We start from the raw sequence: 57,671 nt of genomic DNA, 5'->3' as shown, positions 1-57,671 counted from the left end.
ATAGTTACTTAAGATTATTCTAGAATGCCAATGAAATTAAAAGTATCTCAATATATTATCTTTCTGTTTGTCACAATTTTTAGCTACACCATTTCCATGGTTAAATTGCCTCCCAGTATTGGAGAAGTCGAGGCAGAAAGGGTAGAGCAAAAAGAACAAACAAGTCAATCCAACCCAACCCAATTTATAGCTGACTCTATTAAAATTGCCCAAGGTTCGCCACCAACAAGCCTAAACGCATCAACTATTCCTGAATCGGTTGAAATCGTTTCCGATGGCACACAACTGCAATGGGAATGGCAGGGAGACACGTATAACATTAACGTTAATGAGCTAAACGTGCGGCTGATGGATAGTATCGATCCTGAAACCTACAATCCGACTGAAAAAGTGATGAGAGGTCAACGTTTTGTCAGAGATAACATCAGCGTTGACCCAGAAACAGGTAACATTGCGGTTGGCGTAGTTCTCGATTATTTTGCGGCGACGAATTTTAGTGCCGTTTTCATTATCGATCCTCAACCGGGTGCTTACGCCATCTATCGAGTCCAAGTGCCAGGTTCTCAACCTTTACCTGACGAATTTTCTACCTATTCTTTGGACACAATTGGCTATGTAGGGTTCTTAGAGGGGGACTTATTAATTAAGCATGGAGATGCATCAGGTACAACAGCACTATTAGTATTCAAACCAGCTAATACTCCAGCGATGAACTATGCTGGTTGTGTTGATCTCCAGATTGGCGAAAGCCGTAGCGTGTGTCCCCTAAACAAATAGAAACAAATAGAGAGATTGGCGAGGAGGAAGTCACAGCTACACAAATGTATGCGAAGCCTTCCCAAAGGGTAGTCCGCCTGCGCGACTGGCTTATAAAGGGGACTATGAAAGTTGAAAACCCATAACTTTCAAGACATTCACCCTGTAGGGGCGGGTTTAGCCCTTAAAAAGATGGGCTTACCGATAACATTTCAACAAAACCCGCCCTTACCTAAGCTTAAATTGAATGAATTATAGCAACCGCCATAGCTGTTAGGACACATCATTTATGTAGAGACGTTGCATGCAACGTCTCTACAATGGTGCCGAAAGTCCTAATCGATGTGTCTACTGCTATAACTGATCTTGAGTTACCCAAGTCCCATGAAATCCATAAGGAACACGTTGAGGCATCACAACCCGCGCCACAGGTTCAGCCGTCAAGTCTTGAGCATTCAACACCACCAGTTCAGAGGTGTCTGAATTCTCATCATGGACAAACGTGACTAACCAGCCATCATCTTCAGCCGTTCCATTCGGACGTGGCGCAAATACCGCCTCACCGCCATAACGTCCCGCCCCATAGTGGTGAACTTGGGATGTGCCATTGTCAAAATCATATTTAATCACACCCTCAAACAACGGCATCGGATTATCTGCCATCTTTGCTGTGTAACCATAGCGCATTTTGCGTCCGATTAACTGTTCATTAATGCGGGGGAAATCTGAGATACGTTCATCCAGTGGCTTTTCCTGCACTTTGCCTGTGCGAAGATTAAACCGCCACTGATACAGCCGAGCTTCATTCGCCCCAGCTTCACCCCCAGTCTCTTCAGAAGAGGTTAACACCGTCGTCGAATTCATCCGACAGGCAATCAGCACCACCTCATCCCCTTCCTGATAGGCATTCAGCGTATGGAAAACAAAGCAGGACGGACTCTCAAACCAACGGATACTGCTATTATCACCGTGACGGGGAACAATACCAAACCGACTGGGACGTTCGGATTTAAACTGAATCATGGCTTCTCCCTGGGGATTAAACACCATCGGCAAATCCATAAACAGGGTGTAATCTTGGGTAATGGCAAAATCGTGCATCATTACCGGTTCTGGCAAGTCAATTGGCACAGTACGCACCAACTCACCCGATCGCGAAACAATGCTGTATGTTAAGAACGGTGGCTGCATGGGAGAATAGCCAAAAAACATCATTTCGCCCGTGACGGCATCAATTTTGGGATGCGCCGTGAAAGGAGAGGCTAACTTGCCCTCGAACGTATAAGCACCAATCGTTTCTAACTCCGGAAGCTTAATCGCGTAGGGTTCCCCCCCTTCCCACAGCGCCAGAAAATGACCCGCGTGCCAGATAACAGACGTATTAGCAACATTTTTAAACGAGGGTGGGGAATTCTCGTCCTTGGGAGGTTCCATTAACCCTGTCCAGATAGCATGACCCGCTTCTCGCTCTTTCTCAAACCCTGGAGTCCGGACATAGCGATCGCGGTAAGATGCTGTACCATGATTAATCTGCACCCCATGTAACATCCCATCGCCATCAAACCAGTGATAGTGACCGATAGGGGGAAACTGAGGATTCGGACCATTGCGGACAAACATCCCGGATAAGTCGGCAGGAAGTTCACCAATGACGGTTAGTTCATCTGCGGTGATTTCGTCCTGTACTGGGGCAAAATTCCCCGCTAAAAAAGGATTGACGGCTGTTGTACTCATCCTGTTCACGTTGTTACCTACAATTGAGGGAAAAATTTTCCACTATCCTCCATTGTGTCTTGCCAATCGAAACTTAAGAGGGCTGATGAAGCAAGCATAAGCAAAAATAACAGTCTCTTTCCCCTGTTCCCTGTTCCCGACTTTGGATAAAGATTGCTATGCCTAAGTCTATAGATAGAAGAGTCTTTCTGCGACAGAGTGCTAATTTACTGGGGTTAGTGGGATTGTCGCGAGTTGGTTGTAATTCGGCAAATAACAATTCCACGTCCACAGACTCGCAAACCCCATCCGATAAAAATACGATGAACCTGGAAAGTCAAGCCTTTAATGCCAACGAGATGATTCCGTCCCAGTACACTTGTGATGGAGAGGAGATTTCTCCTGAACTTCACTGGGATGCACCCCCCACAGGAACCCAGAGCCTTGCTTTAATTGTCGATGACCCCGATGCGCCTGGGCAAACCTTTGTTCATTGGGTTGTCTATGATATCCCCCCAGAAACTCGCCAGTTACCTCAAGGAATTCCGGCGCAAGAACCACTACCGAAGGGTGGGACTCAAGGTAAGAATAATTTTGGTAATTTAGGGTATGGGGGTCCATGTCCTCCCAGTGGCATCCATCGCTACTTTTTCAAACTCTACGCCCTTGACCGTACCCTGAAATTAGACGCAGGTGCAACTAAAGAACAGCTACAAGCGGCGATGAGTGGTCATATTCTGGCTTCTTCAGAATTGATTGGACGCTATGCACGCACTTAATCGGGTTAATCGGGTTAAAGTTATGGGTTTTCTCTGTTACAATCCTCTTTGTTCAAAATTTCTGCTGGAAAACTGGCACTGAACCCTAGAATATGCCTCTTGAGGATGTCCTGATGTCTAGCTCTGGTTGGCGTAAACCAAACACATTACACTCAATCGCGACGAGAAGATTAGCTGTGTCCAAGCCGACTCTATTTCTGGTGAGTAGCCTATTCGTCACCGGGTTAACGATAACCCTAACGCCTGTGGTCGGGGTCAGTCAACCCCAGCTCGTTAGCCAGCTACAGCCGGAACAACAACGGCTGCGTGAGTTACTCCGCCAAGCGCGAGACTTAGTGGATGCGGGAAATTATCCTCAGGCGATCGCAACCTATCAACAAGCCGCTAATCTAGATCGAGATAATGCCAAGATTTTCTCCGGAATCGGTTATCTCCAGGCGCGTCAGGGGAACTTCCGAGAAGCGGCTAGGGCGTATCAACAGGCAATTGCCCTGGAACCGAATAATGCAGAATTTCAGTATGCTCTCGGTTACAGTTTAGCCAATGCCGGAGAGAATGCACCAGCAGCAGAGGCTTATCGTCAAGCCCTAAGAATTGAACGCAACCATATTAACTCCTATTGGGGATTGGGCGTTGTCCTCCTGCGTCAAAAGGATTATGACGGCGCTATCCAAGTTTACCGCCAAGTCATCAGTCTTCAACCCAAGAATGCTCAGGCTCATCAGTTACTGGGTACCGTTTTTCTACAGCAGGGGCGTCCCCAAGAGGCGATTAAAGCACTCCAACAAGCTGAATCCTTAGCGCCTCTGGATAGTAATATTCAGCTTACATTGGGCATGGCTTGGTTAACTCAGGGCGATATCGACACCGCACTGAAGGTTTTTGACCGAGCGGCAAAACTAGAACCCAATAATAGTCAAGTTTATCTGCAAATTGGCAAAATTCTCCAAGCTCAAGAAGATTTTGTCGGTGCATTGAAAGCCTTTCAAAGAGCCGTGGCGGTTCAATCAGACTTAGTTGAAGCTCAATCCGCTATTGGTGATATTTTACTCACCGAGGAAAATTACTTAGAAGCCATTGTCGCCTATCGACGCTTAATTGAAATTGCCCCCCAAGATGCCCAAGCCCACTATAATTTAGGATTAGCATTAAAAGGACGAGAGCGCATAGCAGAAGCGATTACGGCTGTGGAAAAAGCGCGTGATCTCTTCCGGCGTCAGGACAATCGCGATGGTGTCAAGAAAGCCGAATCATTGCTGCGAGATTTAAAGAAAGCGCGACGTTGAACTAAGTTGAATGGCACTGACTTAAGGTTGGTACTCCCGGTGGGCAATCAGGGTAAGCTCATCTAATTTGGTATAAATTGTACTTGACAAAAGTCAGAGTCTTTTACTGCCGTGTATTAGCAAAAGAATTTAGCTTTGCGGCGGAACTCAACTCCCAAGCACATCAGTCGTCTTTTTGACAAAAATCACATATTCTGTTTGGTTTCCTGTCGTCAACCCAATCTACAACTTATTGCACCATTTTAGCTGTACTACGCTAGTAATAAGTGATGCAAATGTTGATGGCGCTAAAGCGCAACTACAAACCTAGCTTAAGTTCATTGATATATTGTCTCGAAATTCCTGTACACCTTGCCAAACTTGATCGACTAAATCTGGACGATCTGCATCAAACCATTGAATGTCTGGATACGCCCGAAACCACGTTCGCTGACGCTTGGCAAATTGTCGCGTATGCACAACTGTTAACGCTTTTGCCTCAGATAAAGATATATCACCCGCTAAATAGTGTTTCATTTCCCGATATCCTAAGGTATCTAAAAGCGGCAAATCCCAGCTATATTTATCCACCAATGTTTTCACCTCTTCTATTAATCCGGCTGTCACCATCATTTCGGTGCGCTGGGTAATACGGCGGGTGAGGGCGTCAGCGTCTTGACATTGCAAACCAATTTGAAGAATGGGATAATTCGGCGGATTTTCCCCTTGCTGCTCGGATATGGGGCGTCCGGTGATGTAAAATACTTCTAATGCCCGTAATGTTCTCACTTGATCATGGGGATGAATTTTCTCAGCCGCAATGGGATCGACTTGTTGTAAAAAGCTATAGCATTGAGTTTGACCCAAACCAGAAAGCTGCGATCGCAAGTTTTCATTGGGGGCGACTCTGGGAATCTTTAATCCCCGGACTATGGCTTTAATATACAAGCCCGTACCCCCCACCAGTAATAGGGGCGAATGGAGAGATGTAATCAATTCCTGGGCTTGTTCCTGATAGTCGGCTACGGTTAATGTTTCGGTGGGAGCGCAAATATCAATCAAGTAATGGGGGACTAACTGTCGTTCGGCGACTGAAGGTTTAGCTGTGCCAATATCAAACTCTCGGTAAACTTGACGGGAATCCGCGCTTAAGATTACGGTATTTAATCGCTGCGCTAATTCTAACGCTAGCCCAGACTTCCCTGTCGCCGTCGTCCCACATATCACAATCAGTTGGGGATGTTTGTTATAGTTCATTGTTGATTGTTGATTGTTCATTGAAAAAATTCTTCTCTCCCCCATCTCCCCCATCTCCCCCATCTCCCCCATCTCCCCCATCTCCCCTATCTCCTCCGCCCCTCTGCCTCTCTGCTCCTCCGCTCTCCTGCCCAATCCCAAGTAAGGTCTATCCCCTCTATAAATATCTCTTCAGACTACTCTGTAGCCGCCTATAACCCTTTTGTGTTAAAATTTTCGAGTGTTTTGTCATTTTAAAGCATATAAACCGCTGAAAGCGTTTACTGGAGAAACCCTGATATGACAAGTAGTTACAGTGCCGATCAGATTCAAGTCTTGGAAGGTCTCGAAGCGGTACGCAGACGTCCGGGAATGTACATTGGTACTACCGGTCCACGGGGACTCCATCATCTAGTTTACGAGGTTGTAGACAATTCGATCGATGAGGCGCTGGCTGGCTATTGTACTCATATCGAAGTTGACTTCAACAGCGATGGTTCCGTTAGCGTGACTGACGATGGACGGGGTATTCCCACTGATACTCATTCTAAGACCGGCAAATCAGCCTTGGAAACCGTAATGACCGTGCTGCACGCGGGCGGTAAGTTTGGCGGCGGCGGGTATAAAGTCTCAGGCGGATTGCACGGCGTTGGGGTTTCTGTCGTCAACGCCCTGTCAGAATGGGTGGATGTTACGGTTTGGCGAGAGAAAAAGGTTCATACCCAGCGCTACGAACGCGGGATTGCCATGGGTGAGTTGGTTGTCAAACCCAGTAAAGAAAACCGCACGGGAACCTCGGTGACGTTCAAACCCGATACCCAAATCTTTACCAATGGGATCGAGTTTGACTACAGCACGGTAGCAGGGCGACTGCGAGAACTCGCCTATTTGAATGGCGGCGTGAGGATTACGTTTACCGATCACCGCATCTCTCCTGAACGCCAAGACAGCTACCACTATGAGGGGGGTATCCAGGAATATGTGGCATATATGAACCGGGAAAAGGAACCCCTGCACCAAGAAATTATTTATGTTCAGGGTGAACGGAATAATGTGCAAGTGGAAGTGGCGCTGCAATGGTGCGTGGATGCTTACAGCGATAACCTGCTAGGATTTGCTAATAATATCCGCACAATTGATGGTGGAACTCACTTAGAGGGATTAAAGACAGTTCTAACTCGGACATTAAACGCGATCGCACGCAAGCGGAATAAACTTAAAGACAATGAGGCTAACCTCGGCGGCGAGAATGTTCGCGAAGGATTAACCGGTGTCATTTCCGTCAAAGTCCCTGAGCCAGAATTTGAAGGACAAACCAAAACCAAACTGGGGAATACCGAAGTCCGAGGTATCGTTGATTCCCTGGTGGGCGAAGTGTTGACGGAGTATTTGGAATTTCGTCCTCAAGTGGCTGATTCTGTTTTAGAGAAAGCCATCCAAGCCTTTAAAGCCGCTGAAGCCGCACGTCGGGCGCGGGAGTTGGTACGACGTAAGTCTGTATTAGAGTCGTCTCCTCTACCGGGTAAGTTAGCCGATTGTAGTTCCAGAGATCCGGCTGAATCGGAAATCTTCATCGTTGAGGGGGATAGTGCAGGGGGAAGTGCCAAACAAGGACGCGATCGCCAATTTCAAGCGATTCTACCGCTACGGGGTAAAATCCTCAATATCGAGAAAACAGATGATGCCAAAATTTACAAGAACACAGAAATTCAGTCTCTGATTACGGCACTGGGTTTGGGTATCAAAGGTGAGGAGTTTGACGCCTCTAATCTGCGTTATCACCGTGTCGTAATTATGACTGACGCGGATGTCGATGGCGCTCATATCCGTACTCTGTTACTTACCTTTTTCTACCGCTATCAACGAGCATTAGTGGATCAGGGATATATCCATATTGCTTGTCCGCCATTGTATAAAGTAGAACGCGGACGCAATCATTACTACTGTTATAGCGATCGCGAACTCACGAACCTGGTTCAAAATGAGTTCCCCGCTAACGCCAATTACACGATCCAACGGTTTAAAGGGTTGGGTGAAATGATGCCAGTACAACTGTGGGATACCACCATGAACCCGGAAACGCGGACGATGAAGCGGGTGGAGATCGAAGATGCGGCTGAAGCCGATCGCATCTTTACCGTTCTCATGGGCGATCGGGTTGCTCCCCGGCGGGAATTCATTGAAACCTACGGTTCTCGACTGGATTTGACCGATCTGGATATCTAATTTCCCGGTAAAACAGTGTAGGGGTACGATGTATCGTACCCCTACAAATTCTGAGCATAAGAGTGATCAATCAATTCAGATTATTAGTTGGCATTCTTTTGTTTTTTTGACTGTTGGCGTTTAAAGAACGCCCCAAATCCTAACGCCATACCGGAACCTAGAATCGTTAGCGGTTCGGGAACAGCTTCCGGATCAGGCAAATCATCTCCTTCAAATAGTACCGAACTGTTTCCATTATTCGGAGCAACGATGTGGAATTCTCCACTTGTTCCTGTCACTGACTTGGCAATCAATTGTCCATTAATATGACCATTCGAGAACTCATTGTAATCAGCGAACGGAGCTAACACGCTGCCTTGCCAAGAGAAATTACGAGAGTTGAGCTGCGTAGCATCAGCAAAGTTGAAGAGAACCTGGTTAGCCCCAACGCCATTTGGATTCCCATTAAGATTCATTTGAAAGCTATTCTGGAGATCGAATGGGTTCCCCGTTACGTTCACCAACACCGTCGAGTTGGAATCAAATTCAATGTTGAAACTAGTGGCAGAGGCTAAATCTGATGCATTAAGCTCAAAAATGTTCAGCCCTGAACTGTTACCTTTTAATTCGATTGCCCCCCATTGTTGTATTGTAACTGAGCCGTTGGCAGCCAAATTCCCCAATTGAGCCGAATAATTTTGGTAGAATCGCTCAGCCGCATCAAAATCAATGGGATTTCCTTGTCTTACCGTCAAGTTTTCGGGTCCCACATTCGTGAGATTTGCCTGACCACCGACAACAACCTCACCGACGAATACTTGACCTCCGTTATAGTTTAAGTCGCCGCCAACGACTAGAGTGTCACCCGCACCCTCAGCAGGTAACTGTGTCGCCGTCCCAAAATTATTCAATGTTGCATCGCCACCAACGGCGACCCTACCGTGAGCATCAGAGTTAACGTCGAGATCTTCAAAGACGAATACATTAAAATCTTGGGCTGGACCAATCAAAGCCGCCTGAGCGGGAATCGATAAGCCGAGGGCTGCGGTAGCACCTAAAACTGTACTGGCACCGGTAACTGCAATTTTCGTTAAAGTCTTGTTCATTATTTTCCGAGTGTAGCTGATTGAACTGTGGAAGTGGTTTACCCATTTAGCCTTTGTTCTCATCATATTCTTCTTCCGGAATGTGTGGGTAAAGCTCTTGTAAAGATCAATTCGATTATTTATGAATTTTTTGTAAAGATGACTCCGTAGTTGATTTAAGAATTATTCATAAAGTTTACGTAAAGAGTTCCCACAATTGGATAAAGATTTGATGAAGAAACTGATTTATGTCGAGAAATTACCATTCTGACGTGGGACTGGCGGGACTGGAATTGCCGCATTAAGTGGAGGGATCAGCTATAGCGGTGATTCTTCGATCATCTGCGATCGCTCCCTGTCAGCCCATGACTCAACCTTGTATGTGTCATCCTTATTGAGCGTTTAATACTCACAGTTTTCGGTATTTCAGATTCACTTTTTACTCAAATAAATTGACAAACATACTTTTATTTGCTAAAAGACAATGAAATACGGTTCACATCAAATCAATCGTCTTTGACTCGCTCTCTATATAATCTGTAGCGTTTTCATAGAGTATTCCAGGGAGCAAGATGCTCCCACTACCCATGAAAAATGACAAATGACAAATGACAAATGACAAATGACGAATCACATCACTCCTCGTAAGGGTCAAAAATCACCTCAAATTCAGCCCCACGCATAAAGCGACGGAGTACACGTTTGTGATCTTCAGCGTCTTGACGGTTGTAAAATCGGGCTACCGTATAGCGACGAGCATCATTCAATAAGCGGATAATGACCCAAGGACGGGTTAAGTCTAACGGTTTTTGAATGTCCGACTGACTCGTCAGTGTCTCTAACCGTTCCTGTTTGAGCGCATTACGCACCAATAACATCAGTTGTTTTCGGGCGGGAGTTTCCTGATTGGGTAGAACTGTCCAACTGGCTATCGGCGCGGGTAAATAGGTCAATGTATGAGACTCTTCTGCTTTAGTGACGTTCCAAGCCAGACGGCGAGGTTGTTTTTGACATTGATACCCCTGCTGTCTGAGAACTGAACAAAGACGTTCACCTTCTTTGGTTAGGCGCAACCAGTCACTGTGCTTCATGGCGATTCCGGAATAAAGAATAAATAGCAAACTTCTCCCCAATCCCCCAGGAAAACCAAGGAAGGAGATAGAGGTTTCGCTAGTTACCCTACTGAAGGTTTATTCTCGAAAACCTATTGCCCGTGTTTTGACAAATCTCTGAATTTGTGGTATGGATACGCTTTTCAGAAATGTAGAGACGTTGCATGCAACGTCTCTACAGGTGCAAGGGTGCAGAGGTTGTAAGGACGAATGACGAATGACTACACCACGATAATCGCCCAAAGGCTTATCCCCAAAGCCACTATCCCTAAATGTTGCATCAGGAGCGATCGCACGGGCTGACTAGCAATTTTCTGTGTCAGAACCATACTCAGCAGTACACCAGCAATCAACGTTACTCCCTGTAAAAACGCAATCACCGCCGGATGCGCCACAAACACGGGTAATCCCTCACCACTTAATCCAAACGTGGCAAACGTTACAGGCAAAATCCGTCCCGCTTCCGTCAACCCCAAACGTAAATGGTGCGCCAGATTCCCCGCCAACACCAAGGGTAAATATCCATACGCCAACTCAATCAGCGATCGCGGCTTGGGATTAGGTATCGTTAAATTGAGCGTCTGAATCAGTCGGTAAGTTAATTGAATTCCACCATACGCAATTAAAGGAATCAACGCCGGGAGACTCAAAACCGCCAGCGAAAACCAAGCGTGTGTGCCAAATTGACTCAAATCTAGGTGTAAATTCAGTTGCTGATTTAACTCCGGTAAGTGATGCAAAAACACACCGCCTAACAACAACAACAATAACGCCACCTCATAACTGCGAGGGATATGGGTTGTCCACAACTCAATCCCTGGCGGACGCAAATTGACCTCCACAGAACGGTGGGGACAAGCTTTTAAACACGTCATACACAAGACACAATCCCGATTATCTTGTAACTGGGCGGGATGGGAATACAATGGACAGCCATTGGTTTCCATTCCCTCTCCTTTCTGGGGTCCACCTTTATAACATTGATAGGTACTACATTCCGCTGAACAGGTTCCCTGCTGCGCCCGTAACTCCGTCATCGACAACTTGGCAAATAGACCATTCATGCCGCCAATGGGACACAAATAGCGACACCAAAACCGACGCTCGAAAATCGCAGAGAAAATCATTGCCCCCGCCGTAATTAATAGGAGTAAACAAGCGGAAAGATACGCCGTATTTTCTAAATCCCAGAGTTCTTCCCACAGGAAAATTAAGGCAAATAAGCCAAACAAAAACCAGCCGCCCCAGGTTTCAGCTAACTGTCGCGACCACGGTTTTAACGGACGCGGAAATAGCCACAGGGATAATTTCTGGGTCACTTCCCCATAAATCATAAACGGACACACGGCACACCAGAGGCGTCCGACAAAGGGAAAGCCAATCAGGACGAGGGGCCACCACCATGCCCAAAAGAGATTTAAGGTGAAGTTTTCCTCACGGGTTTGGGGACCGATAAAGCCCATGATTACGACTAGGGCAAACAAGCTTAAGGTAAATCCATAGTTAATGCGATCGGGCCACCAATCACTCCTGAGAAATCGCCGCAGTTGGGGATAGGCATTTAAGAGATTAAAGCGGAATTGTTTTTTCTTACTCTGGGAGGGCCACAACAGTTCTTCCGTGAGTTCTTTGCCAGAGTTAGCTTGAACCAGCGCCCGTTCCACTAAGTTTTGTAATTCCCTAAGGTTTCCAGGAAAATCATAGGCTTGTAATTGACGTAGGGCTTCGGGTGTAATTTTGGGTTTATTAATCCCTTTGGCGCGACATAAGAGACTAATATAATAGTTCATCTGGTCGCTAATATCCGTTTTTCTCACCCGTAGTGGCGGAACTTTAATCACTTGCCCAACCAGAGGGTTAATGGTGGGGAGCGCCGTTTCGGTAATCATAATAATCCGGGCGTTGCACTGTTTCACCTGGGTCAATTGTTCTAGAGAACGGCGGACAGGTTGATACGTTCCAGTTTCTAATAGAGTTGCCAGTTGAGGCATTAAATCCTGGGGCAATTCATCTACATTATTGAGAATCAACGTCCCTGTGTTCAGGGAATCAATGAGTCCCGGTTTTCCCCCTTCCCGCCCAAACAGTTCCGCACCACTGGCTTGAACTTTACTACAATCGATTTTAATCACAGGTTCGCGGCGATAGGCTGAACCAAAGTGAATCAGCGCGGCGGTGTTGTCTTTTTCCAATCCTGGTTCACCGAAAATGAGTACAGACTGGCGAGTATCGGCGGCTTGTTTGATTTGTTGTCGCAGTCGCACCGCATAACGGCTTCTACCAATAATCCCCCGTTTTGCTTTGTTGACTAAATAGGGGCGCAGCGCCACCTGGCGTTCTTGTTCAACCTTGAGTTGAGACGACAGGTGTGCCAAGTCTTGGGCAAGTTGGGGTGAGAAGGCTTGGGATATTTCTGGATACTGGTGGATTAAGTGTCGGAATTGTTCGGCTGGGATGCGCCACAGATGACTGTCGCTGCGGGTAAGGATAGTTCTTTGAGCCGATTGATTGAGAAGTAACTCCTGTAAATGAATCACAGCGCCAGGAAGCCAACTGACGCCCCAAATCGAACCCAGTTGGTTGGTTCGGTAGCCTTCAATACGCCCCTGTTGCAGAATATAGAGATAGTCTACCGGGGTATCTTCGATAACGAGACGCTCCTGGTCATTTACCGCTAGCGCTTCCATTCGTGGCGCGATCGCCTGTAAAATTTCATCGGAGAGAATGCTAAAAGCTGTGCGTTCTCGCAGCCATGTCACTAGGTCGAGATAGGTCATCCTGTCCTCATCATCCAATTTAGTTTATAGTTTGTTTATCGATAATCAATGGATTCATTCCCGTAACCAACGGTAAAACACAACCAAATGATCGAGCTGGCGAATCTCTGGGTTCCTCTAGCGCTTTTGGGGTTGATTATCCTAGCCGCGCTGTTTTTTAGTTGGGCAAGTTAGACAAGGTGTAAGTAGGTGGGGACAATTAAAGTTAACGGTAGGGATAGTCATTCGTCCTTGTCTCCTCCAGCTCCCCCAGCTCCCTCTGCTTCCCCAGCTCCCCCAGCTCCCCCAGCTCCCCCAGCTCCCTCTGCTTCCCCAGCTCCCCCAGCTCCCCCAGCTCCCTCTGCTTCCGTACCCTATTGCCATCCACCATCCCATTATCTCTGGGTATAGGTAAAATATGCATCAGTGATTTTAGCCCCCTTGTTATCTATGAGCGGACATCTGCCGCCGATTAGTGATTTACGCGCTCGCCATACTGGCTGGGATAAACCAACGCCAGAACATCTTAAGGATATTGGCACGATTGAGTTTTTCTGGCGAAACCTGTTTGAGGCAATTTTCCATCCGGAGCAAGGCAACTGGCAATATCATTGGCAGCAGCTCTACAATCTGATTTTGGAGCGATGCCCTGACAATGATGAACGCCGCACGACTATTTTCTACCTAGAGACGGTCAAAAACTGCTTAAAGATAGAGGGAGACTGGAAAAAATATTGGAAACGGATACTGATTTATATGGAAAATGCGAGAGATTGGGCGAGGAAATCGGTTATCCGAGGATGAGCCTGATTCCGGAACGAGTGGGATGATTGATACACCCGTTATAGGAGATGAGGAAGATGTTAGCGAAACGGGACAAAGTTGGGAAGATGAGAGAGTTGTGAGTTAACCAGCAAAGCATCCTGATCCACACCAGTAAATCCTGAACAAAGGAAAACGAAGGAATAGAGGAGCCGATCAGGATGCCTGAATATCAGTGGAAATTAACGATTATAGAGCGTAACTTGCTGTTATCGAATTGGATGAACCTAATTCCAGAAGCCCAAGAGCGTATGCTAGAAGAGGCGGACGAGTTGATGGCAATGTTACCCTTCTCCGATAGGCAACGGTTACGGGCGTCTTTGGAAATGCTTCAACCTCATACCCAAGCAGAGTTATACCAGAAGATTGAGCAGATTTTAGGGAGTCAGATGGAGTTACATGCCGCATAGGTAGGGTTTAGTCCAGCCCTCATCCCCAGCCCCTCTCCATCCCCCCTTGCCCCCCTTGGAGACTGTTTGATGTTTGAAAAACAACCCGAAGGATTACGGCAGAAAGTCAAATTATTGGCAACAGAAGCGCTAAACAAATCCGATCCCTCTGGATGGTTTGATCGCTTATATTCCCAAGCCAATCGTGATCCCGATCAAGTACCGTGGGCGCGTTTAAAACCCCATCCCTATTTCCAAGATTGGCTAAATAAAAATCAGCCCCAAGGCAATCATCGCTCGGCTTTAGTCATTGGCTGTGGATTAGGTGATGATGCGGAAGCCTTGGCGAGAGTGGGTTTCAACGTGACAGCCTTTGATATTTCTCCAACCGCGATCGCCTGGTGTCGGCAACGATTTCCCAATTCCCCAGTTAGCTATGTTGTCGCTGATTTGTTCGCGTTAGATCCAGCTTGGCGTCATCAGTTTGACTTGGTATTAGAATGCCGGAATATCCAAGCGTTACCATTAAATGTACGATCAACTGTGATTGATGCGATCGCGGCTTTGGTGGCTATAGAGGGAATCCTGTTAGTAATCACGCGATTTCGCCAGACAGAGGCTGAACCTGATGGTCCACCTTGGGCGCTTTCTAATCAGGAACTTGCCCAATTTCAGGACTTAGGATTAGAGGAAGTTCAGCGGGATAGCTTTATTGAAGCTGAGAATCCTTCTGTACAACAGCTTCGGATTGAATATAGGAGAGCAAGAAAAGTAAGATAATCGCTATGTGCCTCGATAATCACCCATAGACCGCAAAGTAGTTGAAGAAGCACCGGATGCACTGTAACACTTATAAGGGCATACCATTCTATCCTGAGTGAGCAGACCACAGTGCAGTTTTTAACCCTAGGTATTTTTTCGATCAGTGTCCTTTGGCTGATTAGCGGTGCGATTTTCTTCACCCTGCGGATGAAATTTATTAACATCCGGGGTTTTTGGCACGCGATTGAGGTGTTAAGGGGAAAGTATGATGATCCGACGGAAGCCGGGGAGGTGTCTCATTTTCAAGCCCTGGCAACGGCGCTTTCGGCTACTGTGGGATTGGGTAATATTGCGGGAGTCGCGATCGCAATCAGTTTAGGAGGTCCCGGTGCGACGGTGTGGATGACACTGGGGGGACTGTTTGGGATGACGAGTAAGTTTGTCGAATGTACCCTGGGTCAAAAATATCGCGTGATTAAACCCGATGGTACGGTGGCTGGGGGTCCAATGTACTATTTGTCGGCGGGTTTGGCGGAAATGGGACATCAGAACTTGGGGAAGGTGTTAGCGGTGATCTTCTCCATTCTGGGTATTGGTGGCGCATTTGGCGGCGCAAGTATGTTTCAGGCGAACCAATCTTATGCGGCGATAACCACCGTTGTACCCTGGTTTGTGGGACGCAGTTGGCTTTATGGCTTGATTCTGGTTACTTTCGTGGGAATGGTGATTATTGGTGGGATTAAACGCATTGGTCAAGTGGCTGGTGCGATTGTTCCGGCGATGTGTGTGATTTACTTTGTGGCGGCGCTGTGGATTCTGGTGACGAATTTTATGGATATTCCTGGCGCGATGCTGACGATTCTTAACGGCGCATTATCCCCAGAGGCGGTGGAAGGGGGAGTGTTTGGCGTGATGATTCAGGGATTACGGCGTTCAGCGTTTTCTAATGAAGCGGGGGTGGGTTCAGCCGCGATCGCACATTCCGCCGCCAGAAGCCAAGAACCTGTGCGAGAGGGGATTGTGGCACTCTTGGAACCGTTTATTGATACGGTGGTGATCTGTAATATGACGGCATTGGTAATTGTGATTACAGGCGTCTATCGCAATCCCGAATTTAATCAACTCAGTGGCGCGGAAGTCACCTCAGCCGCCTTTGGTACAGCGATTTCCTGGTTTCCCCTGATGCTTGCGATCGCGATTTTCTTTTTTGCCTTCTCGACGATGATTTCCTGGAGTTATTACGGCGAACGCTGTTGGGATTATTTGTTTGGACAGAATAATGTAATTATCTATAAGGTGTTGTTTATCCTGGCGGTTTTTACGGGGGCGGTTTTAAGTTCGGGTGTGGTGATTAATTTTAGCGATGGTATGTTAATCGCTATGTCGTTTCCCAATTTACTCGGCGCTTATTTTTTATCGGGTCAAGTGGCTGGGGATTTAGATCAGTATATGCGGCAATTAAATAAAGGATTGGCTACAGCGCAATAAGTTTTGATTGTTCATGGTTCATTGTTCATTGTTCATTGGTCTTAAAAACAAGGGCGGGTTTTGTTGTTTCGTTACAGCGGTAACAGCTATATTAATACACCCTGCTACCGTTAAAGTCCCCCTTTTTAAGGGGGATTTAGGGGGATCAGACGTATCCCATAAGAGCGGAAAGTGCTGTATCGGTGAGATAGGGCGGGTTTTGTTTTTATGTTATCGGTGGGGAGGGCGGGTTTTGTTTTTCCGTTATCGGTGAATAGCGGAATTTAGTCCCTAAACCCGCCCCTACACCCCTACAATTGATTTATGAGGTTATGTCCCACTGAATCTCATAACTTCCTCCCGCATTATCGCCCGTAATCACGACCCAGTAGTTTCCGGTTTCTTCTGCCTCAAATTTATACTCGCGATCGCGATTCGTTTCTATCCTTTTTAGCACCTCTTGATCCGGTTCGAGGATTCTGATATCTAAATCGCCTTTCGTCACCTCAGACTGAACGTCAAGGACAACTTCATCTCCGGCATCAACCTCAATTTGCCGTCGTTCTGTACCTGTGAAGGTGTTATAGGAGGCTGTTGTCTGAGTTGGCAGATTCCTACTGAACCAACCCACTCTCAGAGAAGTAGAACAGGCAGATAGCCCAATCACAACGAATCCGAATAGTAAGGATTGAATTCTAAGTTTAATTCCCATCATCGCGGCTTAAGCAAACATCTCGTCAATCAAATCTCTATACTGTTCCCTAACTACATGACGCTTGATTTTCAGCGTCTGAGTTAACATACCATTTTCTTGAGAAAAAGGTTCTGTAATCAAGCGAAATACACCAATGCGGTCATTGGGATTATAACCGGGACGATTTTTCGATTCTCGATTGATTTCTTGGCGGAAAAATTCCTGAACTGGTTTGCTATTTAAGTCAATCATTTCCTCACCGGAAGCAGATTCTTCATCGGGAAGTTGCAAGTGATACTGATTCTGTTCTGCCCACCCTTGTAAGTTATCGAAATTCGGTACAATTAAAGCGCCCAGCGATCGCTGATCTTGACCCACCACCACAATCTGATCAATATAACGACTCCGCATACAGGCATTTTCAATCGGTTTCGGTTCGACATTCTCACCATTACTCAGGACAATTGTATCCTTTGCCCGTCCGGTTAAAACTAAGTCTTCTTGAACCGTTAACCAGCCTAAGTCTTCGGTATTAAACCACCCTTGGGCATCAATGACTTTATCCGTCGCTTCCGGGTTGCGATAATAACCCTGCATGATTTGAGATCCCCGCGCCCAAACTAATCCTTTTTCTCCTTGGGGAAGGGTTTCTCTGGTGTCTGGATCAACAATGCGAATTTCTGTCTCTAGAATCGGTTTACCCGCAGAACCCCGGAGGTTATGCCAAGAACGACGGGCGGTGAGAACGGGCGAGGTTTCGGTTAAACCATAACCTTCAAGAACCTCAATACCAATTATTTCATAAAAATCATCTAATTTTTGGGAAAGTGCGCCGCCTCCACAGATGGTTTGCTTTAAGTTTGCACCGATTTGTTCGCGGATTTTCTTGTAGATGAATCGGTCAGCTAATGCATGAATCAGAACCAATGTCAAGCATTGAAATCTAGCCCAGAGGCGTTGGAATCCAGAGAGTTGCTGCTGTTCTAAACTTAAGCCATTAACAAGGCGACGGGCTTGAATATAGCGATCGCTAATCGAGAAGAGGGTATTTACCAGGCGCTGTTTTCCGGCAGATTCTTTACTTAGCTGCTTTTGCACCGTCTCATAAATCGATTCCAATAAACGGGGAACCGAGACAAAATAATTCGGGTGTTGGGCATTCAGATCTCGCTTAACATGGCGCAGCGTGGTATAAACCAGGGTACAGCCTTGGGAGAGGGCAAAGTATTCAATGGCGCGTTCATAAACATGCCAAGGAGGGAGAATACTCAAGACGCGATCGCCTGCTTCTAGTTGTACAATTGCACCCAAGCTAGTGACTTGATGCAATAGGTTGCCATGAGTGAGCATAACACCCTTGGGTTTCCCGGTGGTGCCAGAGGTATAAACTAAGGCGGCGAGGGTGTCAGGAGTTTGTTCAATCGGTTGAAATGTGTGATTGTTTCCCTGTTCCAACACCTGGGGAAAATTGAGGATATTCAACTCTGACTCAGTATCCGGTTCCTGATCGGATAATAAAATAACCAGTTGAATCGGCAAATCGTGCAAATGCTGATCCAGCTTAGTTAAGGTATCTTGATTTTCCACAACTAAGGCAGTCGCTTCACTATCCTTAAGGATATAGAGAAGTTCCTCTTGTTCCGCTTGAGAACTTCGCACCACATCAACCGCCCCAGTGGTCATAATACCTTGGTCAGCAACAAACCAGCGGGAACTATTTTCTGAAAACAAAGCCACCCGATCGCCCGCCGAGACGCCTAATGCTTGTAATCCAGCCGCAAACTGCTGAATGTGCTGCCACATCTGGGCAAACGTTAGCTTGATTTCGGGTTTGGCGTAGGGGTTGTGTAAAGCGACAGTCTCCCCAAATCGCTGGGCGGCTAACGACCAAACCTCTGGTAAAGATGATATGGTGTTGTAATCGGCTTGGTGTTCCAGATTTTGGCGTTCTGGGGGCGTGGGTTTAGACGCGATCGCAATAGCTGGGGCATTCATAGGAATTTTGATTGTGTAGGGGCGGGTTTAGGGACTAATATTAATTGTCTTTCCTAGCTTGGTTGCAAAACCCGCCCTTTGTTTAAGTTTGACGTTTGAATTTGTAGGGGCGGGTTTAGGGACATTCGTTTGGTGGTTAATGATAACGTTTGTACAAAACCCGCCCTTTGTTTAAGTTTGACGTTTGCATCTGTAGGGGCGGGTTTAGGGACATTCGTTTGGTGGTTAATGGTAACGTTTGTACAAAACCCGCCCTTTGTTGACCTAACATCAAACTGGCGTAAGCTGTTCAGCTTTCTCTTCAATCGATTTCATCAACGAATCAAAGGGTTTAGCAAACTTTTCAATCCCTTCCTCAACCAGTTCTGCCATAACTTGGTCATAGTCGATCTGAATATCAGGTTCAGCCAGACTTTCCAGCGTCTTCTGCGCTTTATCAGCCTCAGTTTCTACCCGATTGGGGGCGACATCGGCATGATCAGCACAAGCTTCAATCGTATCCGGGGGTAGAGTATTCACGGTGTTCGGACCAATCAACTCATTCACATACATGACATCACTGTAGTCCGGATTTTTAGTGCTGGTACTTGCCCAGAGAACCCGCTGTATATTTGCCCCTTGTTCAGCTAAGGCTTTAAAGCGATCGCTCTCGAAAATTTCCTTAAACCGTTGATAGGCAACTTTGGCATTCGCGATCGCGACTTTTCCTTTCAGTTCCCGTAAGCGGGCTTCTTCGTTTAATTCCTCTGTACCAATCCCCGTGAGTCTCTCATCAATGCGATTATCAACCTTGGTATCAATGCGACTGAGGAAGAAACTCGCTACTGAAGCAATATTCTCAATCGGTTTACCAGCAGCAACTCGTGCTTCTAAGCCACGAACATAAGCCCAAGCCGATTCCACGTAACTCTCTACGGAAAACAAGAGGGTGATATTAACATTAATCCCTTCGGAAATTGCCTGTTCAATCGCCGGGAATCCCTCTTTCGTCCCCGGAATTTTAATAAACACATTATTCCGGTCAATGGCGCGGAAAAAGCGTCGGGCTTCTTCAACCGTGCGTTGGGTATCCCGCGCTAAGTGAGGGGAAACTTCGATACTGACAAAGCCATCGGTTCCGCCAGATTCTTCGTAGATGGGGCGGAAAATATCGCAGGCGTTGCGGATATCTTCAAAGATCAGAGATTCGTAAATCTCTGAGGTCGATTTTCCACCTTTGATCCCCGCTTCGATATCGCTATCGTAAACTCGGTTATTCGACACCGCCTTAGCAAAGGACTTGGGATTTGAGGTAATCCCGCTGATTCCACGAGTCTCAATTTTGTTTTTCAGTTCACCGGATTCGATGAGCTGGCGATCCAGATAATCCATCCAGATACTTTGACCGTATTCTTTAATTTTGAAAATTGGATTATTAGCCATTATGATTTTATATCCTCCGTAGTTATAGTTACTTGAGCTACTTAACAGTTATTCAAGACAAGATGGCAATTATTTGATATTGGCAATTTATATAACTTGATGCTCGTTAGGTTTTAAAACAAGGGTTCAGCGCCTCACTAACCCGTCTCGGATGTTTGAGAGGACGGGAAAATGCTGGACACTCAATAACAAGCCTACTAATTTTTATCAGAGGATTACTTCTATCTGAAGTCAGGGTTAAGGGGTAGAAGTGCTAATCAAGATTGCCCGAAAAATCTGCCCATAGTTGTAACTGGTCATTTGTCATTTGTCATTCGTCATTTATTTACTCCCCCTGCTTCCCACACCCGACACCCGACACCCAACACCCGACACCCAACACCCGACACCCATCACCCCACACCCAACACCCCACACCCAACACCCCACACCCAACACCCCACACCCAACACCCCACACCCGACACCCCCTTTTCCAAAAAGTTGATCTATTCTTCATGACAGGTGTTCTCCTGCGCCATCCCGGATCACAAATCATCCGGTTAGGCGGACGTTGGATTGGTAGGGGTGTGTAGACCCTGAAAATTAAACGCTAGAGAGAACATCAGTTCTATTGCCGTTATGACCCAGTATCCTATGCGTCGCACTAAAATTATCTGTACCATTGGACCCGCTACCGCCTCACCCGAACGCCTTGATGCCTTGATCGAAGCGGGGATGGATGTTTCCCGGTTAAACTTTTCCCACGGTTCCCATGAGTTTCACGGACAGACGATTCAGCAACTCCGAGAAATTAGTAGCCAACATCGCAAACCCCTCGCCCTGCTGCAAGATTTATGCGGACCGAAAATTCGTCTGGGAAAACTACCTCCCGATGGGATTAATGTGAAAACGGGGGATGAAGTAACCTTTGTGTTAAACGAGGAAGGCAACAACTCGGATGAGATTCCCTTACCCATTCCCACCCTGTTTGCTATGGTGCGCGTAGGTGAACCGATTTCGATTAATGATGGTCGAGTCAAGTTGATTGTCACAGAACGGGATACGGATAGCATTCGCGCCTTGGTGAAAATTGGTGGACTCCTGTCCTCTAAAAAGGGGGTTAACTTACCTGAAACCTATTTACCCGTCACCTCCGTTACCGAAAAAGACATGACCGATTTGCGTTTTGGGTTGCAATCGGGGATTGACTGGGTGGCGGTGTCTTTTGTGCGAAGCGCCAGTGATTTAGAACCCGTGCGGCGAATGATTGAAGCCGCAGGCGCTAAAACCCGTGTGATTGCCAAAATTGAAAAACGGGAAGCGGTGGAAAACTTAGAGGAAATCCTCCATACTGCGGATGGAATTATGATTGCTCGTGGTGACTTGGGAGTTGAGACGCCGTTGGATCAAGTACCCTTAATCCAAAAAGAAATTACTCGTCGCTGCAACCAACTCGGTAAACCTGTGATTACAGCCACCCAGATGCTAGAGTCAATGATCAACGCTCCTGATCCGACTCGCGCTGAAGCCACGGATGTCGCCAACTCAATTTTAGATGGGACGGATGCGGTGATGCTTTCGGGTGAAACTGCTGTGGGACAATATCCCATCGCCGCCGTGGAAATGATGAACAATATAGCTATCCAGACGGAAAAAGCCCTAGCCGAAGGATTGCAAACCTCGTCTGAGTTTCCCAGTTGCAGTATTAGCACCACCGAATCCGTAGCCGAAGCCGCTTGTCATATTGCCAGTCAATTAGGCGCACGGGGAATTATGTGCAACACTTCATCCGGCGGTTCCGCCCGACTGGTGTCTAAGTATCGCCCCAAAACCCCGATTATTGCGTTTACGCCAGAAGAAAGTACCTATCGTCAGTTGGCTTTGTCTTGGGGAGTGCAACCTTATCTGATTACCCCTGTATACAATGCCGAACAGATGTTAACTAATGTGGTGAATGCTGCGGTGGAGATGGAGTTAGCCGAATACGGGGATAAAGTGGTGATTACCTCCGGTGTTCCCATTGGTACGCCAGGAACCACGAGTCTGATCAAAGTCCACAAGATTGGACAGGCGATCGCTTAGGTTGTCATTTGTCATTTGTCATTTGTCATTTGTCATTTAGGGGCGACCCACACCGCGTCAATGTCCATGTAGGGGCGACCCGCCTGCATTAATTCAAGGGCGGTAGTCCACTCAATCCGATCGGGTCGCCCTGCGCCCAAAGGTTCATGCGATCGCCTAAAATGTGATTGTTCATTGGTCTTATGTCATGTAGAGGCGACCCGCACCGCATCAATATCCATGTAGGGGCGACCCACCTCCATTAATTCACAACGGTAGTCCTATCAAAAAAATCGGGTCGCCCTGCGCCCACAGGTTTAAGCGATCGCCTAAAATATCATTGGTTATTGGTCATTGGTTATTGGTCATTGATCATGTAGGGGCGACCCACACCGCATCAATGTCCATGTAGGGGCGACCCGCCTGCATTAATCCGCAACGGTAGTCCACTCAATCCGATCGGGTCGCCCTCCCCCCAAAGGTTCATTGTTTATTCTGAACCGTTATTTAAATTATTTTAAGTTTGATTTCCGTATCAGACGTTACATAATGGCAATCTTCACGAAGACTTCATACAATCGCCCCAAATACGCGAATTGCGTGAAGATTCCGTAAAGAAAATCAATATAAGCGATCGCTCACCCCAAACCTTGATTAAGATTTATAAAAGTATATCTTCAGGATTTCTGGTATATAGCTTGACTAGAATGCCAGCAACACTGTCTATCTGCCCCCAGATGGATGCTGTAAACAAAGCTAACAAGTAAACTAGCCCCAACACCCCCCACGACTAGGAGCCAGATGACACGTTCTACCGCAACACCGACTATTTCGGTAATTATCCCTGTCTATAACGGTGGCGAAGCCTTTCGTCGTTGCCTTGCCAGTTTAGCGAAAGCCTCACCCCAACCATCGGAAGTGATTGTCGTCGCTGACGGCGATACTGACGGATCTGGGCAGTTCGCTCAAGACTTCGGTGCTAAGGTGATTCGAGTTCCCACCTCTGGCGGACCGGCGAAAGCTCGCAATTTAGGCGCTCAGGCAGCAAGCGGTGATATTCTTTTCTTCGTCGATGCCGATGTCGAGGTACATGATAACACCATCGGTAAAGTGGCGACAACCTTCCACCAGGAACCTGAACTCGCCGCCCTAATTGGCTCCTACGATGATCAGCCGGGGGCACCTAATTTCTTGTCTCAGTATAAAAATTTATTCCATCACTACACCCATCAAACCGGATCAGAAGACGCCTCTACTTTCTGGGGGGCTTGTGGTGCAATCCGGCGGGATATTTTCTTAGCAATTGGCGGCTTTGACGAGAGTTATCGTCTCCCTTGTGTTGAAGATATTGAATTAGGCAATCGGCTGAAACGCAGAGGGTATCAAATTGGCTTGCGTAAAACCATCCAAGTCAAACATCTGAAATGCTGGAGAACCTACTCCCTGCTGAGAGCGGATATCTTTTATCGGGCAATCCCTTGGACAGCGATAATATTACGCGATCGCGAAATGGTCAATGATTTGAATCTCAACCTCTCTAACCGCGTCAGTGTAGTCTTGGTGTATACCTTATTAGCGGCACTAATCGCCGTTTGGTGGGTATCGGCTGCATGGGTTGGCATCGCGGGATTGAGTCTAGGGCTGTTGGCAATCAACGCCTCCGTCTATAAATTCTTTTATCAAAAACGCGGCTTCCTATTCGCCCTGCAAACCGTACCCTGGCACTGGCTATACTATTTTTATAGCGGATTAGCCTTTGCGATCGGGCTAGTTCGTCACCACTGGCAAACCTATCAACCGACGATCCCAACCTGGAAAACATTACCCTGGGGCGACTTGTTAGTGATTGAGAAACGGATCTTTGCGTCAATTTCTCGTGAATTAGTCGGTGCCTCAATTTTGGTTTCTTTAGTAATTGGCAACTCTTTCTAGTCCTCTACATATCGAAGATAATAAAGCATTAGGAGGCAAATCCTTGACCCATCATCCAGTGGTAATTATTGGAGGCGGTCCTGCTGGCTTGACGGCGGGTTACGAACTCCTCAAACGAGGAATTAAACCCATCGTCCTGGAAAAAGCAGATAAAGTGGGTGGGATTTCCCGCACCGAAACCTACAAAGACTATCGCTTTGACATTGGCGGTCATCGCTTTTTCACCAAGGTGGGCGAAGTCGATCAGTTTTGGTACGAAATTCTGGGAGACGAATTTATCCAAGTTCCGCGCCTGTCCCGGATTTATTATCAGGGCAAGTTTTACAACTATCCCCTTTCTCTGTTCAACGCCCTATCTAATCTTGGCATCATCCAAAGTTTCCTAATTCTGGTGAGTTACTTAAGGGCAAAAATCAGAGCTAAATTAAATCCTGATTTTGAGCCAGAAACGTTTGAAGAGTGGGTGATTGACTGCTTTGGGCGTCGCCTTTATAGAATCTTCTTTAAGACTTACACCGAAAAAGTTTGGGGAATTCCTTGCAGCCAAATTCGTGCAGACTGGGCAGCACAGCGCATTCAAGGGATGTCTCTCAAACGAGCGGTGATCAATGCCGTCTTCAAAAGTCAAAATGCCAAAAGTTTAATTAAGGAATTTAAGTATCCCGTTTTGGGACCGGGAATGATGTGGGAACGTTGCCAGGAAAAGCTAGAGAGTCAAGGCGCTCCAGTGCATCTGCATACAACCGTGACTCGCATCGAACGGGAAGGGACTCGGATTAAGAGTATCACAGCAAAACAAGGGGGTGAAACCCTGCAATTCACAGGCGATCATTTCATTTCTAGTATGCCTGTAACTGCCCTCCTTTATCGACTCGATCCTCCGCCGCCTGACCATGTATTAGAAGCGGCAAAAGGTCTTAAGTATCGAGATTTTCTGATTGTCTCCCTGATTGTAAATCAGCCCGACCTATTTCCCGACAACTGGATTTATATCCATAGTCCAGAATTCCAAGTGGGACGCATTCAAAACTTCAAGAATTGGAGTCCGGCGATGGTGCCTGATCCGAGTAAAACCTGCTTGGGGATGGAATATTTTTGCAGCGAAGGTGATCCGCTTTGGGAATTGTCGGATGTCGAGCTGATTAAGTTAGCTAGTCGTGAGGCGATTGATCTAAATATAGGTGTTAAGGAGGGTGATGTTGAAGACGGCGTGGTTATCCGTCAACATAAAGCCTATCCCGTTTATGACGGCGAGTACCGTAAACATCTTCAAGTCATTCAAGACTATATCGAAACCTTTGATAACCTGCAAACGGTCGGTCGGAACGGGATGCACCGATACAATAATCAAGACCACTCCATGCTGACAGCAATGTTAGCCGTGAAAAACATTCTTGGCGAAAATCATGACTTGTGGAATGTTAATGTTGAGCGGTCTTACCACGAGGAGTTTACTACAGAGGAGTCGCCCAAAAAGCCCCAGCAACAGCTTGTGGCAAAGTAAACAAAGTTGCGAGTTTTGAGTCTGTAGGGGCGGGTTTCACTACTATCTTTTCGGTTGCACCCAGATGTGACTAAACCTGCCCCGATGCAGGTTTCTAGACTATAAACCGCCTGTCCCTAAAGAGTTCATTGATAACAAATCCCAGATTTCTCGCCAAGGAAATGGAATCTCATTCTCATCCATTTGTATCTGTCATCATTCCCGTCTATAATGACGCCGAGCGTCTGAAACTCTGTTTAGAGGCTCTGGAAAATCAGACCTATCCCCAAACAGGATATGAAGTGATTGTTGTCGATAATGCATCAGATGAAGCAGCAGATATTAAAGGGGTAGTCACTCAATTTGGTCAAGCGATTGCGGCTTATGAAAGCACTCCCGGTTCTTATGCGGCTCGGAACAAAGGGATATCCTTGGCGAAAGGCGAGGTGATTACTTTTACTGATGCTGACTGCATTCCAGCATCGGATTGGATTGAAAAGGGGGTTCAACATTTACTCAATACACCCAACTGTGGCTTAGTTGCAGGAGAAATCAAAATTTTCTTCAAAAATCCTGAGCGACTCACACCTGTGGAACTTTTTGAAAAAGTTACTGCTTTTGAGCAAAAAGACTATCTGGAAAACTACAAATATGGGGCAACAGCCAACTTATTTACGTTCAAAACCGTAATTGAGCGAGTTGGATCTTTTAATTCTAGTCTGAAATCAAGTGGAGATGTAGAGTGGGGACAGCGGGTTGCTGCGTTTAATTATCAGCAAGTTTATGCCGCCAATGCTTGTGTCGCCCATCCGGCGCGATATTCCTTTAAACAGCTCTATAAAAGAACAACTCGAATCGTGGGTGGTGCTTATGATCTACACTGGAAGAAAAACCATCTGTTGTTACAGCGCAATAGGATATTGCTCCAGGCACTCTTAGCTGATTTACTGCCACCGCTGAACTTTGTGGTTAAAACATTTCGAGATATTCGATTACAGGGAATCGAGGAAAAGCTAAGAGTGTCTTTGGTTATGTTTTTTGTCAGATATGTAAGTGCTTGGGAAAGGATACGATTAATGATAGGGGGTGCTTCAATTCGAGAGTAGTTCTCTAGGAGTTGTGAAAATAAAGGTTAAGCAATTTCGCCGTATTGAGAAAGCAAAAATGTCATGAAAATTGCGTTCATAGTCGGTCAGTTTCCCACGTTATCGGAGACGTTTATCTTAAATCAGATTACAGGTCTTCTCGACCGAGGACATGAAGTGGATATCTACGCGGATCACCCCGGTGATTTGGCGAAGCTGCATGATGATGTGGTGACTTACCGTCTGCTTGATCGCACCTACTATCTGCCTGAAATTCCAGTTAATCTATTATGGCGTGTGGTTAAAGGTTGCGGTGTATTCCTATCTAAATTTGTGCAATCGCCTAAAGATACCTGGGAATCCCTAAATTTTCTCAAACATGGAGAGCAAGCGATATCGCTTTGGTTGCTTTACACGCTGATTCCTAATTTTCAAAAAAACTATGACATTATCCATTGTCAGTTCGGAACCGTTAGCTTCAGAGGTATGGCGTTCCGGGCTGTAAATTCGCCGAATGCCAAGTTAATTACTATTTTTCGAGGACACGATATCAGCAATTTTGTTCAAGAACACGGTGAAACTATTTATAATCCTTTATTTAAAAGGGGAGACTATTATCTGGCAAACTGCGAGTTTTTTAAGCGCCGCACAATCAAACTAGGCTGTCCTCTGGAAAAAATCAGAGTGCATGGTTCGGGGTTAGACTATAGCCGTTTTCCCTTTAAACCTCGTCACTTTCCTAAAGATGGTTTAGTTCGTATCGCCACGACTGGACGTTTAGTTGAAAAGAAAGGGATTGAATATGCTATTCGAGCCGTGGCGAAAGTTTTAGAACAGTATTCTAACTTAGAATATATCATTATTGGGGAGGGACTATTACGCCCGGAATTAGAGCAACTCATTCAGTCCCTTAATGCTGAAAAAGCCATTAAATTAGTGGGGCAAAAATCTCAAGCGGAATTAATTACATTACTAGAGAATTCTCACTTATTTATTGCACCAAGCGTGACGGCGGCTGATGGGAATCAGGATGCTCCCGTTAACGTTCTCAAAGAAGCAATGGCGATGGGTCTACCTGTGATTAGTACACTTCATGGAGGGATTCCAGAGCTAGTTGAAGAGGGGGTATCTGGCTTCTTAGTCCCAGAACGAGATGCCGATGCGATCGCGGATCGGTTAATTGACTTAATTGAACATCCTGAACGTTGGTCGGCAATGGGAGAAGCCGGACGCTTGTTTGTAGAACAACATTATGATCTTAATCGTTTAAATGATGCCCTTGTCGCCCTTTATCAATCCCTACTTCAGGGTGACTCAGTTCCTCACCCAGAGGTGGCACTCCCTTTAAGTACCTAACTATCACGGAGGATTTTATATGACTCTCACGACTCACCCCTCTACCTCTAATACCCTATCCTCAGAGCAACCTCAGGTCACGATTGTGGTTGTTCCTCGCGAGCGATTTAGCTGTGCGCGTCGGTCTCTAGAGAGCGTATTTGCTCACACTCAATTGCCCTATAAACTAATCTACGTCGATGGGAATTCTCCTGCACCAGTTCGACGCTATTTGGAACAGCAAGCGGAGGCAAAAGGGTTTCAGCTATTACGCACAGAGTATTACCTTTACCCAAACCAGGCAAGAAACCTAGGTTTATCTCAAGTCGATACCAAATATGTCGTCTTTTTAGACAATGATGTCATTGTTTCACCCAATTGGCTCACCACTTTAGTCCAGTCTGCTGAGGAAACAGGCGCGGCGGTAGTTGGTCCTCTGATGTGTCAGTATGAGCCGATTCATGAAATTGTCCATTTCGCTGGTGGAGAATGTCATATTTGGGTCGATAAAACGGGACGGCGACGGCTGCGGGAGAAAATGTATGACCAGGGAAAACCTGTTGCAGAGGTTCGCGATCGCCTTGAGCGCACTCAAACAGAGTTAGCCGAATTTCACTGTGTATTAGTCCGTCGGTCTATTTTCGATCAGGTGGGTCAACTGGATGAAGGGATGCTCAACACCAAAGAGCATTTAGATTTTTGCATGAGCGTTCGCCAAGCCGGAGGTGCCGTTTATTTTGAACCTGCTTGTATCGTTACTTATGTTCCCGGACCCCCTCTGAAGTGGTCTGATTTGCATTTCTATATGCTGCGCTGGAGCGATGCTTGGACGTTCGCTAGCTTGATGCATCTGCAAAAGAAATGGAATCTGGCTGAAGACAGCTATTTTCAAACTAAATACAAAAAGCTGCAAAAGGGGTGGCGGAGAAAAGGCACAATTATTGTTCCTTTGGTTCGTTTTTTAACCTTTGGTATCGGCAGCGGCAAATTGGAAAGTCTTTTAATTAAGCCAGAACAGTTACTTAATCAAACCTTAACCACTCGCCATGCTAAACAACAACGACAGCAACAGTATGCCACTTCACCTGCGCCAAACTTAGTCTCCAGCCCAGCTAATCATTAATAACCATTTCCTCAGTTAATCAGATACATGGAACAATTTCTCTTTTCAGTGATTATCCCCAGCTATAACCGCCCAACGCAACTGGCGGCTTGTCTGGAATCTCTGACTCAGCTTGACTATCCACGCGATCGCTTTGAAGTAATTGTGGTTGACGATGGTAGTGACAGCCCCCTCGACACAGTGGTGTCTCCCTTTAAAGACTCACTCAACCTAAGGCTGATTCGACAGAACAATGCGGGTCCTGCAGCAGCACGCAACGGTGCAGCTCAACAGGCACACGGGAAGTATCTTGCTTTCACCGATGATGACTGTAGACCAGCGACGAATTGGTTGCAAGCGCTAGAAAACTGCTTCACGGCAACACCAGATCGCATTGTCGGCGGTCGAACAGTGAATGCCCTGGCTGATAATCCCTACTCCACGACGAGTCAGAACATTATCAGCATGGGGTACGCCCACTATAACGCTATTTCTGACCAAGCCCGCTTCTTTGCCTCCAACAATATGGTTGTACCTGCCGAGCGCTTTCGGGAACTGGGCGGGTTTGATCAAAGCTTCACCACCTCAGAAGATCGGGAATTGTGCGATCGCTGGCTGCATCAGGGCTATCAGATGACCTATGCACCTGAAGTCGTCATTTATCATGCTCATCCGATGACACTTCGCAGCTTTTGGAAGCAGCATTTTAGCTACGGACAAGGAGCCTTCCGCTTTCATCAGACAAGGGCGGAGAAAGGCTGGGGAAATTTCCAGATTGAAGGGAATTATTATCTGAATCTTCTCCGCTATCCCTTTGAAAATGGGCAGGGAAAACAAGGATTGGTGCTAACAGCCGTCTTGTTCGTATCCCAGGTGGCAAATGCGGCAGGTTTCTTTTGGGAAATGATTCAGTCAAAAAGAACATCCCAGTTCGATTCAAAAGCCGAAAATTTGAAATTTGAGTAATCCGGATTACCGCCGGAATTTTCATTACCCTAACCCCTACTGAGGCACAACCTATCCCTAAAATTAATGCTCAAAACTTCAGGAACGAGAAATGCCTTATACCACATAAAATTATTAATCGGATAAATATTTTTGATAAATAGAAATGGAAAAACTATCTAACGGGAAGGCAAAAAGAGCCAATACATTAGGAAGAGGAAAATTACTGCTTGATGTAACTTATACTCCTGAAAGCTTACTTAGACATCCCCGACAACTGTTTGGGCAGATGTGGTATGACTTACTGGCTTCTCGCGAGTTAGCGTGGCGGCTAATGGTACGCGATATCAGCGCTAAGTACCGTCAGTCAGTCTTAGGAATTGCGTGGGCATTTATACCTCCCATCGCCATGGCAGTTGGATTTACCCTGGCAAGTGAAGCCAACATTATCAATGTCGGTCAAACCGATTTTCCTTATCCTGCCTATGTCATGTTCAGTACTGCCTTGTGGCAAACCTTTGTTGAATCGTTGAATGGTCCAGTCGAGGCGGTAACCAAGGCAAAGCCAATGCTTGCCCGCGTCAAATTTCCCCGCGAAGCGGTTATCTTAGCTAAAGTTGGAGAGGTTTTCTTTAACTTTATGATTAAATTGGTTTTGATTATCGGGCTATTTATTTGGTATCGCATTCCCGTGAGTTGGACATTAGTTATAGCTCCAGTTGCTCTTATTCATTTAATCATGCTGGGGACTCTTTTCGGGACATTACTGTCTCCCTTAGGAGTGCTTTACCAAGATGTGCAAAAGGCATTAACAATGGTGACAGGCTTCTGGCTGTTTCTCACCCCAGTTGTCTATTCCGTTCCTGAATCAGGCTTATTTGGTTTTTTCGTTCAACTCAATCCGGTTACCCCCTTATTGGTAACCACACGAGAGTTAGCCACAACTGGCATTATTTCCGAACCCGTCAGCTTTTGGGTCGTCAGTGTCTTGACCTGGATTGGTTTGCTTTTCACCTGGATTGCTTTCCGGATTGCGCTTCCGTATGTTATAGAAAGAGTAAGCTCATGACCAGCCTGCATGTTTTATGATGTTGTCTCAGATATTTTCTAAAAAACCCCGAATTTTCTTCATCCATGTTCCCAAGACAGGCGGAACGTCGGTGAATTCAGCCATCCAAAGACATTATGGTCGCCAGAGTTATATCCTTGATCCCATAGGAACGAAAGCAATGGCAAAATTAATTTATCAGTCTGTTCCTTCTGTTGAAAGAGGAACATACATACTGCGAGATAGCTTTATCTTAGATGCCATGAATCGAGATGTTTCATATATTTCCGGACACGCTCACTTTAATCAAAAAATTTGGGAACGTTATTCACAAAAGTATGCTTATGTGACGCTGCTTCGAGATCCAGTAAAAAGATATATATCTAACTATTTTTTTGATGCCAGTAAAAATAAAGGAGACCATTCTTATGTCGAACAGAGTCTTTTGGATTTTCTAAAAACTCGTAGAGGGATTAGGCGGGGACACTTATATATCAACTATTTTTCGGGATTCCCCATCGAGCGCGACTATGATTTGAGTAAGCTTTCCCAACGAGTTGAAATTGCCAAGCAAAATATTTTGAAATTTGATTGTGTTGGCATTTTAGAAAACTTGCAAGGATTTAAAGAAAGGTTTAAAAAACAGTTTAGATTAACGCTGAGAATTCCTCATCAAAACAAAAATCCTGTTGTTAATCCTTTAGTTGAGTCTCATCTTTTGAAAGTAATTCAAGAAATTTGTCAACCTGATATAGAGATTTATGAGTTTATGAAATTGCATTGTCTCAAACAAGCTTAGTTCTATCGTTATAATGATTACATGGATATTTATTAGTTTTTTTAATCATGATACTAAGTTCTAATTGATCTGAAGAACAAGCAACTTGTCTACAGGTTTAACTGAACTGGACAATCCGCTTTCTGCTGACCTACACTAAAAACTTGACAAATGTTAAAACAAAAAACAGGAAATTTACCGAATCTAATTGTTATTGGCACACAAAAAGGTGGAACCTGTAGCTTGCATTATTACTTATCTCTCCATCCGCAAATTTATATGTGCTAATTCATTTTACGATAACCAATTTTCGCAGATTCATCATAAATCTAGCAAAAAAAGGCGCAAGACTCCCTTGGGAAAGTCTTTAGAGAAAAGTCCAATTGGAGAGACAATTGATTACCTGCCCCGCCCGATTAGGGAAAAAGCCAAAACATTATTGTACTTTCCGTTTTCCCAAAAAGTTCAACGACCAACATTGGACAAGAGTTTGGAAGCTGAATTAATCGACTATCTTCGACCCGATATCAATCGTTTGAGAGACTATACTGGACTTACTTTTGAGGATTGGTGCTTATGATTCTATTCAGTTTTATACCGATCTGCACTAATAATTTTAAACTATGCTAAAACAAAGAACGGGAAATCTACCAAATTTAATTGTTATTGGCACACAAAAAGGTGGGACAAGCAGCTTGCATTACTACTTATCTCTCCATCCGCAAATTTATATGTGTCGAGAGAAAGAGTTGGATTTTTTTATTGCTCAACGCAACTGGGAGCGAGGAATTGAATGGTACAAGAAAAATTTCGTCAGTGAAGCAAAGATATATGGAGAATCATCTCCTAATTACACAGACTATCCTCGGTATGATCAAGTGCCTAAAAGAATGCACGCTATCGTCCCAAATGTGAAAATTGTCTATATTCTGCGAGATCCAATCAAGAGAATAATTTCTCACTACATGCATTGGTACAGTGCTGGTTTGGAAAATAGAAGTCTATCAGATGCTTTGAGGAAGATAGAAACGAGTCGCTATACACGTCGTTGCCTTTATTATATGCAAATCGAGCAATATTTAAATTATTTCCCTAAATCTAATATTTTTATTATGACGAGTGAGGATTTGTATAATAAGCCTCAAAAAAATATGCAAAAACTATTCACTTTTTTAGAAGTAGATAATTCATTTTACGATAAAAGCTTCTCGCGCCTTCATCATCAGTCTAGCAAGAAGAGACGCAAAAATGCCTTGGGAATGTCTTTAGAAAAAAGTTCAATTGGAGAGACAATTGAGCAACTACCCCGCCCGATTAGAGAAAGAGCCAAAACCTTATTGTACTTCCCCTTTTCCAAAAAAGTTAAACGACCAACATTGGATAAGACTTTGGAAGCAAAATTAATAGATTATCTCCGACCCGATATCAATCGTTTGAGAGAATATACTGGACTTGCTTTTGAGGATTGGTGTTTATGATTTTATTCAGTTCACTCTTTGAGGGATTAAAGAGTTACTGCATTATCACGGGTTATACAGAGGCAATCAAATGACCGATTATTCTGAAGATGGTAAGTTCTCAATGAATAAAACAATTAGTGAAAAAACTGATAAAGATATTGCCAATAAACCGGGCGACAGTGATGTTGTTATCTCTGTCAATGGGGTTTCTAAGAAGTTTTGTCGCGACTTAAAGCGCTCCTTATTTTATGGTGTGCAAGATATTACCACCGATTTAGTCGGGGGACGGCGCAAGAGTGAAATGTTACGTCCCCAAGAGTTTTGGGCGTTAAACAATGTTAGTTTTAAACTACGGCGAGGCGAGGCGCTGGGCTTAGTTGGCGCGAATGGTGCAGGGAAAAGTACACTACTTCGCATTATTAGTGGTTTGATTAAACCCGATTCGGGTTCGGTAAGAGTTAGGGGTATGGTAGCACCCCTCATTGCCCTTGGTGCAGGATTTAATCCGATTCTCACGGGACGAGAAAATATTTATGCCAATATGTCAATTTTGGGGTTATCGACTCAAGAAATTAAGGAAAAATTTGATGATGTTGTAGAATTTGCCGAGATTCATGATGCTATTGATGCACCTGTGCAAACCTATAGTTCAGGTATGGCAGCACGATTAGGGTTTGCCTGCGCTATTCATATTGAACCGGAGATTTTATTAATTGACGAAGTACTAGCGGTTGGTGATATTCAATTTAAAATGAAGTGCCATCATCGCTTGGCACAATTGCAAGAAAATGGAACGGCTTTCATACTTGTTTCTCATAATCCATATAATATTTTAAATGTTTGTGAATCGGCTATTTATTTAAAACGAGGTAATCTTATCCGTAGCGATGAATCTGAAGCCGTAATTCAGCACTATGAAGCCGATATTTGTTTAGCCGGAACGAGTCCAACATCAGGTTTAATCGTTTTACCCGAAAAGTCAGAAACTGAAAGTCTGGGACTGGATATTGTATCGATTTGTTTTAAAAATGAGCAGGATCAGCTTTTGGAAACGCTAAAAACAGGTGAGCCTGCTTATTTATGCTTGACCTGCAACGCTTCTCGGTTTCTCGATAATGTGAATGTGGGTATCGTAATTACATCCTTATCGGGTGGCGATCAACGGGTATTATCAATTACCTCAGATCTTGATGATGAGTGTTTAGAGATTTATTCGGGTAAGGTTGAAATTCACATGCAAATGCCTTATTGTGGTTTAATACCTGGAAAATACAATTCTAAAGTTTATATAAGAAGAGGGGTGATGTCTCTCGATAAATATAAATCTTTTAGATTTGCCGTAGAACCCAGCAAAACAACAAGCCGATGTTTATTTTATCAACCGAGGACTTGGCAAGTAGTCCAAAAGTAAAGTATCGAAAGTAAATTTACTTAAAGAAAAAAATTGAGAAATATGGAAAAGCAAAGTGTCAAAGAAAAAATTAAACACTTAATAACACCAAGAAAACCAAATATCTTTTTTATGCATATACCTAAAACAGGAGGAACTTCCGTTAACTCTGCCATAATACAATTTTATAGAAGAAGCTCCTACTATATCGATCCGATTATTTCACAGAAGGCGGCAGGAATTCTTTATGACTTAGATGATTCTTCAATGATAGGCAAACCTAAATTTAGGTTTAGAGAACATTTAATGCTTTATGAAATGGTTAAAGGAACCCAATATATTTCGGGTCATGTAAATTTTAATTTGGATATCTGGAATGTCTATCATAGTCAATATGCTTATGTAACCGTTTTGAGAGATCCAGTAAATAGGTACATTTCTCAGTATTTTTTCGATGCATTTAAAAAAAGTGAACATGCCAGAGTTAATGAGGATTTAGAGGATTTCATTAAGCTAAAACGAGGAAAAAAAAGAGGTTATTCATACATAACTTACCTAGCCGGATCTGCAAATCACTCTAATTGGAGTATGATAGAAAGAATTCAAACCGCCAAAAATAACTTGTCTAAATTTCAGGTCGTTGGGTTTTTAGAAAATATGGATGTTTTTGTATCGGTATTTAAAAGTAAGTTTGGATTAAACATAAGAGTTCCTTATAAAAATAAAAATCCAGTTTCTCATCCAAAAATAGATGGCAATATGGTTGATAAAATTAGAAAGATTTGTGAGCCAGACATAGAATTATATGAATATGCTAGAGAAACGTTTTTATCCTAGAGGCATCTATAAAATAAAATGAACAAAACAGAAACGGAACCTATAAAAAACAAACCCTGCTGTTATGAGTTCCCCCTTAGTTAGTATTGTCATTACCACGCGCGATCGCCCCCAGTTGCTGCAGTATGCTGTTAAAAGTGCATTGGCACAAACGCAACAAGATATTGAAGTGATCGTTGTCGATGATGGATCTCTAAAACCTGCAGAGTTATCCCCTGATCCTCGACTAAAAATTATTAACTTGAAAACGTCTAAAGGAGGTGCAGCAGCACGGAATGTGGGAACTGAGATGGCTAGAGGAAAATGGATTACTTATTTAGATGATGATGATTGTTTGTTACCGCACATGGTAGAGGTTTCTCTCGACGCTTTGGCAAAAACAACCCATCCATCTCCAGTGGGTGTTATTTCCGGAATTGAGGTGGTTAACTTGAATCGGGACGTCCTTAAAAAACGTCTACCTCCACCGATTCGTCTCAAAGGGTGTCATTTCTCTCTAGAAAACTTGGAACCCGGTAAGTCCTATAATACTAAACAAACATTAGTCGTTGAGCGGGAAGTGATTAATAAAATTGGCGGATGGGACGAGTCGTTTCGCTCTCGCGTTCACACGGAGTTATTCTTGCGACTTAATTTAGTTTGCACAATTATTGGTCTACCCATTATTACCTACCAGCTACTTCGGGATCAGCAGGCTAGAGTTTCTCGCGACCCAAACCTCCGTCAAGAAAGTTTTTATCGCCTGATTGAAAAACATCAAGACATCTTTAAAGCCCATCCAAAAATGTTTTCTGAATTTGTCTATCAGCAAGCTTGGACATCTTATCAAATGGGACAAGAAAAAGCGGCGCTCACCCATTTACTCTGGGCGTTAGAACTTCACCCAACTCATATTTTAGGGTTGAGTCTGAGGACGAGTTTATCTCGATTGACTAGGCTCCGCTAACGGTTCCGGCTTTGACGCGATCGCGTCTCTCTTAGCGTTTTCAGCAACGAAGTTTTATTGAATAAAGAATGGAGGTTTTATGATTACCGATATCCTGGAAATGGGTGAGCAAACGAAGCTACAAGCGCAGGTGGTTGTGATTGGCTCCGGGATTGCAGGCTCTGAGGTGGCAACCTATCTGGCGCGTCATGGTCGAGAAGTAGTGCTTCTAGAAAGTGGACGCCACCAGTTCGATCCCTCGATCCAGGCATTAAATGATGTAACATTTCTGGGTAAACGCCATCGCGAGTTAAATCCCAACTCTTATTATCATCGATACCTTCCACCTGAGCTACGCGGAGTCAGTCGCGTGCGTCAGTTTGGTGGCACAAGTAACGTTTGGACAGGGAAATGGAAGTATCTGCAACCCTCTGATTTCGAGGGTAGACCGTGGGTGGCTAACAGCGGTTGGCCCCTCAGCTATACCGATCTCTTAGAACACTACCGCTCAGCCGCAAAAGATTATGGTTTTGGGGACTTAGAGGCAGAAGCCGTTCGTCCTGAAATTGCAGAACTTCGCGCCAAGATTGCGGCAGGTGGTTTAAAAATGAGCAGCTTCTATTGGGAGCAGACACCGACACGCACAGCAGTGCGCTTTGGTGAAGATATGCGTCGCTCGCCAAACTTACACGTTATCTTAGGTGCCACCGCAACTGAATTAAAACTCGATGCTTCCTGTCAACGGGTGAACGCCGTTGTTTGCCGTTCTCTTGAGGGTAAAGAACTTATCGTTGAAGGTCAGCATATCATCCTTGCAACTGGCGCCTTTGAATCCGCACGCCTCCTCCTTGCCTCCAACCGCCAACTTCCCAGTGGAATCGGCAATGAGCATGACCTCGTAGGTCGCTTTTATACTGACCATCCTAAACACCATACCGGATCTCTACGCCCCGGTCATCTGGTTCGAGAATATGCCCACGAGTTGCAATACGCTCCCAAGCCACGTTTCTGTATCTGTTTTGCTCTAGATGATGCAACTCAGCAAGAGCATGAACTGCTTGAGCATGTCCTCTATCTGAAACCACTCTATACAAAGGGAATCGGGCGACTGCGGCGAAGGTTCTGGAATCGTTCGGCTTGCCGGGATGGGAACGGCATTGTCTCCGCCTATCGAGTTAAGTTTGTCACTGAGCAGGTTCCGCATAAAGGCAGTCGCGTTAAGCTGGGAAGCGAACTTGACGCACTCGGTCAGCACAAGCTGGAGGTTGATTGGTGCTTCACTGACCAAGATCGGCGTTCGATGGCGAAGACTCTGGAACTGTTAACCCAGAGGTTTGCAGCAGTTGGGTTGGGAACCTTTGACTTTGGAAATGATCTGCCCAGTTTAGAGAACATGACCGATGCTGCTCACCAAATGGGTACTACCCGTATGGCGAGTAGACCCGAAGAGGGAGTTGTTGACCCAAACTGTCGAGTGTTCGGGACTGATAATCTCTATGTAGCCAGTTCAGCCGTGTTTCCCACTGGACCTTCCTACTCCCCTACTTTTACAATTCTGGCACTCGCCCGCCGTCTTGGTCAGCATTTGCTAGAGATGACATCAAAACCGGAGCCAAGGAATAGAGCTGTAATTGGCTGATTTGACGATGAATACTCAGTCTGTTCATTTTGGACATGACACCGTTAAATCCTAGTTGATAAATAACATCAAAAAGCCCTCTAATCCATGATTAGATATGGAAGATAAGACAATTTCGGAACCAGCATATGCAAGCAAGTCTAACCCCCTACAAGCTTTACGACTGATAAAAATTTTCCTGCTAATTGTCGTATTGGGGATGTTCGTTGTAGGGAAACGAAAATCAACGTGGCCCATAGTATCCTGGGCGCTATACAGTGGATATTCAGCACGATTTCGTCCACCTGAACCATCTGTTTCTGCTATTGAACTTAGGGTTTACACCACAACAGGCGATCTTCATGTAGTAAAACCTGAACAGGTTTTGACGCTACCCCGCGACAGCCTTTCGCATAAAATTGTCGAACAGGCTTTTGATAATGCAAATATTAGGGTAAGGGACGCGAGTCGAAGATACTTAATGCGTGCTGTTTCAAATTTAGTTCATACAAACTCTGAAATTCAAACGATTCAAGCTTGGAAGCTCTCTTATCAAGTTGAGCCTTTAGAGGTTCCTCCTATCCAATTACAGGCTCCTACCTCTGAAGTTATGGTGGATAGCTTTTCTAGAGAAGATATTGCCGATAATAATTAACATGATAAAAATTCCAGCTTTCAGCATAATCCGGAACGTGAACGCAAGCATAAATGCCTGGTTTACTCAACCTGAAGTTAATGCGGCGGGCAGAGTAGGCTTGTTTAGAATCCTATACTCTTTGTTTTATTTGTGGCATCTGAGTGTACATTCTGCGGATTTTCTAAGTGGACTTCCGAGTTTCTACGTGGAGGAAAGGGTTTATCTAGTCAGATATATATTTAGGGATTTTGCTATGTCCCTATCGCCACTCTTCTTCCATACCCTTGAGTCATTCCTGGTTGCTGCATTGGTTTTATTGGCTTTTGGCTATAAAACAAGAATGGCGACTGTCTCTGTCCTGTTAATTGGCGGCTTTCTCGAAGCGTTATCGGCGGCTGTAGATGGGAAAAGAACGTTGCTACCTATGATATTTTATATTCCCTTCTTCATGTCTATCATTAACGCTTGGGGATACACATACTCCATAGACTCAATGATTAGGAGACACAAAAGTGGAAATCAGGTTGATCCTCACGCTTCTAATTGGGACTATTTCTTGCCTGCTCGCGCCCTGCTTATCGTTTTTTCAATCTTATTCTTCGGTTCGGCAGTTTTTAAGATGGGTTTTGGAGGTGCCTGGCTTAGGCACTCTGATATGATGGCTAACTTTTTTCTCAATAGAAATATTGAGGCGGCAATATACAATTTACCTTTAAATAAGTTGGCTCCCTTTATTTCTCAAGCGCCATTAATATACCTGGCGGCACATATCAACACACTTGTTTTTGAAACCTTTTTCTTTTTGTCTGTGATCGATCGAAAGGTAAGAGACCTGCTTGTATCAATGGCACTGATATTTCATGCCATTAATGCACTCTGGCTAGTGGTAACTACTACGCCTCTTTTAATCGGATATTGCCTATTTATTGACTGGCAGGCAATTAAAGATTTTCTCTTTCCCTCTCGTAGGCAAGAATTGGGCGATCCTACGGTATCGCCAAAGGTGTTAACGTTTCTAGCTCTCTTTTTAGCAACTATCTTGGGCTTGCTCTGGCACAGTGACTTAGAAATCCGTACTTTGTTTAATTTGAATGGTCTAATTAATTGGAGAACGATTTGGTATCCAGTTCTTCCTCTTGCTTTAGCGTGGTTTGTTGCTACACTGATTCGTTTCCGCCAACCCGCTAGGGTTTGAGCATTTTATGCGTCAAATATAGCCGTAGACACATCGATTGGGACAAACGAACTGTTGTAGAGAATTAAACTAATTCTGTGCTTGTAACCTTACCCAAAACCACAGAACCATAGTGTTGTGCCAATAGCTAGAATTAATACCAATCCCCAAAAAATCATCAATAAAACTAGGGAAACTTCACCTAAAGCCGGATTATCGGCAGCCTCTTGACGAAGAGTAAACGGGAGAAAGTTGAGGTGATTTAAATGTTTTAAATAGGGTCTCTTGTCCGGATTACTATTGACGCAAAACTTAGACAATGAGCCGTTGCTCAAACAAACGATATTAATCAAACGCTGACCAATGCGGAATTCAAGCCGAGACCCTGGCATTCCCACTCTAGCTTGATAAATTTCTAAGTTCATCGGCATTGCCACCGACGCAATTTGGAATAAAATCGCCAACGTGAGGATTCCCCGTAGTAGCCACACCTTTACCCCTTTAACTGATAGAAGATACTGGATAAACAGACCCGTAAGGGGAATAAGTAACAGGTGAACAGATGTCAGATGATACCTTGCCCCCCAAGCGCTATCGCCGTGCCAGAAACCGAGACGACTGGTGAGAATGATATGAATACCCAAGTTGAGGATTCCAGTTACCAGATACCACTGTAGGTAAGGAGAAAGTCGCCGCCAAAATCTAATCGCTAACACCAAGCCCGGTAGGAATAATGGATCATAGATAAAAATACTTTTGGCTGGTGAAAAAAACACGCCCCAGAGTCCAGGATATCGATTGCTAGAAAACTCATCAGGCATACCAATTTTAGGCGCATTCGATGAATCGGCTTCGGGGTTGATTTGATGCAATAGTAAGCTTTGTCCATGGGTTAAAAAATTACCATAGCGAATATAATCCAAGAGGCGTCCGAGGAAAGCCAAGGGAATAAAACCGAGAATCCACAATCCCATAACTTTGAGAACTTTGCGCGTATTCCGATTTTGATAAGCAGCACAGCCGAATAAGAACAAGACTACAGTTAAGGCATGAATAGCACTGGTTACCCGAATCAGCATAGCCGCCCCCAGTGATAATCCACTCCAGATCAGAAAACGAGGGTTTTGGCGCAGTAGAAAAGCCAGTGCATTAGCGTAAGCAAGAGTAACAAACAGCAGGACTTGATTATTCTGGTGATGAACTTGAGAGTAATGCAAAACTGTTGTCCCCAGTAACCAAGCAATACTCGCTAAACCCGCGATTCGTTCTTCAAAGTTAAAAAGTCTGAGCAACCAGAAACAGGAGACGACAACCGCCACATTTAAAGGGATAAAAATTAACAGACTGACAACTAAAGCTCGAAAATCCTTGGCGGGTAATATGGGGAACCATTGATGAAGCTGAGTTCCCAACCAGTCACCCGGAAGCATCAGCATAGACTGTCCCGGTTCATAGGCGATGTAACGCTTACCCCCAACGCCGACGACTCCTAAACGGATGTCGGTTCGTCCTCTGGGTTTATAATCGGGAGCAACTTGTACTTCTTCGGTTTCTGTCCACCAACTATGAGCCATCTGCAACCTGAGTTCTGTATCTAGAACACCCAATGTTCCGGAGTTGATGACGGTAATCCATAAGAAGGCAATTAACGTTATCTTTGAAATCGTTTTCATGTAGTCTCCGGGTTACCTGTTGCATGGTTCATGGTTCATGGTTGATTGTTCAAATTTTTGGGGAGATAGTCCCAAACAGAGTGCGATTAACGCTATAACTTGATTAGCGATCGCTTCGTCGCCGTCTGGCTGAGAATTGTTGCCCTCTGTATCTCCCTGCTGGCAACCTTCCTAAGCTTATTGTACTACAAGATACACGTCAAATTGAAGTACAATATCAACGAATTTTGACCTTGTACTGGACAAATCAAGTCAATCGATACTGGCAGGGGTAAACTGATGAATGTTAAATATGATTCAGATGCAGATATTCTCATCTTTGTTTTGCGTGATGCTTTTCCAGCCAATGCTATTTCTGAACCGGGAGGCGTGATTGTTAGTTATGACGAAACTTGTGAACCCGTTAGTATCGAGTTTCTCAATGCCTCTCAACGCCAACTGTTTAATCTTCAGGAAACGAACTAACTCCCGGAGAGCCAAATTGCTACAGTTCACGCGGTCTAATAACGTACCTTTTGGGCGTAAAGTAGATGAAAATGAGAAATAGCGACGATCGCGCTAGTCATGACTAGAGGTGCTGAATGCTTTATTTTATGATTACCTGGCTTTTTCTAATTGGTGTTTGTTTGTCAATTGGCACAGCTATTGTGAATCGGTTGAAAGCCGATCGCATTGATCGCAGAGGCGATCGCTTTATCGTCGCCGTCTGGCTGGGAATCATTGTCCTGTGCGTCTCTATGCTGGCAACCTCCCTGATTTTACCGTTATCCAGCGCCGTTGGCTTTGTCCTTGTCGTCGGTTTAGTCGCCCTATCTCTCCTGTCTCAGTCAACCCGGCGTGAACTTGCTGCACTCCGTTCAATTTTTTCTCCCAGCTTCATCGTTGGATTTATTACCTTAGAACTAATTATTGCTGCTTTTACCAGTCAAAAAATAGTCTGGTTTGACACCGGACTTTATCACTTTGGTTCTATGCGATGGATGTCTCAATTTGGCGCGGTTAATGGATTAGCACTCATTCATGGCAAGTTTGGCTTTACCTCTTCTTGGTTTGCTCTCGCCGCACCACTTACATCGCCAATTTTTGGCAGTCGAGTCAGTGCGATTACCAATGGTTTTGTCTTCCTTATCGCTATTTTACAATCTCTAATTACGCTGAATCAAATAGTCAGCCGGAAAGGGCGCTTATCGGACTGGTTTTTATTCATATTTTCAGCGATCGCCATTCTCGTTTATACAGGAACCGCGTTGACAGGTTCACCAATACTTATCTCATTTTCTCCTGATGTAACCGTAGCATTTATGATTGGCGTGACAGCCTGGACAATTCTGGTTATTTCACACAGCGCTCAATTTTCTTTACGGGATACTGATGCCAAAACGCCTCTTTTTGATGCCAAAACTATCCCCCTAATCCTATCAGCCGGAGCCGTAACCGTTAAGCTTTCGGCGCTACCGCTGCTCCCCATAGGATTTCTGTTTTATCTGATGGGTAATCAGTTTAAACTACAAATTAAGCGGCTATTGACAGGCGGTGCTATTACTCTATTAATCCTATCACCCATGGTTTTATATAGCCTGACCACATCTGGATGCCCCTTGTATCCTTCCACCTTTATGTGTCTCGACCTGCCTTGGTCAGTTCCCATCGAAGAAGCCATAAAAGAAACTAAGCCCATCAAGTTTTGGTGGGTATTTTCGGATTCAGATGAGTCGGGAGTGACAGCTATAGCTTTAGGACTTTGGCGATGGTTAAAAGGTTCGATTAAATCTCAAATTATGGCATTTATTACAATTTTTGTTATTATTTTTTCTATCCCTATATTCCGACAATTTAAAAAACACCTCAAATTAGGGACTGCCTGGATAATATTATTGGGATTACTCGGCATTACCTTTATTATGATCCAAAGTCCCTTACTCCGGTTTGGCTTGGGCTATTTTTTGCTTATCCCAGCTTTATTTGGGTCGATATATGGTCAAATTCTGTTTGAGAAGATCCCCTCTAAATTAACCCAACCGCTGTTTCGATTTACTCATACCCTAAAACAACCTCAAACAATCCTGTTGACTTCCCTATTTGTCATTGGCTTAACTACCGTTGGTCTGATTCAGGATAATGCTCAATCGCGATTGATTTTACCTCCTCCCTTACCCAGTGCTAATCTAGTATCTGACCAAGTGAATGATGTTACTTATGTCTATCCAGCCGACTGGACAGTCCGATGTTGGGCATCTCCATTACCTTGTTCAGCCGTACCGATTAAAAATATCCGACTTCGTGACCCGTCACAGGGAATTGGTGCTGGATTTGTGTCTGTGAAATAAGTACCTGGACATCAATTTTGTTAACTGAGTTCAAGATTGTCAAAAACATGCTCTCTTTCCGAAGTGAAGGGTCAAAACTCTCGCACTCAGTCGGGGCGGGTTTAGTTACATCTAGATGCTAAGGAAAGGATAGTGGTGAAACCCGTTCCTACACAATCACGCGCCATGCCCGACTAGCGAAGCGAAGGGTCATTTCTGTACCCTATTCCCTAGTCTCAAGAGTCAACTTTAATTTTGCCCGACTACTTAGTCTATTGTGAAATATGGCAACTTATCAAGACCGAGAAGCGTTTATTCCCTATCGCCGCAGCGACTTAATCGAACTGTGTCTAGACGATGGACAGTTACCTAAGGAGAAGGTGCAACAGTTCCGAGAATTCTGTACCCTACTTTCCGCCTATTATCATTTTAAGTTTCATGCCTATTTGGAACGGTTCAAAAATAATTATGATCCGTTCAACCCTGATGCTGATACTCAATCCCGGACTGAACTCACTCCCGATAAGTTAGCCGAACGCGAAGCGAATGTGGTGACAGACTTTCAGACGATTCTTGAACGCGCCAATTATGTTCCCCTCTCTGCGAATAGTTTACAACGCGCCTTTAAGGAAAAGTCCTTAATTCAACTGAAAACTGATGTTGATTTTGATGAATTTGACCAACTCGTTTGCTACTGTCGGGGAGATATTGAAAAAACGATTCAGGTTAAAAAGTTTTTGAAAAAAAAAGACAAAACAATAAATCTTTTTGAACGAGTTGTTTTATTGATTAAATTCAAAGACGCCGATTATTTCAAACACAAAGGCGATGAACTAGATTCTCTCCAGTTCACACCAGGTAAAATGTATCTCTATTTTTACAAGAATATCCCTAAGTTTGACTTGGAACTCCTTTTCCCCAATATCAAAATTAGCATGACCTGGAAAGACCGTCTCTTCTTAATTGTTCCGGCTGTTGGTGCCGCTGTTCCAGTCATCCTGAGAGTTCTGCCTAAACTTCTCGTTGTGATTGGGGCTATTTTATTTTTTACCATGGGACCATCGGTTCTGGACACGATTCAGGCAAGTGAAGAGGAGGTGCGGGATATTATGCCCGTCCTCGTTGCTGTGTTATCGCTACTGGTGACATTAGGAGGTTTTGCCTATAAGCAGTATAGCAATTATAAGAGTAAGCAGATTAAATTCCGCCAAACTGTGACCGAAACCCTGTTTTTTAAGAATATGGCAAATAATGCCAGCGTGTTTCATGCCTTAATTGATGCGGCGGAGGAGGAGGAATGTAAAGAGATAATTCTAGTTTATTACCATCTTTTAATTAACCAGAATCCCCTAACTCCTGCACAGTTGGACAACCGAATTGAAAATTGGATGGATAATAAGTTTGGCACAAAGATTGATTTTGATATCAATGGTCCGATTCATAATTTAGAGAATATCCAGGGTAAACTGATGCAAGATGGCAAAGATACGGCAAGTCTCCCGGAAATTCCGTTATTGACGAAAGATAAGCGAGGATGTTGTCAGGTTCTGCCTTTAGATGATGCTAAACGATTAATCGATTACATCTGGGATCATATCTTTCTCTACACCTGAATCATCAAGCGCTTCAGAGTCGTGTTTTGGTATGGTAATCTTTACGCGATCGCGTCCCATCCTCCACACGCTTCCTAACCCTTCCCCAAAGAGTGCTACCCTAGAAAACACTGCCTCACATTCCCGACTATGCCATCTTCTCACCAACCTCTGACCTACCCCACCACCCGCCAAGCTGACCAAGTAGACGACTATCATGGCACGAAAGTCGCTGATCCCTATCGCTGGTTAGAAGATCCCGACTCCGACGAAACCAAAGCCTGGGTAGAAGCGCAAAATAAAGTCACCTTCGGCTATCTGGAAGACATCCCTCAACGGGAATCCCTGAAGCAGCGCATCACCAAACTCTGGAATTACGAAAAATATGGCATTCCCTATAAAGAAGGGAACCGCTACTTCTATTTCAAAAATGATGGACTTCAGAACCAAAGCGTTCTCTACACCTTAACCTCTCTCGATAGAGAACCCAGAGTCCTGATTGACCCCAATACCCTCTCCGAAGACGGGACTATCGCCCTATCGGGTATCGCGATTAGTGACGACGGGAACCGCATGGCGTATGGTTTATCTACCTCCGGTTCCGACTGGCAAGAATGGAAAGTGCGGGATGTGGAAACGGGAGACGATTTATCGGATCACCTCAAATGGGTGAAGTTTTCCGGTGCATCTTGGACAACGGATAATCAAGGGTTTTTCTATAGCCGTTATGACGAACCCAACGATGCCACAAAATTAGAAGATATCAATTATTATCACAAACTCTATTATCACAAACTCGGCACAGACCAATCCGATGATCAGTTAATTTATCATCGTCCTGACCAGAAAGAATGGATGTTTAATGGGTCGGTGACAGAAGATGGGCATTATCTGATTATTTATGTCAGTCAAGGAACTGATCCCAAGAATCTGGTTTTCTACAAAGACTTACAAACCCCCGATTCTGCCATCGTCGAATTAATTTCCGAGTTTGAAGCGAATTTCAGTCTGATTGACAATGACGGGTCAATATTCTGGGTTCAAACTGACTTAGATGCCCCACGAAGTCGGGTGATTGCCATTGATATACATAACCCAGGGCGAGAGAACTGGCAAGAACTGATTCCCCAAGCCGAAGAAACATTAGAAGATGTCGGGGTTCTGAATAACCAGTTTGTCGCCGATTACCTCAAAGATGCCCGTTCTTCGATTAAGATTTTTGACCTCAATGGTGCTTTTGTTCGGGAAGTAGAATTACCGGGAATTGGTTCAGCCGGGGGATTTGGCGGGAAGCGGTATGATACGGAAACCTTCTATGTGTTTACCAGTTTCACCACCCCAGCCACTATTTACCGCTACGATATGGTAACCGGGGAACGTTCCCTATTTCGCCAACCGACAGTAGACTTTGATCCGACTCAATACGAAACGCGGCAAGTGTTTTACCGGAGTAAAGATGGGACACAAGTGCCGATGTTTATTACCCACAAAAAGGGATTAACATTAGATGGCAATAATCCCACCTATCTTTATGGTTACGGCGGGTTTAATGTCTCCCTAACTCCCAGCTTTTCGATTAGTAATCTGGTGTGGATGGAAATGGGAGGCGTCTATGCGATTCCGAATCTCCGAGGCGGTGGAGAGTATGGCGAAGATTGGCATCAAGCCGGAATAAAGCTGAATAAGCAAAATGTGTTTGATGATTTTATTTCAGCGGCGGAATGGTTAATTGAGAATAAATATACTCGTCCGCAAAAACTGGCAATTGGTGGCGGAAGTAATGGCGGTTTATTAGTCGGGGCTTGTATGACTCAGCGTCCTGATTTATTCCGTGCTGCCCTTCCTTCAGTTGGGGTTCTGGATATGCTGCGCTTCCATAAGTTTACGATTGGTTGGGCATGGTGTTCTGATTTTGGTTCACCGGAAAATCTAGAGGAATTTCAGGCACTTTATGCCTATTCTCCCTTACACAATCTCAAGCCAGGAACGGCTTATCCAGCCACATTAATTACGACAGCGGATCATGATGATCGCGTGGTTCCAGCCCATAGTTTCAAGTTTGCAGCAGCGTTACAAGCGGCACATTCTGGGGATAATCCGGTCTTAATTCGCATTGAAACAAAGGCGGGTCATGGTGCGGGAAAACCGACGGCTAAGATTATTGAAGAGATTGCCGATAAGTGGGCATTTTTGCAGCGAGTCATGGATTCTTAGTCTTGAATGACGAATGACAAAGGACGAATAACAAATGACTAACAATAAGCACTGATATCTTCCCCACATTGATCAGCCAAGTAGCAAAGGGCGCGAAAGCGGAGGCTAACGAATTCGTCATAGAAAGGATTGAGTTTGCACAAGGGAGGAATGTGGGCAACCCGACGCCCAAAGAGGCAGATATCGCGTTCAAAGGGACATTGAGCGGGAATCATTTTGCAGAAGAATCTAGCTTTGGTGGGGTTGTGAATTTCGATGTTCTCTAACCATTGCTTGATGGTTTGCAGTGGCTTGATGGGTTGTTGGGGCGAGGTGGGAGGGGTGATGGGGTTTGTCTTGGCTTCAACAGGGGTGGAATTGATCAGTCCGTTTTGGTAGGTGGTATACATGGTTTGATTTGCTCCGTATGTGTGGTTTGTTTGTCTCTATTCATAATTTAACGCAATTTAGCGGCAGCGCAAATATAAAAAACTATTATCATTGATTAGCTCTGCTTGTAGGCATCGTCCTGTTGGGGGAAGCCGGGGGAGCTGGGGAAGCCGGGGGAGCTGGGGAAGCCGGGGGAGCTGGGGAAGCTGGGGAAGCTGGGGAAGCTGGGGAAGCTGGGGAAGCTGGGGAAGCTGGGGAAGCTGGGGAAGCTGGGGAAGCTGGGGAAGCTGGGGGAGCTGGGGAAGCTGAGATTAAAAGTTGGGCGAGTCGCCAACTTTAAGTGTTTATAACTTGAAGTGTTTATATTTCCGTGGGATATAGTACTGATTTCAACACTTTATAATAGTAGTTATTAAGCTAGGGTGCGCGATGATGATGTTAACGTTACCAGTACCTGTTGCTTGTCAGCGTTAGAACAACTGAGAACTGAAGCTAAAAGATGATTCAGATTACCGGACTAGATGCGACATGTTCTTGGTCAAATCTGGCGCTGTTGGCGTGGTAAAGGATTAAGTTTTTATCCTTCGCTTCGCTCAAGAACAGGGTTTTGATAATAAGGATAATTCGCAATGAGACAACTCTACAGCAAATCTTGGTTCATTGGCGCGATCGCGACTGGATTAATGAGTACCTTGGCAACGTCTGTGCAAGCTCAGGATATCTTTGATAATCGGGCAGTGCAATTCCCAGAGGATACGATTGTGGAATTTGAATTCCTGCAATCTCATGGATCATACCAAGCCGCGTTTGGTGTACGGAATGAAACAACTGGGGAAGAAACGATTCTGTTTCAGGAAGTCAAACCCTATGATGCTTTTGGCACAAACCAGCCGATACAAACCTCTCCTGGTCAAAATGATCTGGGGACGCAAGCGGATTTTGTCGGAACAGTTGAGGGGGGAACGATATCAAATCAATTCAACGAGTTTATGTTTAAAGCCAATAACCGCTATGTTTTCTTTCTCGAATCCGTAAGTCCTACGGGTCAAACCCGACGTCGTATTGTTTCAACCCAAAACTTGGCTCAGTTTAATGGTCGTTTGGACGGGGGGAGAAAGGGTAACATTACAGGAAGTCGCGTGTCTTGGGAAGATGGGGGACGGGTAGAAGTTGGCAATGATGATGATTTCGATGATTTTGTGATTGAGGCAGGGGGATATTTAATTGATTTGAATTGTCCGCCGATTCGGTAAAGGGTGAGTAGCTGTAACAAAAAAACTGTTCGGCATTTAAACCTTAATGTCAATAATGGCTCTCATCCTTGTAGTGCGTTAAGCGAAGCCATGCCGCAGGCTTTGCATCTTGCTCGCTACTAATACCTAAGCTTCCCCATCTTCCAGACGTTCCACCGGAACGTCTCTACAACCCCATCTTCCCCATCACCCCTATCTCCCTCATCTTCTCCAGCTTCCCAAATTCAGCCAGATTGCGGAACTTGAGTAACCCGAAATCAGCCTTATGACGATATTTTGACGTTCAGAGTAAATGTTATAATACCTAAAAGCTAGAGAGCCATAGTAGGTATAGGTTGTTATGAGTACAGTGTTAGTCGTAGAGGACGATCTCACCCAACAACATTTGCTCTCTAAGCTGCTTGAGCGTGTAGGGCTGACAGTGATTGTGGCTGGGGATGGTGTGGAGGCGCTGGAGAAAATTCAGCAATTTCACCCAAATTTGGTGATTTTGGATATTGTCCTTCCCCGGATGAATGGCTATGAAGTCTGTCGTCGTCTGAAATCGGAACCTGAGACTGAGAATATTCCGGTGTTAATGTGTTCGGCGAAAAAAGAGGATTTTGACCGCTACTGGGGAATGAAGCAAGGCGCGGATGCTTACCTAGCCAAGCCTTGTCATCCCCAAGAAATTGTCGAGACTGTAAAGAAATTATTAAAGTCCCATCATCAAGCGGCAAGCTGATTGACCATCTTTTAAGTTAAAAGAGATCAAATCTCCCAAATCGCCGCAAACGACCAGAGCCTACTGACCCGGATTTCGTTCGCTATGCTTCATGCTTTATTGCTATGCAGATGGGGCGAAAAATCTTTGCTGAGCTGGGGATTAATATGAGAGATATTAGCCATCAAAATTTCCCAACTGCTCAACAGCTTATTGCACAAAATAGCGAAACTTATTTCAACGCCTCAGTACAGGATATTCAAAATGCGCTTCATGAGCTTTATGGTAGACAGGAGATTTCCTTGCAGCAGCTATCTGCAACCTTTCGACGCGGCGACTTAATAACTAGGCTTCAGTAAATTAAAATAGATGCAGTAGACGTTCTCATCAATGCCCTTATGCCTCAAACACACATCCGATTTGATTGGGCGATTAAAAAATTACTGAGAAACAAAGCCAATTACGGTGTTTTGGCAGGTTTCTTAAGCGAGTTATTGAGGAAACCGATCACGATTCAATCAATACTCGAAGGTGAAAGCAATCAACAAGCCGAAGATGACAAGCTAAATCGAGTCGATATTCTCGCCGAAAATGACCAGGGAGAATTAATTCTTATTGAAGTGCAAAACAGTACAGAGCAAGATTATTTTCATCGGATGCTCTACGGCACATCCAGATTAATTACCGACTTTCTGGAAAAAGGAGAACCTTACGGGAATGTCAAGAAAGTCTATTCCGTGAATATCGTCTACTTTTCGCTGGGACAGGTAGATGATTATATTTACCACGGAAAATTCGATTTTTGTGGTCTTCATTTAGAAGAGCGGTTGGGTCTATTAATCAACCAGCGTAAGTTATTTAATATCCAAGATGTCTATAAGATATTTCCAGAGTATTATGTGATTAAAGTCAATAACTTTAACGAGGTAGTGAAGGATGCCCTAGATGAATGGATATATTTTCTGAAGAAGAGTCAAATCAAAGATGAATTTACCGCCCAAGGTTTAGCGGAAGCGAAAGAAAACTTACTCGTCGATAGTTTGAGTGAAGCCGAAAGAGCCAACTACCTGAGATTTATGGAAAATCGGCGCTATGAAATCAGTCTAATCGAAAGTTCCCGCTCAGAGGGAAGATTGGAGGGTTTAGAAGAGGGACTCAAGGAGGGCATGGAGCAAGGCAAACAACAGGAAAAGATTAACATAGCCAGACTTTTAAAACAACAAGGGACTGATGTTGATACCATCACAGCAGCAACTGGACTGACTAGAGAAGAGATTGAGAAATTGTAGCGCAATTAGCCTAAGCTGTCACGCATTTAAATTGGGAATGGGTAGCGAGCAAGATGCTCGCATTACATAAGACTTGAGACGCTTATCTTGAAAGATTAAGACGAAATCTGTCAAAATAGATGCAGTAGACGTTCCCATCGATGCCCTTATGCCTCAAACACACATCCGATTTGATTGGGCGATTAAAAAATTACTGAGAAACAAAGCCAATTACGGTGTTTTGGCTGGTTTCTTGAGCGAGTTATTGAGGAAACCGATCACGATTCAATCAATACTCGAAGGTGAAAGCAATCAACAAGCCGAGGATGACAAGCTAAATCGAGTCGATATTCTCGCGGAAAATGACCAGGGAGAATTAATTCTCATTGAAGTGCAAAACAGTACAGAGCAAGATTATTTTCATCGGATGCTCTACGGCACATCCAGATTAATTACCGACTTTCTGGAAAAAGGAGAACCTTACGGGAACGTCAAAAAAGTCTATTCCGTGAATATCGTCTACTTTTCTTTGGGACAGGGAGATGATTATATTTACCAAGGAAAATTCGATTTTCGTGGTCTTCATTTAGAAGAGCGGTTGGGTCTATTAATCAAGCAACGGAAATTATTTAATATCCAAGATGTCTATGAGATTTTTCCAGAGTATTATGTGATTAAAGTCAATAACTTTAACGAGGTAGTGAAGGATGCCCTAGATGAATGGATATATTTTCTGAAGAAGAGTCAAATCAAAGATGAATTTACCGCCCAAGGTTTAGCGGAAGCGAAGGAAAACTTACTCGTCGATAGTTTGAGTGAAGCCGAAAGAGCCAACTACCTGAGATTTATGGAAAATCGGCGCTATGAAATCAGTCTAATCGAAAGTTCACGCTCAGAGGGAAGATTGGAGGGTTTAGAAGAGGGCATGGAGAAAGGGATGAAAGAGGGTATGGAGCAAGGCAAACAGCAGGAAAAGACTAACATAGCCAGACTTTTAAAACAACAAGGGACTGATCTTGATACCATCACAGCAGCAACCGGACTGACTAGGGAAGAGATTGAGAAACTATGAACCAGCCAATCATTCAAGTTGATGCCTTCACCTGCACTCCATTTAAGGGTAATCCAGCCGCTGTCTGTGTTTTACCGACTCCCCAACCGGATAGCTGGATGCAGAATGTAGCACAGGAGATGAATCTGTCCGAAACTGCCTTTTTGGTTCCGCAAGAGGATGGGTTTAATCTGCGTTGGTTTACGCCGACAGTAGAAGTCCCCCTTTGTGGTCACGCTACTTTAGCTAGCGCCCATGTTTTGTGGTCAGAGGGTCATCTGTCCCCGGAGAAACCCGCCCGTTTTTATACCAAAAGCGGCATACTCATCGCCCAGCGTCAGGGTGAATGGATTGAGTTAGATTTCCCGGTGAATCATTCCCAACCCATAACCGCCCCCCCAAACCTTGCGTCAGCGTTAGGTGTACCGATTCAGTCCGTTTGGCAGAATTCTTTGGGCTATTTAGTGGAAGTGGAATCGGAAGAGATGGTGCGAACCATGCAGCCCAATTTTGGCTTACTTAAAACGTTACCGATATCTGATGTTATTGTTACCAGTCAGACTGATTCGGGTTCGGAGTATGATTTTGTTTCTCGTTTCTTTGCACCGGGGTTAGGGATTGACGAAGATCCGGTGACGGGTGCAGCCCATTGTTGTCTAGCACCGTTCTGGCGCGATCGCATGAATCAAGATGAGTTCTTAGCCTATCAAGCCTCCCATCGAGGCGGGGTAGTCAAGGTAAAGTATACCGGGAGCGTTGGCGGAGCCTGTTCCGAAGGAACGTATCGCGTCATTCTGGGCGGACAAGCGGTTACCGTGATGCGGGGGGAATTGACGGAGTAATGCAGAATCAGACGACTTACTCCCTTCCCACTATAAGATTAGGTAATGTTAATGGCTGAAATCCTGATCAGTGCTAGATTTTAGTTCCATAGTTTTATGCCGTAATGGGAGTAGTAGCGAGCAAGATGCTCGCACTACAAGTATTGCCTATTGCCTAGCGCGTAGCACTATATAGTAGCACTATATAAAGGAGAAGGCGTTTCCGCTTCCTGTTGCACTTGCAAAAAATCGCACAGAATTTTAGCCGCTAAATTCGCCACACCAAATCTCTTTTTATAGACTTCTAAATGAGCGTGGGGAATTGCTTCAAACAGGAGGCGCTGTTGGGGAAATAAAATTCGCTCAAAGTACCAATTGGGAATATCAGTGATCCGAATGATCTGAATCTGTTTGCTGGTATTTGTATAGTAGCAGAGAATTCGATTGGTGTATTCAGTCGGTAAGGAATTAAACATGGGAAGTGATACCACAGGAAGGAACAAATTATCGATGCATTAAGCCACAGTCCACCCCATCGAGGTGTTCAGCACAGGTGAAAAAGGGGGAAATGGCTAAAGGACAAGCTTTCCATTTTCCCTGTACAGCCACGCCTAGCTGTTGACAGTAACCTCCCCAGCCTTTTTGAAGTTGATAGTGACCGCAATGACGACAGATTGATACTGCATAGTTGATGGTTCTCATGATTTGATTAAAATGGGTTGATTAAAAAAGAATTCAATGAAAGCAGAAGGGAAAGAAGAGTAAGCTGTTCGGCATTTAAACCTTAATATCAATAATAGGGAAATCCTTGTAGTGCGAGCATCTTGCTCGCTACTAATACCCAATTTAAATGCATGACAGCTTATTCCCTATTCCCTATTCCCTATTCCCGAAATTGAAACCGTGGTAGCTATCTGACAATAAACAATTCATGCCTTCACGAATATACGATTCCAGGTGTAATCGCATTTCCAACGAATAATAGGGAAACGTATGCTTACTGCACAGTTTTTTGCCTTGTTTAACCGCAACAGCTTGGGGATCATTCGATAGTTTACACAAAACGTAGCATAGTAAGTCATGGCGTAGGTTGGGACAGGTAAAAAAAATTCGGCAAAACTTGTTCGGATAAGCGTCTAAGGCGTTTTCAATTTCTTCTTGAATGACTTTCAAGAGGCGGGTTTGGACTGGCACATTGTTGCTCATGGTTATAACTTCCAAGTCGATTCAGGTGTTTAGGTTGTAATACAAGTCAAGGATATCGATTCAGTCGTTGAACTTTAACTCCAAAATTGTCTTGACTAGACACAGCATTTCGTCTCTATAAGTAGTCAGACAAAATTAAGGTTAACGATGAAAATCGTCATACTCGCTTCCCGAAAAGAAGCAAGCTACATCTATGGTTAATTAAAAAAATGATTGGGTTATAAAAACAGTAAAAGGATACTGTCCTTTTAACCCGCTTACCTCATATTTAAACAGAAATTAATGCCATAAATCCAGAGAAAAATGACTCAGGTTCACCCCAATATTAAGCCAGACTATCTTCAAAAATGGTTAGGGTTTGAGGCTGAAATTGTTTGATGGTTATGCTGATGAGTTGGGCGCTTTCTTCGAGAATATCTTGCAGATAACCGTGCTGGGATAATTCAGCGTCTTGGATTGTGCCAAAGGGACCAAAGTAGTAAACACACCCAGGATCATGGGTAATCACTTCCAGCCAATAGGCTAATCCCAGTTTGGACAAAATTTCTAAAGACGGTTCTGTTTTTAAGTTCATATCATGATTATCTCCCTCAATGTTATCAGACGGCTGGTTAACTAAAGGTTAACCAGTTTCGGCGGCAAAATCCTCGATCGCCTTGTGTAAGGCTTGAGTCATCTGGTGTACCGAGTCTTGAATCATTTGCAGATACTCTAACTGTTGATCGTCGCTCAGGTGTCCCTGGGAGTCTTCTAGGAGTCCCTGGGAGTCTTCCAGAAGTTTGAGGAAAATCTTGATCAAGAGCATCTGCTCTTCTAGCTCTTGGGAGATTTTATAGGTAAATCCATACTTTAAGTAACTCAAGTTAGTTTGGGGGAAGTCAGTGAGTCTTACCTGTTGCAAGAGTTCCATTTTCTGAAAACCTACCTTCTCATTTTTCAAAAGCTTGTAAACTTGTAATTCTTATCTATGTTTATAGACTACATGATCCCCGGAGTTCGTCAATGTTTTTGTTGATTTGAATTTGTATTATTTAAATCATAAAGGTTGAGGTTTGTACTTTTTTGTATAACTTAATTATTTGCTTATTTTTTAAAATGAATATAACAAAGTGATACTTTAGGTAAACTTATGCTAGGCTCTAGTTTGAGAAGCTTTATCCTAGTCTATAGGGTGATATATCAAGATCGCGTTGAGATTTATGGTCAATATGTATAAGTTGGTATGATTTGGTGTGTTTTTTCTATATCACCTAAATCGGTAGCGCCAATCAGAGAACTGAATTGAGGTATCATCGACTACCAATTCAGTCATCCCAGTTGAGGAAAACCAGATTGGATGTTGAGATGCATCTTGCCGCGTCCATTCAACATCAACAAAGGGATTATTGTATAGCATTGTTACCGTTTCTTCAGAACTTCCCCGATCAGGATGCGATCGCGGAATCGGTGTTCGAGAAGGGTTAAGGTGTGATATGAGTAAACGATCGCTTTCGGCAAATGCACAGGGTATCGTCCAAGCCAAAGAAGCCATGGCGCGGAAACAGTGGACTCATCAAGTGCTGGCGAAAAAGGTAGGGATTAAGACTCGCCAATCCATCAGTAAATTTTTTGCGGGTTGTCCCGTTGAGCGACGGATTTTCATCGAGATTTGCCGACAACTGGATTTATCCTGGCAAGAGGTGGCGACTCAGGTTTCAGAGGAGAGGCTATCCCTGGCGATGAATCCTGCGGCAAATCAGCCTGTTGAACTCAATGCCTTAGTTGCAGAGGTTCGTGCTTGCTGCCAGGATCAGATTGAGACTCATTTGGATACCGTGCCGTTATGGGATGTGCCGAAACCGATTTCCTTAGCGGATATTTATATTGATGTAGAGGTTTGGCAAGATATCCCCAACCGATGCTGGTTCGACTTGGCGGATTGGCGGCGACATTTTCAGGTGAATCGGGATAGGGGCTATGGGTTGAGTCCGGATGGAACCTCTCCGGAACGAGTGTTGGCAATGGCGGTATTGGCAAGCCAAACCCACCTAATCCTTTGGGGGAAAACTGGGAACGGGTAAAACGACGTTTTTGCAGTATGTGGCGACTCAGTGTAATCACGGCAAATTTGCGGCGGATCGGGTGCCGATTTATATTGAATGGAGGGATTTGGTGCAAGATGCCAATACTCTAAGCTTACTGGATTATATCTGCCAAGAGTTTCGCGATCGCGGTGTCTCTGGGGAAACGGTGAAAACCTTACTCCAGGAGGGGAAACTGCTGATTTTGCTAGATGGCTGGGATGAGGTATCCCCATCGAGGCGTTTTTCCCTATTCAACAAACTGCGGTGGTTCTGTTATCGTTATCCTAAAAATCGCTATGTGATCACCTGTCGCACTGGGGTGGAATTGTATCGGTTTGGTCGATTTACTGAGGTGGAACTTGCCGATTGGACGTTGACTCAAATTGGCGATTTTGCCCAGAAGTACTTTGTGGCGGTGGCTGGTGCGAATTGGGAGAAGGGGTTAGCGAAAGCGGCTGAGTTTAGGGTACAACTGGAGTATCCGGAAAACCGGACGATTCAGGACATGGCGAGAACCCCTCTATTACTCAGTTTCATCTGTCATGTCTTCCAATCCCAAGCCCGTTTTCCTCGCCAACAGGCTAGACTCTATCAGGAAGGATTGGATATTCTGCTCCAGAAATGGGATGATTGCAAAGGGGTTGAGCGAGATTCTGGTGAACAACCCTTGTCTTTGGTGAATCGGTTGAAGTTGTTGGATCATCTGGGTTCCGTTACGTTGACTCAACAGCAGTATTGCTTGAGCCAATTTCAGGTGGAACACTATAGCAGCCCTAAATAGGTCGCAACAGATATAATAGTAATAATACATCCCTAGTAAAAATACAAAAGATGAACATTATAGATGAATTGGCTAATTTTATCAATCAGACAAAAGAGACAAAAGAAATTAAAAGAGCCTTG

General features: G+C 44.6%; 54 protein-coding genes and 1 pseudogene. 38 read left to right on the top strand and 17 right to left on the bottom strand.

Annotated features, from left to right (window positions below):
• Positions 1–30 precede the first annotated feature (30 nt).
• Positions 31–777, top strand: coding sequence for a hypothetical protein (locus RIG66_RS06890; RefSeq protein ID WP_446376467.1), 747 nt, complete (start codon positions 31–33; stop codon positions 775–777).
• A gap of 333 nt (positions 778–1,110) precedes the next feature.
• Here RIG66_RS06890 and RIG66_RS06885 read toward each other — a convergent pair whose 3' ends face one another.
• The gene (locus RIG66_RS06885) at positions 1,111–2,490 is read right to left on the bottom strand and encodes a carotenoid oxygenase family protein (RefSeq protein ID WP_446376465.1); all 1,380 of its coding nucleotides are present in this window, start codon (positions 2,488–2,490) and stop codon (positions 1,111–1,113) included.
• Between the two features lie 158 nt (positions 2,491–2,648).
• On the opposite strand from RIG66_RS06885, the gene RIG66_RS06880 reads away from it, so the two are divergent.
• Together RIG66_RS06880 and RIG66_RS06875 are read left to right on the top strand one after the other, a co-directional pair.
• Positions 2,649–3,248 carry a YbhB/YbcL family Raf kinase inhibitor-like protein gene (locus RIG66_RS06880; RefSeq protein WP_446376463.1) on the top strand — a complete coding sequence of 200 codons (600 nt, stop codon included), beginning with the start codon at positions 2,649–2,651 and terminating at the stop codon, positions 3,246–3,248.
• A 113-nt stretch (positions 3,249–3,361) separates the two neighbouring features.
• The gene (locus RIG66_RS06875) at positions 3,362–4,534 is read left to right on the top strand and encodes a tetratricopeptide repeat protein (RefSeq protein ID WP_446376461.1); all 1,173 of its coding nucleotides are present in this window, start codon (positions 3,362–3,364) and stop codon (positions 4,532–4,534) included.
• A 306-nt stretch (positions 4,535–4,840) separates the two neighbouring features.
• Here the strand turns inward: RIG66_RS06875 and miaA are convergent, their stop codons facing one another.
• The gene (gene miaA, locus RIG66_RS06870; RefSeq protein WP_446376459.1) at positions 4,841–5,770 is read right to left on the bottom strand and encodes a tRNA (adenosine(37)-N6)-dimethylallyltransferase MiaA; all 930 of its coding nucleotides are present in this window, start codon (positions 5,768–5,770) and stop codon (positions 4,841–4,843) included.
• 279 nt (positions 5,771–6,049) lie between these two features.
• On the opposite strand from miaA, the gene gyrB reads away from it, so the two are divergent.
• Positions 6,050–7,975: a DNA topoisomerase (ATP-hydrolyzing) subunit B gene (gene gyrB, locus RIG66_RS06865; RefSeq protein WP_446376457.1), complete on the top strand. Its 1,926-nt coding sequence runs from the start codon at positions 6,050–6,052 to the stop codon at positions 7,973–7,975.
• Between the two features lie 83 nt (positions 7,976–8,058).
• On the opposite strand, the gene RIG66_RS06860 is transcribed toward gyrB, so the two are convergent.
• The 4 genes from RIG66_RS06860 to RIG66_RS06845 form a co-directional block, all read right to left on the bottom strand.
• On the bottom strand, positions 8,059–9,060 hold the full coding sequence (locus RIG66_RS06860) for a PEP-CTERM sorting domain-containing protein (RefSeq protein ID WP_446376455.1): 1,002 nt from the start codon (positions 9,058–9,060) through the stop codon (positions 8,059–8,061).
• A 614-nt stretch (positions 9,061–9,674) separates the two neighbouring features.
• The gene (locus RIG66_RS06855; RefSeq protein ID WP_446376453.1) at positions 9,675–10,130 is read right to left on the bottom strand and encodes a hypothetical protein; all 456 of its coding nucleotides are present in this window, start codon (positions 10,128–10,130) and stop codon (positions 9,675–9,677) included.
• A 242-nt stretch (positions 10,131–10,372) separates the two neighbouring features.
• Positions 10,373–12,928, bottom strand: coding sequence for a sigma 54-interacting transcriptional regulator (locus RIG66_RS06850; protein WP_446376451.1), 2,556 nt, complete (start codon positions 12,926–12,928; stop codon positions 10,373–10,375).
• Between the two features lie 205 nt (positions 12,929–13,133).
• The gene (locus RIG66_RS06845; RefSeq protein WP_446376449.1) at positions 13,134–13,331 is read right to left on the bottom strand and encodes a hypothetical protein; all 198 of its coding nucleotides are present in this window, start codon (positions 13,329–13,331) and stop codon (positions 13,134–13,136) included.
• A 26-nt stretch (positions 13,332–13,357) separates the two neighbouring features.
• On the opposite strand from RIG66_RS06845, the gene RIG66_RS06840 reads away from it, so the two are divergent.
• The 4 genes from RIG66_RS06840 to RIG66_RS06825 all read left to right on the top strand — a co-directional run bounded on the left by RIG66_RS06840 (position 13,358) and on the right by RIG66_RS06825 (position 16,368).
• A complete protein-coding gene (locus RIG66_RS06840; protein WP_446344383.1) occupies positions 13,358–13,711 on the top strand; it encodes a hypothetical protein in 354 nt (117 codons plus the stop codon).
• Between the two features lie 179 nt (positions 13,712–13,890).
• The gene (locus tag RIG66_RS06835; protein ID WP_446376447.1) at positions 13,891–14,139 is read left to right on the top strand and encodes a hypothetical protein; all 249 of its coding nucleotides are present in this window, start codon (positions 13,891–13,893) and stop codon (positions 14,137–14,139) included.
• A 69-nt stretch (positions 14,140–14,208) separates the two neighbouring features.
• On the top strand, positions 14,209–14,898 hold the full coding sequence (locus RIG66_RS06830) for a class I SAM-dependent methyltransferase (protein WP_446376445.1): 690 nt from the start codon (positions 14,209–14,211) through the stop codon (positions 14,896–14,898).
• A 111-nt stretch (positions 14,899–15,009) separates the two neighbouring features.
• Positions 15,010–16,368, top strand: coding sequence for an alanine/glycine:cation symporter family protein (locus RIG66_RS06825; RefSeq protein WP_446376443.1), 1,359 nt, complete (start codon positions 15,010–15,012; stop codon positions 16,366–16,368).
• 301 nt (positions 16,369–16,669) lie between these two features.
• Here RIG66_RS06825 and RIG66_RS06820 read toward each other — a convergent pair whose 3' ends face one another.
• From RIG66_RS06820 to RIG66_RS06805, 4 genes are all read right to left on the bottom strand, one after another.
• The gene (locus RIG66_RS06820) at positions 16,670–17,062 is read right to left on the bottom strand and encodes a hypothetical protein (RefSeq protein ID WP_446376441.1); all 393 of its coding nucleotides are present in this window, start codon (positions 17,060–17,062) and stop codon (positions 16,670–16,672) included.
• Between the two features lie 6 nt (positions 17,063–17,068).
• Positions 17,069–19,036, bottom strand: a complete 1,968-nt coding sequence (locus RIG66_RS06815; RefSeq protein WP_446376439.1) for an AMP-dependent synthetase/ligase — start codon at positions 19,034–19,036, stop codon at positions 17,069–17,071.
• A gap of 270 nt (positions 19,037–19,306) precedes the next feature.
• Positions 19,307–20,458, bottom strand: a complete 1,152-nt coding sequence (gene tal / locus RIG66_RS06810) for a transaldolase (RefSeq protein ID WP_446376437.1) — start codon at positions 20,456–20,458, stop codon at positions 19,307–19,309.
• A 321-nt stretch (positions 20,459–20,779) separates the two neighbouring features.
• Positions 20,780–20,956, bottom strand: a complete 177-nt coding sequence (locus RIG66_RS06805; protein ID WP_446376435.1) for a hypothetical protein — start codon at positions 20,954–20,956, stop codon at positions 20,780–20,782.
• A 137-nt stretch (positions 20,957–21,093) separates the two neighbouring features.
• Here RIG66_RS06805 and pyk point away from each other — a divergent pair, with 137 nt between their 5' ends.
• From pyk to RIG66_RS06720, 17 genes and pseudogenes are all read left to right on the top strand, one after another.
• The gene (pyk, locus tag RIG66_RS06800; RefSeq protein WP_446376656.1) at positions 21,094–22,521 is read left to right on the top strand and encodes a pyruvate kinase; all 1,428 of its coding nucleotides are present in this window, start codon (positions 21,094–21,096) and stop codon (positions 22,519–22,521) included.
• Positions 22,522–23,301: 780 nt separating this feature from the next.
• Entirely contained in the window at positions 23,302–24,432 is a 1,131-nt protein-coding gene (locus RIG66_RS06795) for a glycosyltransferase family 2 protein (protein ID WP_446376433.1), read from the top strand.
• Positions 24,433–24,475: 43 nt separating this feature from the next.
• The gene (locus tag RIG66_RS06790) at positions 24,476–25,936 is read left to right on the top strand and encodes an NAD(P)/FAD-dependent oxidoreductase (protein WP_446376654.1); all 1,461 of its coding nucleotides are present in this window, start codon (positions 24,476–24,478) and stop codon (positions 25,934–25,936) included.
• Between the two features lie 161 nt (positions 25,937–26,097).
• Complete coding sequence (locus RIG66_RS06785) at positions 26,098–27,021, top strand: glycosyltransferase (protein WP_446376431.1); 924 nt, start codon at positions 26,098–26,100, stop codon at positions 27,019–27,021.
• Positions 27,022–27,084: 63 nt separating this feature from the next.
• Entirely contained in the window at positions 27,085–28,356 is a 1,272-nt protein-coding gene (locus tag RIG66_RS06780) for a glycosyltransferase (protein WP_446376429.1), read from the top strand.
• A 19-nt stretch (positions 28,357–28,375) separates the two neighbouring features.
• Positions 28,376–29,458: a glycosyltransferase family 2 protein gene (locus RIG66_RS06775; protein ID WP_446376427.1), complete on the top strand. Its 1,083-nt coding sequence runs from the start codon at positions 28,376–28,378 to the stop codon at positions 29,456–29,458.
• 27 nt (positions 29,459–29,485) lie between these two features.
• Positions 29,486–30,403 (top strand): glycosyltransferase, encoded by a 918-nt coding sequence (locus RIG66_RS06770; protein WP_446376425.1) that lies wholly within the window; start codon positions 29,486–29,488, stop codon positions 30,401–30,403.
• A gap of 145 nt (positions 30,404–30,548) precedes the next feature.
• Positions 30,549–31,451, top strand: a complete 903-nt coding sequence (locus RIG66_RS06765) for an ABC transporter permease (protein WP_446376423.1) — start codon at positions 30,549–30,551, stop codon at positions 31,449–31,451.
• A 16-nt stretch (positions 31,452–31,467) separates the two neighbouring features.
• Positions 31,468–32,229, top strand: a complete 762-nt coding sequence (locus tag RIG66_RS06760; RefSeq protein ID WP_446376421.1) for a sulfotransferase family 2 domain-containing protein — start codon at positions 31,468–31,470, stop codon at positions 32,227–32,229.
• A 334-nt stretch (positions 32,230–32,563) separates the two neighbouring features.
• Positions 32,564–32,788, top strand: coding sequence for a hypothetical protein (locus RIG66_RS06755; RefSeq protein WP_446376419.1), 225 nt, complete (start codon positions 32,564–32,566; stop codon positions 32,786–32,788).
• Positions 32,789–32,831: 43 nt separating this feature from the next.
• Complete coding sequence (locus RIG66_RS06750) at positions 32,832–33,686, top strand: sulfotransferase family protein (RefSeq protein WP_446376417.1); 855 nt, start codon at positions 32,832–32,834, stop codon at positions 33,684–33,686.
• A 322-nt stretch (positions 33,687–34,008) separates the two neighbouring features.
• Positions 34,009–35,079 (top strand): annotated as a pseudogene (locus RIG66_RS06745) (ABC transporter ATP-binding protein); the annotation flags it as partial.
• A 42-nt stretch (positions 35,080–35,121) separates the two neighbouring features.
• Complete coding sequence (locus tag RIG66_RS06740; RefSeq protein WP_446376415.1) at positions 35,122–35,895, top strand: sulfotransferase family 2 domain-containing protein; 774 nt, start codon at positions 35,122–35,124, stop codon at positions 35,893–35,895.
• A gap of 64 nt (positions 35,896–35,959) precedes the next feature.
• The gene (locus RIG66_RS06735) at positions 35,960–36,841 is read left to right on the top strand and encodes a glycosyltransferase family 2 protein (RefSeq protein WP_446376413.1); all 882 of its coding nucleotides are present in this window, start codon (positions 35,960–35,962) and stop codon (positions 36,839–36,841) included.
• Positions 36,842–36,920: 79 nt separating this feature from the next.
• Positions 36,921–38,459: a GMC oxidoreductase gene (locus RIG66_RS06730; protein ID WP_446376411.1), complete on the top strand. Its 1,539-nt coding sequence runs from the start codon at positions 36,921–36,923 to the stop codon at positions 38,457–38,459.
• 97 nt (positions 38,460–38,556) lie between these two features.
• Entirely contained in the window at positions 38,557–39,093 is a 537-nt protein-coding gene (locus RIG66_RS06725; protein WP_446376409.1) for a hypothetical protein, read from the top strand.
• 235 nt (positions 39,094–39,328) lie between these two features.
• Entirely contained in the window at positions 39,329–40,270 is a 942-nt protein-coding gene (locus RIG66_RS06720; RefSeq protein WP_446376407.1) for a hypothetical protein, read from the top strand.
• Positions 40,271–40,359: 89 nt separating this feature from the next.
• On the opposite strand, the gene RIG66_RS06715 is transcribed toward RIG66_RS06720, so the two are convergent.
• Entirely contained in the window at positions 40,360–41,922 is a 1,563-nt protein-coding gene (locus RIG66_RS06715; protein WP_446376405.1) for a hypothetical protein, read from the bottom strand.
• A 279-nt stretch (positions 41,923–42,201) separates the two neighbouring features.
• Here RIG66_RS06715 and RIG66_RS06710 point away from each other — a divergent pair, with 279 nt between their 5' ends.
• The 4 genes from RIG66_RS06710 (at position 42,202) to RIG66_RS06695 (ending at position 48,034) form a co-directional block, all read left to right on the top strand.
• Entirely contained in the window at positions 42,202–42,387 is a 186-nt protein-coding gene (locus RIG66_RS06710; RefSeq protein ID WP_446376403.1) for a DUF2283 domain-containing protein, read from the top strand.
• 116 nt (positions 42,388–42,503) lie between these two features.
• Complete coding sequence (locus tag RIG66_RS06705) at positions 42,504–44,249, top strand: LIC_10190 family membrane protein (protein ID WP_446376402.1); 1,746 nt, start codon at positions 42,504–42,506, stop codon at positions 44,247–44,249.
• 263 nt (positions 44,250–44,512) lie between these two features.
• Complete coding sequence (locus RIG66_RS06700) at positions 44,513–45,841, top strand: TMEM143 family protein (protein WP_446376400.1); 1,329 nt, start codon at positions 44,513–44,515, stop codon at positions 45,839–45,841.
• A gap of 129 nt (positions 45,842–45,970) precedes the next feature.
• Positions 45,971–48,034, top strand: a complete 2,064-nt coding sequence (locus RIG66_RS06695; RefSeq protein ID WP_446376398.1) for a prolyl oligopeptidase family serine peptidase — start codon at positions 45,971–45,973, stop codon at positions 48,032–48,034.
• Between the two features lie 38 nt (positions 48,035–48,072).
• Here the strand turns inward: RIG66_RS06695 and RIG66_RS06690 are convergent, their stop codons facing one another.
• Entirely contained in the window at positions 48,073–48,423 is a 351-nt protein-coding gene (locus RIG66_RS06690) for a Mo-dependent nitrogenase C-terminal domain-containing protein (RefSeq protein WP_446376396.1), read from the bottom strand.
• A 122-nt stretch (positions 48,424–48,545) separates the two neighbouring features.
• On the opposite strand from RIG66_RS06690, the gene RIG66_RS06685 reads away from it, so the two are divergent.
• The 7 genes from RIG66_RS06685 (at position 48,546) to RIG66_RS06655 (ending at position 53,520) form a co-directional block, all read left to right on the top strand.
• A complete protein-coding gene (locus tag RIG66_RS06685) occupies positions 48,546–48,743 on the top strand; it encodes a hypothetical protein (RefSeq protein WP_446376394.1) in 198 nt (65 codons plus the stop codon).
• A 289-nt stretch (positions 48,744–49,032) separates the two neighbouring features.
• Positions 49,033–49,656, top strand: coding sequence for a hypothetical protein (locus tag RIG66_RS06680; RefSeq protein ID WP_446376392.1), 624 nt, complete (start codon positions 49,033–49,035; stop codon positions 49,654–49,656).
• Positions 49,657–49,996: 340 nt separating this feature from the next.
• Positions 49,997–50,380, top strand: a complete 384-nt coding sequence (locus tag RIG66_RS06675) for a response regulator transcription factor (protein WP_006099434.1) — start codon at positions 49,997–49,999, stop codon at positions 50,378–50,380.
• Positions 50,381–50,490: 110 nt separating this feature from the next.
• Positions 50,491–50,718: a hypothetical protein gene (locus RIG66_RS06670; RefSeq protein ID WP_446376390.1), complete on the top strand. Its 228-nt coding sequence runs from the start codon at positions 50,491–50,493 to the stop codon at positions 50,716–50,718.
• A gap of 39 nt (positions 50,719–50,757) precedes the next feature.
• A complete protein-coding gene (locus RIG66_RS06665) occupies positions 50,758–51,648 on the top strand; it encodes an Rpn family recombination-promoting nuclease/putative transposase (protein ID WP_446376388.1) in 891 nt (296 codons plus the stop codon).
• A 148-nt stretch (positions 51,649–51,796) separates the two neighbouring features.
• On the top strand, positions 51,797–52,699 hold the full coding sequence (locus tag RIG66_RS06660; protein ID WP_446376386.1) for an Rpn family recombination-promoting nuclease/putative transposase: 903 nt from the start codon (positions 51,797–51,799) through the stop codon (positions 52,697–52,699).
• Complete coding sequence (locus tag RIG66_RS06655) at positions 52,696–53,520, top strand: PhzF family phenazine biosynthesis protein (protein WP_446376384.1); 825 nt, start codon at positions 52,696–52,698, stop codon at positions 53,518–53,520. The genes RIG66_RS06660 and RIG66_RS06655 overlap by 4 nt, the downstream gene beginning before the upstream one ends.
• Before the next feature lie 167 nt (positions 53,521–53,687).
• On the opposite strand, the gene RIG66_RS06650 is transcribed toward RIG66_RS06655, so the two are convergent.
• From RIG66_RS06650 to RIG66_RS06630, 5 genes are all read right to left on the bottom strand, one after another.
• On the bottom strand, positions 53,688–53,975 hold the full coding sequence (locus tag RIG66_RS06650) for a DUF1830 domain-containing protein (protein WP_446376382.1): 288 nt from the start codon (positions 53,973–53,975) through the stop codon (positions 53,688–53,690).
• A gap of 28 nt (positions 53,976–54,003) precedes the next feature.
• Entirely contained in the window at positions 54,004–54,201 is a 198-nt protein-coding gene (locus RIG66_RS06645) for a hypothetical protein (protein WP_446376380.1), read from the bottom strand.
• Positions 54,202–54,375: 174 nt separating this feature from the next.
• Complete coding sequence (locus RIG66_RS06640; RefSeq protein WP_446376378.1) at positions 54,376–54,705, bottom strand: hypothetical protein; 330 nt, start codon at positions 54,703–54,705, stop codon at positions 54,376–54,378.
• A 325-nt stretch (positions 54,706–55,030) separates the two neighbouring features.
• Positions 55,031–55,279, bottom strand: a complete 249-nt coding sequence (locus tag RIG66_RS06635) for a DUF1816 domain-containing protein (protein WP_446376376.1) — start codon at positions 55,277–55,279, stop codon at positions 55,031–55,033.
• A gap of 48 nt (positions 55,280–55,327) precedes the next feature.
• Positions 55,328–55,615, bottom strand: a complete 288-nt coding sequence (locus RIG66_RS06630; protein ID WP_446376374.1) for a hypothetical protein — start codon at positions 55,613–55,615, stop codon at positions 55,328–55,330.
• 475 nt (positions 55,616–56,090) lie between these two features.
• On the opposite strand from RIG66_RS06630, the gene RIG66_RS06625 reads away from it, so the two are divergent.
• Positions 56,091–56,765: a hypothetical protein gene (locus RIG66_RS06625; protein WP_446376372.1), complete on the top strand. Its 675-nt coding sequence runs from the start codon at positions 56,091–56,093 to the stop codon at positions 56,763–56,765.
• Positions 56,766–56,784: 19 nt separating this feature from the next.
• Positions 56,785–57,549 (top strand): NACHT domain-containing protein, encoded by a 765-nt coding sequence (locus RIG66_RS06620; RefSeq protein WP_446376370.1) that lies wholly within the window; start codon positions 56,785–56,787, stop codon positions 57,547–57,549.
• The last annotated feature ends 122 nt before the right edge of the window (positions 57,550–57,671 follow it).

Origin of the sequence: Coleofasciculus sp. E2-BRE-01 (assembly GCF_040221695.1) — a bacterium.
Taxonomy (GTDB): Bacteria; Cyanobacteriota; Cyanobacteriia; order Cyanobacteriales; family Coleofasciculaceae; genus Coleofasciculus.
Note: the sequence above shows the minus strand (reverse complement) of the source record. Positions and strands in the feature narration are given on the sequence as shown.

Excerpts from the sequence above, each read along its gene's own strand:
- RIG66_RS06890 (WP_446376467.1), top strand. The coding sequence starts at position 31 with ATGAAATTAAAAGTATCTCAATATATTATCTTTCTGTTTGTCACAATT.
- RIG66_RS06885 (WP_446376465.1), bottom strand. The coding sequence starts at position 2,490 with ATGAGTACAACAGCCGTCAATCCTTTTTTAGCGGGGAATTTTGCCCCA.
- RIG66_RS06880 (WP_446376463.1), top strand. The coding sequence starts at position 2,649 with ATGCCTAAGTCTATAGATAGAAGAGTCTTTCTGCGACAGAGTGCTAAT.
- RIG66_RS06875 (WP_446376461.1), top strand. The coding sequence starts at position 3,362 with ATGTCTAGCTCTGGTTGGCGTAAACCAAACACATTACACTCAATCGCG.
- miaA (WP_446376459.1), bottom strand. The coding sequence starts at position 5,770 with ATGAACTATAACAAACATCCCCAACTGATTGTGATATGTGGGACGACG.
- gyrB (WP_446376457.1), top strand. The coding sequence starts at position 6,050 with ATGACAAGTAGTTACAGTGCCGATCAGATTCAAGTCTTGGAAGGTCTC.
- RIG66_RS06860 (WP_446376455.1), bottom strand. The coding sequence starts at position 9,060 with ATGAACAAGACTTTAACGAAAATTGCAGTTACCGGTGCCAGTACAGTT.
- RIG66_RS06855 (WP_446376453.1), bottom strand. The coding sequence starts at position 10,130 with ATGAAGCACAGTGACTGGTTGCGCCTAACCAAAGAAGGTGAACGTCTT.
- RIG66_RS06850 (WP_446376451.1), bottom strand. The coding sequence starts at position 12,928 with ATGACCTATCTCGACCTAGTGACATGGCTGCGAGAACGCACAGCTTTT.
- RIG66_RS06845 (WP_446376449.1), bottom strand. The coding sequence starts at position 13,331 with ATGCATATTTTACCTATACCCAGAGATAATGGGATGGTGGATGGCAAT.
- RIG66_RS06840 (WP_446344383.1), top strand. The coding sequence starts at position 13,358 with ATGAGCGGACATCTGCCGCCGATTAGTGATTTACGCGCTCGCCATACT.
- RIG66_RS06835 (WP_446376447.1), top strand. The coding sequence starts at position 13,891 with ATGCCTGAATATCAGTGGAAATTAACGATTATAGAGCGTAACTTGCTG.
- RIG66_RS06830 (WP_446376445.1), top strand. The coding sequence starts at position 14,209 with ATGTTTGAAAAACAACCCGAAGGATTACGGCAGAAAGTCAAATTATTG.
- RIG66_RS06820 (WP_446376441.1), bottom strand. The coding sequence starts at position 17,062 with ATGATGGGAATTAAACTTAGAATTCAATCCTTACTATTCGGATTCGTT.
- RIG66_RS06815 (WP_446376439.1), bottom strand. The coding sequence starts at position 19,036 with ATGAATGCCCCAGCTATTGCGATCGCGTCTAAACCCACGCCCCCAGAA.
- tal (WP_446376437.1), bottom strand. The coding sequence starts at position 20,458 with ATGGCTAATAATCCAATTTTCAAAATTAAAGAATACGGTCAAAGTATC.
- RIG66_RS06805 (WP_446376435.1), bottom strand. The coding sequence starts at position 20,956 with ATGAAGAATAGATCAACTTTTTGGAAAAGGGGGTGTCGGGTGTGGGGT.
- pyk (WP_446376656.1), top strand. The coding sequence starts at position 21,094 with ATGCGTCGCACTAAAATTATCTGTACCATTGGACCCGCTACCGCCTCA.
- RIG66_RS06795 (WP_446376433.1), top strand. The coding sequence starts at position 23,302 with ATGACACGTTCTACCGCAACACCGACTATTTCGGTAATTATCCCTGTC.
- RIG66_RS06785 (WP_446376431.1), top strand. The coding sequence starts at position 26,098 with ATGGAATCTCATTCTCATCCATTTGTATCTGTCATCATTCCCGTCTAT.
- RIG66_RS06780 (WP_446376429.1), top strand. The coding sequence starts at position 27,085 with ATGAAAATTGCGTTCATAGTCGGTCAGTTTCCCACGTTATCGGAGACG.
- RIG66_RS06775 (WP_446376427.1), top strand. The coding sequence starts at position 28,376 with ATGACTCTCACGACTCACCCCTCTACCTCTAATACCCTATCCTCAGAG.
- RIG66_RS06770 (WP_446376425.1), top strand. The coding sequence starts at position 29,486 with ATGGAACAATTTCTCTTTTCAGTGATTATCCCCAGCTATAACCGCCCA.
- RIG66_RS06765 (WP_446376423.1), top strand. The coding sequence starts at position 30,549 with ATGGAAAAACTATCTAACGGGAAGGCAAAAAGAGCCAATACATTAGGA.
- RIG66_RS06760 (WP_446376421.1), top strand. The coding sequence starts at position 31,468 with ATGATGTTGTCTCAGATATTTTCTAAAAAACCCCGAATTTTCTTCATC.
- RIG66_RS06750 (WP_446376417.1), top strand. The coding sequence starts at position 32,832 with ATGCTAAAACAAAGAACGGGAAATCTACCAAATTTAATTGTTATTGGC.
- RIG66_RS06740 (WP_446376415.1), top strand. The coding sequence starts at position 35,122 with ATGGAAAAGCAAAGTGTCAAAGAAAAAATTAAACACTTAATAACACCA.
- RIG66_RS06735 (WP_446376413.1), top strand. The coding sequence starts at position 35,960 with ATGAGTTCCCCCTTAGTTAGTATTGTCATTACCACGCGCGATCGCCCC.
- RIG66_RS06730 (WP_446376411.1), top strand. The coding sequence starts at position 36,921 with ATGATTACCGATATCCTGGAAATGGGTGAGCAAACGAAGCTACAAGCG.
- RIG66_RS06725 (WP_446376409.1), top strand. The coding sequence starts at position 38,557 with ATGGAAGATAAGACAATTTCGGAACCAGCATATGCAAGCAAGTCTAAC.
- RIG66_RS06720 (WP_446376407.1), top strand. The coding sequence starts at position 39,329 with ATGTCCCTATCGCCACTCTTCTTCCATACCCTTGAGTCATTCCTGGTT.
- RIG66_RS06715 (WP_446376405.1), bottom strand. The coding sequence starts at position 41,922 with ATGAAAACGATTTCAAAGATAACGTTAATTGCCTTCTTATGGATTACC.
- RIG66_RS06710 (WP_446376403.1), top strand. The coding sequence starts at position 42,202 with ATGAATGTTAAATATGATTCAGATGCAGATATTCTCATCTTTGTTTTG.
- RIG66_RS06705 (WP_446376402.1), top strand. The coding sequence starts at position 42,504 with ATGCTTTATTTTATGATTACCTGGCTTTTTCTAATTGGTGTTTGTTTG.
- RIG66_RS06700 (WP_446376400.1), top strand. The coding sequence starts at position 44,513 with ATGGCAACTTATCAAGACCGAGAAGCGTTTATTCCCTATCGCCGCAGC.
- RIG66_RS06695 (WP_446376398.1), top strand. The coding sequence starts at position 45,971 with ATGCCATCTTCTCACCAACCTCTGACCTACCCCACCACCCGCCAAGCT.
- RIG66_RS06690 (WP_446376396.1), bottom strand. The coding sequence starts at position 48,423 with ATGTATACCACCTACCAAAACGGACTGATCAATTCCACCCCTGTTGAA.
- RIG66_RS06680 (WP_446376392.1), top strand. The coding sequence starts at position 49,033 with ATGAGACAACTCTACAGCAAATCTTGGTTCATTGGCGCGATCGCGACT.
- RIG66_RS06675 (WP_006099434.1), top strand. The coding sequence starts at position 49,997 with ATGAGTACAGTGTTAGTCGTAGAGGACGATCTCACCCAACAACATTTG.
- RIG66_RS06670 (WP_446376390.1), top strand. The coding sequence starts at position 50,491 with ATGGGGCGAAAAATCTTTGCTGAGCTGGGGATTAATATGAGAGATATT.
- RIG66_RS06665 (WP_446376388.1), top strand. The coding sequence starts at position 50,758 with ATGCCTCAAACACACATCCGATTTGATTGGGCGATTAAAAAATTACTG.
- RIG66_RS06660 (WP_446376386.1), top strand. The coding sequence starts at position 51,797 with ATGCCTCAAACACACATCCGATTTGATTGGGCGATTAAAAAATTACTG.
- RIG66_RS06655 (WP_446376384.1), top strand. The coding sequence starts at position 52,696 with ATGAACCAGCCAATCATTCAAGTTGATGCCTTCACCTGCACTCCATTT.
- RIG66_RS06650 (WP_446376382.1), bottom strand. The coding sequence starts at position 53,975 with ATGTTTAATTCCTTACCGACTGAATACACCAATCGAATTCTCTGCTAC.
- RIG66_RS06645 (WP_446376380.1), bottom strand. The coding sequence starts at position 54,201 with ATGAGAACCATCAACTATGCAGTATCAATCTGTCGTCATTGCGGTCAC.
- RIG66_RS06640 (WP_446376378.1), bottom strand. The coding sequence starts at position 54,705 with ATGAGCAACAATGTGCCAGTCCAAACCCGCCTCTTGAAAGTCATTCAA.
- RIG66_RS06635 (WP_446376376.1), bottom strand. The coding sequence starts at position 55,279 with ATGAACTTAAAAACAGAACCGTCTTTAGAAATTTTGTCCAAACTGGGA.
- RIG66_RS06630 (WP_446376374.1), bottom strand. The coding sequence starts at position 55,615 with ATGGAACTCTTGCAACAGGTAAGACTCACTGACTTCCCCCAAACTAAC.